General features: G+C 43.2%; 47 protein-coding genes (2 of these 47 running past the window's edge). 19 read left to right on the forward strand and 28 right to left on the reverse strand.

The genetic code is table 11. The features are described 5' to 3' along the window. On the reverse strand, positions 1–161 hold the start of the coding sequence (locus IW644_RS06375) for a YaeQ family protein (RefSeq protein WP_179984191.1). 388 nt of this gene lie to the left of the window's left edge; 161 of the gene's 549 nt are visible here — the first part of the coding sequence; its start codon is at positions 159–161; its stop codon lies off the left edge, out of view. A 271-nt stretch (positions 162–432) separates the two neighbouring features. Between IW644_RS06375 and IW644_RS06380 the strand changes: the two genes are divergently transcribed. After that, positions 433–1,074 (forward strand): peroxiredoxin-like family protein, encoded by a 642-nt coding sequence (locus tag IW644_RS06380; RefSeq protein ID WP_269916898.1) that lies wholly within the window; start codon positions 433–435, stop codon positions 1,072–1,074. 81 nt (positions 1,075–1,155) lie between these two features. Here IW644_RS06380 and IW644_RS06385 read toward each other — a convergent pair whose 3' ends face one another. After that, complete coding sequence (locus IW644_RS06385; protein ID WP_269916899.1) at positions 1,156–2,052, reverse strand: hypothetical protein; 897 nt, start codon at positions 2,050–2,052, stop codon at positions 1,156–1,158. A 286-nt stretch (positions 2,053–2,338) separates the two neighbouring features. Between IW644_RS06385 and add the strand changes: the two genes are divergently transcribed. Continuing rightward, positions 2,339–3,340: an adenosine deaminase gene (add, locus tag IW644_RS06390; protein ID WP_269916900.1), complete on the forward strand. Its 1,002-nt coding sequence runs from the start codon at positions 2,339–2,341 to the stop codon at positions 3,338–3,340. A gap of 25 nt (positions 3,341–3,365) precedes the next feature. Here add and IW644_RS06395 read toward each other — a convergent pair whose 3' ends face one another. The 5 genes from IW644_RS06395 to IW644_RS06415 form a co-directional block, all read right to left on the reverse strand. After that, complete coding sequence (locus IW644_RS06395; RefSeq protein ID WP_269916901.1) at positions 3,366–3,929, reverse strand: class GN sortase; 564 nt, start codon at positions 3,927–3,929, stop codon at positions 3,366–3,368. Continuing rightward, positions 3,922–6,339: a marine proteobacterial sortase target protein gene (locus IW644_RS06400; RefSeq protein WP_269916902.1), complete on the reverse strand. Its 2,418-nt coding sequence runs from the start codon at positions 6,337–6,339 to the stop codon at positions 3,922–3,924. The genes IW644_RS06395 and IW644_RS06400 overlap by 8 nt, the downstream gene beginning before the upstream one ends. A 275-nt stretch (positions 6,340–6,614) precedes the next feature. Beyond that, a complete protein-coding gene (locus IW644_RS06405; RefSeq protein ID WP_269916903.1) occupies positions 6,615–6,833 on the reverse strand; it encodes a hypothetical protein in 219 nt (72 codons plus the stop codon). Between the two features lie 40 nt (positions 6,834–6,873). Beyond that, positions 6,874–7,101, reverse strand: a complete 228-nt coding sequence (locus IW644_RS06410; RefSeq protein WP_269916904.1) for a hypothetical protein — start codon at positions 7,099–7,101, stop codon at positions 6,874–6,876. A gap of 140 nt (positions 7,102–7,241) precedes the next feature. Continuing rightward, entirely contained in the window at positions 7,242–8,195 is a 954-nt protein-coding gene (locus tag IW644_RS06415; protein ID WP_269916905.1) for a YihY/virulence factor BrkB family protein, read from the reverse strand. A gap of 308 nt (positions 8,196–8,503) precedes the next feature. On the opposite strand from IW644_RS06415, the gene IW644_RS06420 reads away from it, so the two are divergent. From IW644_RS06420 to IW644_RS06430, 3 genes are all read left to right on the forward strand, one after another. Then, on the forward strand, positions 8,504–9,055 hold the full coding sequence (locus IW644_RS06420; RefSeq protein WP_269916906.1) for a type 1 glutamine amidotransferase domain-containing protein: 552 nt from the start codon (positions 8,504–8,506) through the stop codon (positions 9,053–9,055). Between the two features lie 92 nt (positions 9,056–9,147). Then, positions 9,148–9,840: an SDR family oxidoreductase gene (locus tag IW644_RS06425; protein WP_269916907.1), complete on the forward strand. Its 693-nt coding sequence runs from the start codon at positions 9,148–9,150 to the stop codon at positions 9,838–9,840. Between the two features lie 424 nt (positions 9,841–10,264). Next, complete coding sequence (locus tag IW644_RS06430; RefSeq protein WP_269916908.1) at positions 10,265–11,152, forward strand: SDR family NAD(P)-dependent oxidoreductase; 888 nt, start codon at positions 10,265–10,267, stop codon at positions 11,150–11,152. A 79-nt stretch (positions 11,153–11,231) separates the two neighbouring features. On the opposite strand, the gene IW644_RS06435 is transcribed toward IW644_RS06430, so the two are convergent. Beyond that, positions 11,232–13,139 (reverse strand): tetratricopeptide repeat-containing diguanylate cyclase, encoded by a 1,908-nt coding sequence (locus tag IW644_RS06435; protein WP_269916909.1) that lies wholly within the window; start codon positions 13,137–13,139, stop codon positions 11,232–11,234. Positions 13,140–13,642: 503 nt separating this feature from the next. Between IW644_RS06435 and IW644_RS06440 the strand changes: the two genes are divergently transcribed. Both IW644_RS06440 and IW644_RS06445 read left to right on the forward strand, forming a co-directional pair. Further along, complete coding sequence (locus IW644_RS06440; RefSeq protein WP_269916910.1) at positions 13,643–16,897, forward strand: VPS10 domain-containing protein; 3,255 nt, start codon at positions 13,643–13,645, stop codon at positions 16,895–16,897. A gap of 173 nt (positions 16,898–17,070) precedes the next feature. Next, positions 17,071–19,158, forward strand: coding sequence for a TonB-dependent receptor (locus IW644_RS06445; RefSeq protein ID WP_269916911.1), 2,088 nt, complete (start codon positions 17,071–17,073; stop codon positions 19,156–19,158). Here IW644_RS06445 and IW644_RS06450 read toward each other — a convergent pair. Then, positions 19,153–19,698: a PepSY domain-containing protein gene (locus IW644_RS06450; protein WP_269916912.1), complete on the reverse strand. Its 546-nt coding sequence runs from the start codon at positions 19,696–19,698 to the stop codon at positions 19,153–19,155. The two genes, IW644_RS06445 and IW644_RS06450, sit on opposite strands and share 6 nt — an antisense overlap. A 114-nt stretch (positions 19,699–19,812) precedes the next feature. Continuing rightward, the gene (locus IW644_RS06455; protein ID WP_269916913.1) at positions 19,813–20,961 is read right to left on the reverse strand and encodes a hypothetical protein; all 1,149 of its coding nucleotides are present in this window, start codon (positions 20,959–20,961) and stop codon (positions 19,813–19,815) included. Positions 20,962–20,965: 4 nt separating this feature from the next. Between IW644_RS06455 and IW644_RS06460 the strand changes: the two genes are divergently transcribed. Together IW644_RS06460 and IW644_RS06465 are read left to right on the forward strand one after the other, a co-directional pair. After that, positions 20,966–22,441, forward strand: a complete 1,476-nt coding sequence (locus tag IW644_RS06460; RefSeq protein WP_269916914.1) for a radical SAM protein — start codon at positions 20,966–20,968, stop codon at positions 22,439–22,441. Positions 22,442–22,451: 10 nt separating this feature from the next. Further along, on the forward strand, positions 22,452–24,224 hold the full coding sequence (locus IW644_RS06465) for a DUF1223 domain-containing protein (protein WP_269916915.1): 1,773 nt from the start codon (positions 22,452–22,454) through the stop codon (positions 24,222–24,224). Between the two features lie 206 nt (positions 24,225–24,430). Here IW644_RS06465 and IW644_RS06470 read toward each other — a convergent pair whose 3' ends face one another. The 3 genes from IW644_RS06470 to IW644_RS06480 are packed head-to-tail and all read right to left on the reverse strand — an operon-like array spanning position 24,431 to position 28,177. Beyond that, positions 24,431–26,644 carry a xanthine dehydrogenase family protein molybdopterin-binding subunit gene (locus tag IW644_RS06470; protein ID WP_269916916.1) on the reverse strand — a complete coding sequence of 738 codons (2,214 nt, stop codon included), beginning with the start codon at positions 26,642–26,644 and terminating at the stop codon, positions 24,431–24,433. Further along, the gene (locus IW644_RS06475) at positions 26,631–27,656 is read right to left on the reverse strand and encodes an FAD binding domain-containing protein (RefSeq protein WP_269916917.1); all 1,026 of its coding nucleotides are present in this window, start codon (positions 27,654–27,656) and stop codon (positions 26,631–26,633) included. Before IW644_RS06475 ends, IW644_RS06470 begins: the two co-directional genes overlap by 14 nt. Further along, a complete protein-coding gene (locus IW644_RS06480) occupies positions 27,656–28,177 on the reverse strand; it encodes a (2Fe-2S)-binding protein (protein WP_269916918.1) in 522 nt (173 codons plus the stop codon). The genes IW644_RS06475 and IW644_RS06480 overlap by 1 nt, the downstream gene beginning before the upstream one ends. 244 nt (positions 28,178–28,421) lie before the next feature. Between IW644_RS06480 and IW644_RS06485 the strand changes: the two genes are divergently transcribed. Both IW644_RS06485 and gloA read left to right on the forward strand, forming a co-directional pair. Then, the gene (locus IW644_RS06485; protein ID WP_269916919.1) at positions 28,422–29,084 is read left to right on the forward strand and encodes a DUF1456 family protein; all 663 of its coding nucleotides are present in this window, start codon (positions 28,422–28,424) and stop codon (positions 29,082–29,084) included. Positions 29,085–29,251: 167 nt separating this feature from the next. Further along, on the forward strand, positions 29,252–29,800 hold the full coding sequence (gene gloA / locus IW644_RS06490; RefSeq protein ID WP_269916920.1) for a lactoylglutathione lyase: 549 nt from the start codon (positions 29,252–29,254) through the stop codon (positions 29,798–29,800). Positions 29,801–29,914: 114 nt separating this feature from the next. Here the strand turns inward: gloA and IW644_RS06495 are convergent, their stop codons facing one another. From IW644_RS06495 to IW644_RS06530, 8 genes are all read right to left on the reverse strand, one after another. Then, the gene (locus IW644_RS06495) at positions 29,915–33,475 is read right to left on the reverse strand and encodes a DUF748 domain-containing protein (RefSeq protein ID WP_269916921.1); all 3,561 of its coding nucleotides are present in this window, start codon (positions 33,473–33,475) and stop codon (positions 29,915–29,917) included. A 129-nt stretch (positions 33,476–33,604) separates the two neighbouring features. After that, positions 33,605–34,195: a DUF2780 domain-containing protein gene (locus IW644_RS06500; protein WP_269916922.1), complete on the reverse strand. Its 591-nt coding sequence runs from the start codon at positions 34,193–34,195 to the stop codon at positions 33,605–33,607. Between the two features lie 240 nt (positions 34,196–34,435). After that, positions 34,436–36,370, reverse strand: a complete 1,935-nt coding sequence (locus IW644_RS06505; RefSeq protein ID WP_269916923.1) for an LTA synthase family protein — start codon at positions 36,368–36,370, stop codon at positions 34,436–34,438. A gap of 180 nt (positions 36,371–36,550) precedes the next feature. Continuing rightward, complete coding sequence (locus tag IW644_RS06510) at positions 36,551–37,792, reverse strand: M56 family metallopeptidase (protein WP_269916924.1); 1,242 nt, start codon at positions 37,790–37,792, stop codon at positions 36,551–36,553. Then, positions 37,785–38,177, reverse strand: a complete 393-nt coding sequence (locus tag IW644_RS06515) for a BlaI/MecI/CopY family transcriptional regulator (protein ID WP_269916925.1) — start codon at positions 38,175–38,177, stop codon at positions 37,785–37,787. The genes IW644_RS06510 and IW644_RS06515 overlap by 8 nt, the downstream gene beginning before the upstream one ends. A gap of 238 nt (positions 38,178–38,415) precedes the next feature. Further along, entirely contained in the window at positions 38,416–40,401 is a 1,986-nt protein-coding gene (locus IW644_RS06520) for a class I adenylate cyclase (RefSeq protein WP_269916926.1), read from the reverse strand. Positions 40,402–40,580: 179 nt separating this feature from the next. Beyond that, entirely contained in the window at positions 40,581–41,948 is a 1,368-nt protein-coding gene (locus tag IW644_RS06525) for a HAMP domain-containing sensor histidine kinase (protein ID WP_269916927.1), read from the reverse strand. Between the two features lie 12 nt (positions 41,949–41,960). Beyond that, entirely contained in the window at positions 41,961–42,674 is a 714-nt protein-coding gene (locus tag IW644_RS06530) for a response regulator transcription factor (RefSeq protein ID WP_179984162.1), read from the reverse strand. Positions 42,675–42,841: 167 nt separating this feature from the next. Here IW644_RS06530 and IW644_RS06535 point away from each other — a divergent pair, with 167 nt between their 5' ends. Beyond that, the gene (locus tag IW644_RS06535; RefSeq protein WP_269916928.1) at positions 42,842–43,291 is read left to right on the forward strand and encodes a Spy/CpxP family protein refolding chaperone; all 450 of its coding nucleotides are present in this window, start codon (positions 42,842–42,844) and stop codon (positions 43,289–43,291) included. Between the two features lie 124 nt (positions 43,292–43,415). Here the strand turns inward: IW644_RS06535 and IW644_RS06540 are convergent, their stop codons facing one another. Then, entirely contained in the window at positions 43,416–44,012 is a 597-nt protein-coding gene (locus tag IW644_RS06540; protein ID WP_269916929.1) for a DUF4136 domain-containing protein, read from the reverse strand. Positions 44,013–44,342: 330 nt separating this feature from the next. Here IW644_RS06540 and IW644_RS06545 point away from each other — a divergent pair, with 330 nt between their 5' ends. Together IW644_RS06545 and IW644_RS06550 are read left to right on the forward strand one after the other, a co-directional pair. Continuing rightward, on the forward strand, positions 44,343–45,404 hold the full coding sequence (locus IW644_RS06545) for an L-dopachrome tautomerase-related protein (RefSeq protein ID WP_269916930.1): 1,062 nt from the start codon (positions 44,343–44,345) through the stop codon (positions 45,402–45,404). Positions 45,405–45,428: 24 nt separating this feature from the next. Then, positions 45,429–45,974 carry a DsrE family protein gene (locus tag IW644_RS06550; protein WP_269916931.1) on the forward strand — a complete coding sequence of 182 codons (546 nt, stop codon included), beginning with the start codon at positions 45,429–45,431 and terminating at the stop codon, positions 45,972–45,974. 180 nt (positions 45,975–46,154) lie between these two features. Here the strand turns inward: IW644_RS06550 and IW644_RS06555 are convergent, their stop codons facing one another. The 3 genes from IW644_RS06555 to IW644_RS06565 all read right to left on the reverse strand — a co-directional run bounded on the left by IW644_RS06555 (position 46,155) and on the right by IW644_RS06565 (position 50,378). Beyond that, positions 46,155–46,757 carry a hypothetical protein gene (locus IW644_RS06555; RefSeq protein WP_269916932.1) on the reverse strand — a complete coding sequence of 201 codons (603 nt, stop codon included), beginning with the start codon at positions 46,755–46,757 and terminating at the stop codon, positions 46,155–46,157. A gap of 220 nt (positions 46,758–46,977) precedes the next feature. Next, a complete protein-coding gene (locus IW644_RS06560; RefSeq protein ID WP_269916933.1) occupies positions 46,978–48,207 on the reverse strand; it encodes a serine hydrolase domain-containing protein in 1,230 nt (409 codons plus the stop codon). Between the two features lie 494 nt (positions 48,208–48,701). Beyond that, entirely contained in the window at positions 48,702–50,378 is a 1,677-nt protein-coding gene (locus IW644_RS06565; protein WP_269916934.1) for an acyl-CoA dehydrogenase family protein, read from the reverse strand. 252 nt (positions 50,379–50,630) lie between these two features. Here IW644_RS06565 and IW644_RS06570 point away from each other — a divergent pair, with 252 nt between their 5' ends. From IW644_RS06570 to IW644_RS06580, 3 genes are all read left to right on the forward strand, one after another. Further along, positions 50,631–51,431 (forward strand): PaaX family transcriptional regulator, encoded by an 801-nt coding sequence (locus IW644_RS06570; RefSeq protein WP_269916935.1) that lies wholly within the window; start codon positions 50,631–50,633, stop codon positions 51,429–51,431. A gap of 48 nt (positions 51,432–51,479) precedes the next feature. Further along, a complete protein-coding gene (locus IW644_RS06575) occupies positions 51,480–52,592 on the forward strand; it encodes a hypothetical protein (RefSeq protein ID WP_269916936.1) in 1,113 nt (370 codons plus the stop codon). 322 nt (positions 52,593–52,914) lie between these two features. After that, the gene (locus tag IW644_RS06580; protein WP_179984153.1) at positions 52,915–53,382 is read left to right on the forward strand and encodes a DUF3718 domain-containing protein; all 468 of its coding nucleotides are present in this window, start codon (positions 52,915–52,917) and stop codon (positions 53,380–53,382) included. A gap of 181 nt (positions 53,383–53,563) precedes the next feature. Here the strand turns inward: IW644_RS06580 and IW644_RS06585 are convergent, their stop codons facing one another. Together IW644_RS06585 and IW644_RS06590 are read right to left on the reverse strand one after the other, a co-directional pair. Next, positions 53,564–54,907 (reverse strand): M24 family metallopeptidase, encoded by a 1,344-nt coding sequence (locus tag IW644_RS06585; RefSeq protein ID WP_269916937.1) that lies wholly within the window; start codon positions 54,905–54,907, stop codon positions 53,564–53,566. Between the two features lie 159 nt (positions 54,908–55,066). Further along, positions 55,067–55,447, reverse strand: a complete 381-nt coding sequence (locus IW644_RS06590; protein ID WP_269916938.1) for a VOC family protein — start codon at positions 55,445–55,447, stop codon at positions 55,067–55,069. Positions 55,448–55,554: 107 nt separating this feature from the next. On the opposite strand from IW644_RS06590, the gene soxR reads away from it, so the two are divergent. Beyond that, positions 55,555–56,031: a redox-sensitive transcriptional activator SoxR gene (soxR, locus tag IW644_RS06595; protein ID WP_269916939.1), complete on the forward strand. Its 477-nt coding sequence runs from the start codon at positions 55,555–55,557 to the stop codon at positions 56,029–56,031. Positions 56,032–56,037: 6 nt separating this feature from the next. Next, entirely contained in the window at positions 56,038–57,012 is a 975-nt protein-coding gene (gene rlmF / locus IW644_RS06600) for a 23S rRNA (adenine(1618)-N(6))-methyltransferase RlmF (RefSeq protein ID WP_269916940.1), read from the forward strand. A 124-nt stretch (positions 57,013–57,136) separates the two neighbouring features. On the opposite strand, the gene IW644_RS06605 is transcribed toward rlmF, so the two are convergent. After that, on the reverse strand, positions 57,137–57,671 hold the 3' portion of the coding sequence (locus IW644_RS06605; protein ID WP_269916941.1) for a TorF family putative porin. 188 nt of this gene lie beyond the right edge of the window; 535 of the gene's 723 nt are visible here — the last part of the coding sequence; the start codon falls outside the window, past its right edge — the gene reads right to left on this strand; the stop codon is at positions 57,137–57,139.

The following is a 57,671-nucleotide window of genomic DNA, read 5'->3' on the forward strand; positions in this document are numbered from 1 at the left end:
CGCTCATGCGCATTAACAATAAAAGCGATAATACGCAGCATCATGCGCTCGTCATTTTCAGATGGATGCCGGGCAATAGTAAGGTTGTGATCGTTATAGTAGTTACGATCCATATCTGTTATTGATATGTCAGCTTTAAAAATGGTCGCTTTAAGAGCCATGGTGATCCTGCTTTGTTTTTATTAAGGCTTGAGAAAAGCCTCGTGTGCCATGCGAACAAACGCTACAGCAAATTTTGACGCTATATTACCAGTAAAATGCGTTGCCTGCTGTAGCTAAGAGGCCTATATCACAGGTAAGTACGCGTTTATTTTCATGGGTAATGAAATTTTAAACAAACCTTCTCGGTCATGTTCTTGGGCATCGCGCGAAGCGCGAATAACTAAAACAGTAAACAAGCCACAATAAGAATATAAATTTGGAGAAGGATTAATGAAAAGACTCGTCGCTATGGCAGCTATGGTATTCGCCTGTATTACGGGTATATCAAATGTACATGCTTTAGAGCGCGGAACCATTGCAGAAGATGCTAATTCGGTGACGCCATTACTCAATGGCCAGGTTGCGCCCAAAACAACGCTTAAAATGGCTGACGGATCACCGGTAAGCTTACAAGCGCTGACTATGCAAAAGCCCAGTATTGTACTTTTTTATCGTGGCGGGTGGTGCCCATACTGCAACGAACAGCTTGCCCAGCTAAAAGATATTGAAAAAGACTTAGTGGACATGGGATATCAGATATTGGCAATTTCGCCTGAATCACCTGCGCGTTTACAAGAGCAAAAACTTGAAACTCAGTTTTTGGTTACACTCTTATCTGACGATAAGTTAGATACAATCCGCGAATTCGGCGTTGGGTTCTACGTGGATACCATGACTGACTTAAAGTACAAAACCTATGGTATTGATTTAACCAAAGATGAAAGCGGAAAAAGCGTGCTGCCAGCGCCTGCTATTTTTATGCTAGATAAAAAAGGGAAGGTTTTATTTAGTTATGTGAACCCAGACTACAAAGTTCGCCCTTCGGCAGAACTGGTATTATCGGTAGCGAAAGCCCTTAAAAAAGAGATGTAATGACTCGTGCAAGCCTTATCAAGGCGCAGTCTTTGAGCCTTGATAAGCTATCGCCACTACCACTTAAAAAGCCGCCAGCACTTAAACGGAAAGTAGCGTTGCGATTTGCGAAGCTAGTTTTGTAGGTTCAATGTAGGTATCGCCCTTACAGTCTTTTACTACGTTCAATAGTGCTTTAAGCAGCGGTTTATTTTCTACATTGCGCTGACAGACCGCGTGAATAGTATTGAGCGCTAGTGTCCCTCCCAACGTTTTTATATCGTCAATATTCAAATTTTGCAAAACGCGATTTGCCGTATAGCGGCGCCATGACATGTGATAGCTGTCGAAATCGCACGTTAGGTCAATGCTGAGTGCCGCTTGAAGCACCCAACTTAAAGGCCGGTAGTGCAATAGGTGTTCGGTAAGCAAAAAGATCTCAAGTGCGTGATCAACAAATAAAGAAGGTTTAGCGTTTTTACTTAGTTCAACAATTGGGAACACACCTTCATCAGCAAACATCGATGTCACAAATTCAAAGGTGTAATAGCCATTACCATGAATGGCAAGCAAGAACGATCCTATTCCATTTAGAAGAGCTGCATCCGAATAATTACCGATGTGCTGCAACGTTAAGTTATCCAAAAATAGCGCAACTATTGGGTAGCGAGCATTAAGCTCTACCCATTCGCTGTCTGTTGAATAACGTTTCGCTTTTTGGCTTTCTAGGTAACAGTCATAGCAGGCCAAATTGACAGAAGCGTGGGGCGAACTTGTCGAATAAACATACCCGGCCCATGCCATCATTGGCGATGAATTTAGGCCGAGCGCTTTTATATCTTCAATTGACGTACCTGGCGAACAAACTATTTCGACAAACCCATGGGCGGCCATCACATCTAGTCCCATAAACTCGGGGTCTTCTTGCATGTGTTCGAATGAATACGCACCATTACGCCAGCCTGCTAAATAGCAGCCTTCTATGCACTTTCCGCACATAACTGTGCTCCTGTTATTTAGGTTGTAAAGGGAGGTGACCGGTTAGTCTTAAATGGAAAAGAGCTTTTATACAAAGCCCACATCAAAAATTGAGAGAACGTGGCTTTGAAAAACTGCAAAAGCATCGACAGTATTGCGCCGATACGATGAATGAAACTTAAAACAAATTTCGTTTCAAAAAAAGCACAGTTTTGTCCCGCTATAAAAAAGTTATTTTCGGACAGAAAGCGAGGTTTGATGCGGCAGGTGTTATACTTGAGAATGCTCCTATTCAAATCGTATTCCCATGATCAATAACACACTTCCGCTTCTAGATTTACACCGCCACCTAGATGGTAATGTGCGTCCGCAAACCATTCTTGAGCTTGGGCAGCAGTTTAATATTGATCTGCCCGCTAACTCGATAGAGGGGTTGCGACTGCACGTTCAAGTAATGAAAATCGCGCCGGATTTGTTATCGTTTCTAAATAAGCTAACGTGGGGCGTTAAGGTTTTAGGCAATCTTGATGCTTGTAGACGTGTGGCTATTGAAAACGTTGAAGATGCGGCAAAGCAGGGCATTGATTACGCAGAGCTGCGCTTTAGCCCTTACTTTATGGCTGAAAGCCACGGTTTGCCTACACAAGGTGTGGTTGAGGCTGTTATAGACGGTGTAAATAGCGCAGCCAAAGAGTACGATGTTAAAGTTAACCTGATAGGTATATTGTCGCGTTCATATGGTGCAAAAGCATGTCAACAAGAGTTAGATGCAATACTGGCGTGCAAAACACACATTACTGCCATTGATTTAGCGGGCGATGAAAAAGGCTTTCCGGGTAACTTGTTCGTAGAGCACTTTAAACAGGTGCGGCAAAAGGGGTTAGCTATCACAGTGCACGCGGGTGAGGCGGTGGGCCCTCAGAGTATTTGGCAAGCTATCAATGATTTAGGTGCTACGCGAATAGGCCACGGCGTTAATGCCATTTATGATAGTAAGCTTATGGACTATTTGCGCGATAAGGGCATTGGCATAGAAAGTTGTTTAACTAGTAACATACTTACCAATACGGTCACTTCATTACCAGAACACCCGTTAAAAACCTTTTTAGATCATGGCATATTAGCCTGCCTAAACACTGACGATCCGGCCGTTCAAGGTATAGAGCTAGATCACGAGTTTAATGTAGCGGCTAAGCAAGCAGGCCTGACTTCTTCTCATATTAAGCAAGCGCAAGAAAACGCCTTAGCAATAGCGTTTTTAAGCGAAAGCGAGAAAGCCGCGCTTATCAAGAAAGTGGGGGCAGGGTAACGACACTGACCCCATAGCTTAGATTCTATGAAGGCTTAAGCTCGACAACTAACCTCAAATGATTGTCTTGGGCGATGGTATGAAATGGGTAACAAGTGACTAAATACAGCCTTTTTTGATTGAGCTGAACATTCAGCGATTGGTTTTTTATATCAACAATGCGCTTGGCTGAAATTCGATAGGGGTGCCATATCCCATCAGACGTTTGAAGTTGTAGCGCATCATTAATATTTACCTTTTCAAGAAAAGCGAAATGGGTGTCTTTGTGGCCTCCAATGACGCTGGTTTCACTGGCCAACTCTCCTGCATTGATATGTCTTCCTGGGCCAAAGGCCAATGCATTACCTTGGGCACCTTCTAGAATATACAAGTCGGTATCACTTTTTGGGTGCACTAATCGCCCGACGGGCCACGTGTCTGCCCATTGCCAAGGCTTAACTTCAGCGCCCGTTTGTAAGGTCTTTGCCCAGGCTTTTTCAATCAGCACTTGGGCTAACTCTGCTTTTATCGTTATCCACGCAGCTTTACCAAACCCAAAGGTTACAGCCGCAACAAGCAATACACTTATGAGTACTTTGGGCTTAACCATTGTGCTTTACTCTTTTGTCTTTTATGAAAATACGGCATTGCCTTAAAAGAAAACGCTGAATGTCACATGAGTAAAGCAGTACCAAAAAGAGGGATGAAAGAGCACCAATAGCGAGGTAAAAGTTAATATTAGCAGAAGTTTGCGGATAGTTAACGGCGCGCATTTGTGTACCCTGCGGCATTAGGTTTTTTATATTCTGCGATGAAACGTTTACCGATTCAGGTCTTGATACTACCTCTTCAATAGCAACAAAGCTGGTATATGCCGTAATGAGGTTGTGCGTTAGGGCAACGTTAATAATGTCGTTTTTAACCTCGTTTTCTTCTCTACCAAGAGCCTTTTCATCCATCAGCGCCGCAATTTTTTTACGTGCCCATGCGGTAGCGATGCCTTTGCTTTGAGTTGAGCGTGGTGGTTTAGTATTGGCCGAATTATCGCTTACGTTATTATTGCGCTCAGCTGCTAAATAACGAGCTTTTATACTGCGTTGCCATCTATGGGTATTACCGTCTTTGTCGGTTAATGTACCTTCAAGTACCAGGCTGTTGTCTGCGGTGTTTTCAACCAAATCTTTGCCATGTTCGTGGTCTTCGGGGGCAAGGTCGGGCACCTTTAAATTAATGAGCAGTGGCTCGCCAGCGTACAAATCAGGCAGTCGTTTTGGATAAACTTCAACGTTATCATTATGCCGCATATTCTTAGGTAGGGTTAAAGAAAGATTGCTCAACACCGGGCTTTCAAGCTTGCTAAACAAGCGCTGCATTTCTTTTTGAATGTTATTTTGGTTGTCGATAAATACGTAACTACCTCGCCCGAATTGAGCTGCGCGGGTCATAAAATAGCTGTTAGGTGCGCTACTAATTCCTACTGTAAAAAGCCTTGCGCTACCTAGCTGTTGTTGAATCATTGAGAAGAGTGCAGCTTCATTACCTACGGCACCATCAGTGATAAATACAATCTGTTTAATGTGGTTTTCTTTTGGCTGTACGTTTAGCGCTTCATAAAGGGCGCCCGCCATTTCAGTGCCACCGTTAGCGTGCAGTTCAGAGATAAAAGCCAGAGCAGTTTTTATATTATGCGGTTTGGTATTCGCGGGTTGGCTGAATAATTTTGTGTAGCTTGTATTGAATGCCACAATATTGAACCTGTCTTGTGTGTCTAGTCTTTCAATAGCTAGTTTCAACGCGGCTTTGGCATCTTGAATGGGACGTCCGCCCATCGAACCCGAGGTATCTATGATAAAAGTAACCTCCCGCGGAAAGTCTTGAAGTTCGTCAGGGTTAACTTGAGGCGGTGTTAACATGACTAACGCGTAGTGGTCCGAATCTATATCTTCAGCGAAATAGGCTGCTTGTGGGGTAGAATCCTTCGATGGACGCCACCGCAACCACACATCTTTGTTCATGGGTGTTTGTTTATCATCAAGCCAAGCGCGGTATTGATATCTAGCGTTTTCAATAGCGTGCCAGTTAAGTTTGTGACCTGTGCTATTGATGGAATCAAGAGGCACTCCTGCGTTTATAGTTGCATTGAATGAAAGCTGATTCGTATTGCTATCGGGCTGAGCTGGCGCCATAAACGGTGTTATCTTATCGGCGTCACTGACTTCATTTGTGGGTAGCGCCCAGCCTGAGATAAATGTGTTGTTGTTAGTTAAACGGCTGCTGTTGTTGCCTGCACTTTGCGGGGCTTGAGTACTTTTGAATTCAGTTTTATCACTGTTAGCGAAAGCCTGTGTAGAAAGAACCGTATCGCTTAAATCTTTGATGGGTATACCCGGAATGTAGCGTGGGGTGAGGGTTGTAGGTAGATGAAAACTAAACTCTCCATTGTCATAGTTAACTTGCTGTATGTACTGTAGCTTAACCGTGATTTTTTCACTCGGAGCGATGTTTGCCAGATGTTGAATGAACAAGTTTGGGCGTTGTTGTTGCGTTAAGCTGGCTTTCTTTCCTGCTTTTTTTGCTGCATCAAACGCTTCTTCGGCTTGTACTTTTGGCTTTATTTTCCCCAGGATAACCCTATCGCCAATAAGCATTTCCATACTATTTATCGCCGCATTTTCATTGAGCGGAAAGGTATACACACCATGTTTCCATTCATCGGTATCATTGGTAAACGTTTGAGAGTAGGTAACATGGGCAATCATGCCATTAACTTGCAGCTCAACGTGAGTTGAATGTAATAAGGCTGGCGTCGACTCTCCATCTTCGCTCTGCATCACTAGTTCACCAGACTGTGCGAGACTTAATGGGCTTACCACTACGCCAAGTAAGAAACACAGGAGTGACACAAGTATTAACAAGGTATGACTGCGAGACTTTGACGAATGTGGCCGCTCGCGAAACAAGGGCTTATGTATATGACCAGGGTTGAAGTAGTCACGCTTGGGTGGTTTGGTAAATAGCATGGAATAAGCTCGTTTTAAGTGACGATACCTATTATTAAACGCCCCGATTAGGGCGAATTATGAACAGTTATTATGGCGAGGTGGTGAAGAAAAATGGCGAAAGTGTGTTTTCCGCTTACTGTTCAGAGCATTCGCAAAGCGCAACATTTAAATACGCTAACATCAAACGAACTGTTGTAGCGAAAAAGCAGTGAAAAATAGCAGCGAAGAACTAGCCAAGTTTTAAAAGCGTCAGCCCAAAAAACACGTTGCATACAGATGCAGTTGTTTATAGGCTAGCGCTTGATTGTAGGGGAGGGGAAGACATTTAGCTTTTTCGCTACGATAGTACAAAGTAGCGTTATAACGAAAATGACTATTGACGTAATAACTATTTCAGCATGCTCATGAAGATGAAAAAACGATGAAAGTGTATTTAACGCAAATACGCTTACTACAATTATCGAAAGCATGTAGGCAATATATTTAGCTATTTGTAAAATTGATATATTCATTGAAAAACTCCAAAGTCGGAGGCGTAACGCCTCCGGTTTTTTATTCTTCTGTCGTGCGTTCTGACATTTTGTCGCCTATTTTGCCACCAGCGTAACCTAAACCACTAGATAAGCCGCCCAAGGCAGCGCCGCCCAAGCCAGCAGCTGCTCCACCTATGGCGCCAGCACCTACTGAGGCCCAAAAGCCTCCCCAGCTAAAATCACCCCAACAGTGCTCTTCACAGCCGCCGGAAACGTTCTCTATTTCAGTAAAACTTAATTCTTGCATTATATAATTCCTTTTATGAATTTACCCAACATTGGGTAAGGGAAAAGATATACAAAACACTGAATGAAAATAACTGAATAGAGGTATAGTTTTACAAAGTTTACCTTCAATATTACCGCGCCATGCTTAATTTGTAACCACTAGCGTTTCACATCATCTGGGGTATGGTCAGCTACAAAAGCATTGCGTTCGCCCATAGGCTTGTCTTCGCCTTTAGTGCTATCTGCTGTTGTTTGAAGCTCTATTGCCGAATTCACCTCTGCGCCAATAAGAATGATATAAGCGCTAATATATAGCCACATGAGTAAGATGATAATGCCGCCCACAGAACCATAAGTTTTGTTATAGCTTGCAAACTCATTCAGGTAGAAAGAGAAACCAAAGGATGCAACTAGCCACAATATGGTAGCAAACAGTGACCCCGGTGTTACCCAGCGCCATTGAGCTTCACGTCGATGTGGAGCATAGCGGTACAACGCTGATAAGGCTAGATTGAACAAGCCAAGCATGATGGGCCAGGTTATCCATGTAGCTTGCTCTGCGCTAATAGACTTTGCCGTTATCCAGACTATCGCTTCTGGTAAAATGGTAATGCAGGCTAGGGCGACTATTACAGTTAAAATCATGAATATCGTGCAGGTCACACGAGCCAGTATCCCTTTTAAAAAGCCTCGCCCTTCCGATTCACTGTACGTAATATTACAGGCTTTAATAAGTGCATTAGCGCCTTTGCTACTACTCCAAAGTGAGAGCAAAAGGGTAAATAGAAAGCCCCAGCCTAAAGCTGTGCTCGATTTTTCGGTTAAATTGGTAAGCTGCTCTTCAATTATATATCGGCTATCAGCTGGCACTACGTTAACAAGTAAAGACATATGATTTTGTAATTCCTGTGGCGAAACCATAAGACCGTAAAGGGCGATAGTTGCACCGAGTAATGGGAATATCGCTAATAAACAGTAGAAAGCAACACCTGCCGAAATAAGGGGAATATTGTCTTTTTGCAGGCTAGTGAATATACGTTTTATTATGCTCCACCAGCTTTTCAGTGAAAGCTCGAATGCAGATTTTGCGTGGCTGAATCGTCCCTTGCTCATAGTTCCTCGAATCTTTTTCGATAAGTACGCGTTTGTGTTCTTTCATACACCAAAAAGAAGAAGACGGCTTAATCTTCTTTGTAAATCATTCATGGGGTGTGCAAATAATTGGTGAAGTCTTTAATAAGTTTTTATTTAACTTGCGATGAATAAATGCTTATAAAATAACAGTTTACTGGCTTTTTAAGATGGTGGTTTGTAATTTGCAGTTTACTTTTTACTAAATTGACATGCGGAGCTTTGTTTAATCGTTTCGGCGTTAGGAGGGCTTCGGGAATTCGATAGAACGTTCAAAAGGAGTAACTAGTATGAGCAACACGCAAAACCTTCAGGGTAAAAAAATTGCTATTTTAGCAACCAATGGTTTTGAGCAAAGTGAATTGGTTCAACCTAAAGAGATGTTCACAGAACGTGGCGCACAAGTTGATATTTTGTCTATTGAAGATCAAACCTCTATCAAAGCGTGGGATGAAGACGACTGGGGTAAAGACGTAAATGTTGACTTGCAGGTTACATCGGCCAAGCTGGGTGATTACGATGCCCTTGTACTTCCGGGCGGTCAGATAAATCCAGACGTACTTCGTACCAACGAAGACGCGGTAAGCTTTATTAAAGAAGCAAACAATACTGATAGCATCAAAGCGGTAGGTGCAATTTGCCATGGCCCTTGGCTGTTAGTGGAATCGGGTCTAGCGAAAGGCGCTACCCTCACCTCATTCCCCAGCATTCAAACGGATTTGAAAAACGCAGGTGCGAACTGGGTAGATAGAGAAGTTGTAACCGACGATAAGTTAGTTACAAGCCGAAACCCTAACGATATCCCCGCTTTTGTCGACCAAATTAGTAAGATGATTGCATAGTGTCTTTCCTAACTTTAGCTGCTCTTCACAGTGTGAAGCTGTGAAAGAAGTTGTCTTACGCTAATTTCTATAAGTTAAAAATGGGAGATGATATGTCAGACTCTACACCGAGCGACAAGGTTATTGCGATTACCGGTGCTTCTAGCGGTATAGGCAAAGAAACGGCAAAGCAACTGGTTGATGAAGGTTACAAAGTTGCGCTTTTAGCGCGAAGTGAAGATAAGTTAACAGAGTTAGTTAATGAATTGGGCCAAGACAATGCCCACGCTGTCAAAGCTGATGTGAGTAACTTTGATGAGGTGAACCGCGCTTTCGAGCAAGTGAATGAACATTTTGGCCGTTTAGATGGCGTATTTGCCAACGCTGGGCGCGGTGCCAAAGCTGCCGGCATTGAAAAAGGCGATGTAGAAGACTGGGATGGCATGTTAGGGGCTAACGTCAACGGTTTACTCTATACCGCTAAAGCTAGCTTACCTCTTCTTCGAAAAACGAAGGGGCATTTTATTATTACTAGCTCTGTAGCCGGAAGAGTAGCCCTTAAGGGGTCTGTTTACGGTGCTAGCAAGTGGTTCGCCTATGGCTTCGGCCAAAATCTTGCCGAGGAAATGCGTGAATGGGGTGGTCGATGCACTACCATCTGCCCCGGTATGGTCAATACGCCATTTTTTGACGAGCCGAAGGAAGATAAGCTTCAGCCAGCAGATATAGCAAAGTCGGTATTGTTCGCGCTAAGTGCAGATGATTCGGCCTGTGTTCGAGAAGTTTATGTGATGCCTGCAAAATAAGAAGGCCAGCATCACCTAATAGGTTTGGAAGAAAGGCAGTAATTACGCTGCCTTTTTCTTTGCCAACTTATCCCCACGACATCTTTGTTCTCAGCTTTTATTCACTCTATATATCTTTTGTTAATACTTACTACCTGACGTTACGCAGTCTATCTAACATCACGCTGCCTTCTTGTCATTACGTAGCTTATCTGACATTACGCAGCCTTTCTGTCATAACGTAGCTTATCAGTTTCATGAAGCATTCCAAATTAACCAAATAAAGTATGTTGTCCGTTGGTTTACCCCTAATCTATTTGTTTCTATAAGTGCTGAATGACTAACCTAGGTGTTAGTTAACTAAACGGAAAAATCTTTCTTTCGTGCTTGTTGAGAAGGTCTATGCAATAAGCCTACAGCACTACAAAAATAATAGGAGAGTCGGATGTCTAATGAATTTGCGGGTAAAACTGCCATAATTTCTGGTGCCGCTGGTGGCATAGGGCTAGCGTTAGCAGAAGCGTTGGCGCAGCAGGGCATGAATATCGTTATGGGCGATATTGATAACGTGGCGTTAGCCGAATCAAGCAAAGGATTACGCGAACAAGGTTTTGATGTGCTGACTTGCGCCCTAGATGTAACCGACTTCTCTCAGTGGGAAGATATAGTTGTCAATGCTAAAGAGAAATTTGGCAAGGTTCACATGGTTATTAACAATGCTGGTGTGGGCGGCACGCCGGGCAAAGTTGAAGATTCAGAGCATGAAACCTGGCGCTGGGTTATGGATGTTAACGTAATGGGTGTACTTTACGGCGCACAAGCATGCGTACCAGCCATCAAAGAACACGGCGAAGGAGGCTGGGTATTAAACGTAGCGTCAATGGCGGGAATGATGGGAATGCCATATGCGGGTGCTTATTGCGCTTCAAAAGCGGCGGTGGTATCTATGACAGAAAGTTGGGTGCCAGAATTGAAACCCTTTGGTATTCATACCTCGGTATTGTGCCCAGCATTTGTAAAAACTCGTATCCATGAGTCTTACAGAAACAGACAGGAAAAGTATGCAGTGGCAGCTGAAAAGCGCATTGATAAAGATAAGCTCAAAGCAGGCGCTCAAGCGGCAACTAAGGCGGTTGAGTCCGGTATAGCAGCCTCTGTGCTCGCAGAGCGTGTAATAGAAGCCCTTCAATCAAAACAAACTTATATCTATACCCATCCTAACTATCGAAAAGTTACCACAGGTAGATTCAAAGCCATTGATGCGGCTTTTGAAGATGCAGAATTAAGCCCAGCTGTGGGACATCTCAAAGACGATGAAATTGTTACGTTTTAAAGGTAGCTTATTTTTCGTTTTAACTTTTCGACTTGGGAAATCGGGTAACCGGGAATCAAGTAATACAAGTAATCGCTAACTAGGTAGCGGTATAAGCGTTGACTTGATTACGTCCGTTAGCCTTTGAAAAGAAAAGCGCTTTATCAGCCTGCTCTATAAGCTCTGTAGGTGATGAAGCGCCAAGTTCAATTGAGGTAACACCAATACTGCAAGTTAGTTTTATTTCGCCAAAGCCGTAACTTTCCACTTGTGAACGAGCTTGTTCACTGACGGTCAAGGCATCTTTTAGAGAAATGTTGTACAACACCATACAGAACTCTTCTCCGCCGAAACGCGCTAACACGTCACCGTCTGATATGTTTTGGCGCAGTACGTGTGCTACGCCTCTGAGTGCTTCATCCCCTGCATTATGACCAAAGTCGTCATTTATTTTTTTAAAGTGATCAATATCTATCATCACAAGACAGGCAGAGTTTGTAGCGTGTGATTCTGAAAAAAGACTTCTCAATGAATCAAACAGATAGCGCCGGTTAAAGCATTCGGTTAGCGAATCGTGAGTAGCAAGATAGTTAAGCTCTGCGTTTTTACGTCGCGACATGGTGTAGCTTCGATATAAAATTAAAGCGATGCTTACTAACACGATAACCACTAGCGATAACATTAACTTTACGTATCGCTCTTTCGATAATTGAAGATTGGCTATTTGTTGTTCTTTTCGCGATATTTCAATTTCACTATTCTGTCTCGCTATTTCTAGCTCATCTAAACGAGACTGTTCTTTAAGTGCTTCCACCTCGTTTTCTAATTTAAACGACAGCAATTTGGCTTTGGCTTTCTCCAAATCTTTTTCACTGTTTTCAAGCTGTATGTGTTCACTTAGCGCCAATTCTTTCTCAGCAAATTCGAGGGCAGCTTTATACTGGCCAGACGCAGAACTTACCTCTCGCAGCCCCTTGAGTGCCGCCAAACGGTATGTTTTGTTTCGCAAGTCTTCAGAAAACGTTAGCGCTGTTTCAAAAGCACGTTTACTTTCTGTTAAGTCTTGTTGCTGAAAGTATGTTTCGCCCAGTGGCAAAAGCGCTTTTACTTTAAATAAGTTGTTATCCAGTTCGTTAGCGATATTCAAGCTCGCCTGATAGTTGTAAATGGCCTTAGTAAGGTTATCTTCGCCTTTATACGCGTCACCAATAATTCGAAATACAGCGGTTTTCTTTTCAGGTGCATTTTGTGTGTTGTAAATAGCCATAGCACGGTTAGCGTAGTTACGCGCTTCTTGGTAGTTTGCTGCTATCGCCTCAATCCCAGCTAGTTCTCGCAAAGCGGTAGCTACTGTGGCAGGGGGAAGTTGATCAGCTGGGTACTCTAAGGCGACCTCATAAAACGATCTAGCTTCTTCAAACGCAGCCAAACGCACATAAAGGTGGGCTATTTCGTTCGCTGTTTTGGCCGTTCCTACGGCATCGTTTTCTCGTTTGAAATAGGCATAAGCTAGCTTTAAATGCTCAAGAGAGAGTTCGTAATTTTCTATGTAACGCAAAATAATCGACGCGCCCATATGCGCTTTGGCTTTCCCTTCCGGATCGTCAATCGTTCCGTGTATGCGTAAGCTTTCCATGACCAAATTCAGCGCAGTATCTAAATTACCAAGATAGCGTTCGGCTTCCGCCAAGGTATTTAAAGTGCGCGCGATATTGCGTTTACTATCGATGCGTTTGTAAGTGGCTAACGCTTTCCTGTAAAAAGCCGCAGTTTCCTTGCGTAGCTTAAGTCTTTTATATGATTGTGCAATATAGGTGTAGGCCCTGCCCAACGCAGACACGTCGTTTTCGCGAGTTCGGTTTTCTAATGCTTTAGCAATCGTTGAAAATATTGAAATGGCCTGCTCATAATTCCCTGCTTTATATAAAGACAGTGCACGTTCTTTCATTTTATCGATGCTGACAGAGGTTGCTGGAACTGAACGGTCTTGTTTCTGTGGAGCCGACAAAGACCCGCGTACCTCCACTGGTACACAGAGTAATAGCATCAAAATAAGGAAACAAAAGCTGCTTGAAACTAATTTCACGAAAACGATATCACTTCCATTTACTAAATAGATATAACGGGCATTAACTACAGGATAATGCAATTAAAGCATTCAGTGTATCAGCAAAAGAATATTAACACCGCCCATCTTGTGCATATTTTGTTATGTTTAATTTTACATGCTACTGATTATTTATAATTTCGTGATTAACTAGACGCTTTAAATATACGGATTCAAAGCGCTGGCGGCGCTACGACGTTATTTAGCATATCTTACTGGTTTTGTTGCTTATTAATTGGAATATTAAAGAAAGCATAGTGAGAGCTGAATGTTTTTAACTCTACTATTGTGCTGTTGGTCGTATGTTACATTGTAACTTTAAGAAATTATTAGTAATGCTATAACTGGTAATACTACAATTTAAACAGAGCGTCATGCTCTACAACACACAACGGATAATAATAATGAAAAAGCTTCTTAAAGCGGCAGTTGCGGTGTCAATTGCACTTTCATGCTCACCCACCTACGCAGACAAAGACGATAAAGACGGCATATTCAACAGCGCAACCTTTAAAGCCATGGAGCTTAGAAACATTGGCCCTGCTTATATGTCGGGCCGAATAGCCGATATTGCAATTGACCAAAACAACCCGTCTACTTGGTACACCGCTGTTGGCTCTGGCGGTGTGTGGAAAACCACCAACGCTGGCACAACATGGGAGCCCATCTTTGACGACCAGCCGGTTTATTCTATTGGCGATGTGACCATTGCGCAGAGCAACTCAAACATCATTTGGGTGGGAACGGGCGAAAATAACGGTGGTAGACACATCAGCTTCGGCGACGGTGTTTACAAATCTTTAGATGGCGGACAGACCTGGAAAAACATGGGGCTGTCGAAGTCAGAGCACGTTTCAGACATTATTATCCATCCTACTAACCCAGATATCGTGTGGGTATCAGCTCAAGGTCCACTTTGGAGTGGCGGCGGCGAGCGCGGCTTATATAAGACTACCGACGGGGGAGAAACCTGGAAGCAAGTGCTTAAGCCTGCTGATAAATGGACGGGTGTAACATCCTTACTTATTGACCCGCGCAACCCAGATAAACTTTACGCAGCAACGTGGGCTCGCCAACGCTCAATTGGCGCTTACGTAGGCACAAACGAAGGCGCAGGTATTCATACTTCTAACGATGGTGGCGAAACCTGGACGGAGCTTAAAACAGGGTTGCCGAAAGGAAATATGGGTAAAATAGGTATGGCTATATCGCCTATGAACCCTGATGTTATCTATGCCACCATTGAAACTGATAATCGCGGTGGTGGCTTTTATCGCTCGGCTGATCAGGGCGCTAGCTGGACAAAGATGTCAGATGAAGTAGGCGGTGGAACAGGCCCTCACTATTATCAAGAGATTTTCGCGGACCAGCATCAGTTTGACCGTGTTTATATCGCCAGCAACTACAGTAAAGTATCAGACGACGGTGGTAAAACATGGACGCCTATCAATACTAAGCGCAAGCACGTAGACGATCACGCCATGGCCTTTCACCCCACTGACCCGGATTTTGTTTTAATGGGGTCTGATGGCGGTATTTATATGTCTCACGATAGAATGGCGAACTGGCGCTTTATGGCTAATTTGCCGTTGACCCAGTTTTATAAAGTTGCGCCGGACGATTCAAAGCCTTTTTATAAGATTTACGCTGGGGCGCAGGATAACTCTACACAAGGCGGCCCTTCACGCACTATGCGAGAAGAAGGAATAAAGAACAAAGATTGGTTCTTAACGTTAGGTGGTGACGGACACGGCCCAGCAGTAGAGCCTGGTAACCCTGATATTATGTATTCTCAGTGGCAGCAGGGTAACTTGACCCGCGTTGATATGAAAACCCGTGAAGGCGTATACATTAAGCCTCAGCCACTTCCAGGCGACCCGGCAGAACGATACAACTGGGACGCGCCGATAAATGTTTCAGCTCATGACCCAGCGCGTATTTACTTTGCATCGCAGCGGGTGTGGCGTAGCGATGATCGCGGTGACAGCTGGACGCCGGTATCAGGCGATTTAACGAAAAACGGCAATCGTATGCACTCGCCATTAATGGGGCGCACTTGGTCGGTAGAGGCCGGTTGGGACTTATATGCCATGACCGAATTCCACACCATCGCCAATTTCGCTGAGAGCCCAGTGGATGAAAATATTCTGTGGGCAGGCACTGACGACGGGATTATTCAAGTTACAACCAACGGCGGCAAATCGTGGAAAAAAATTGAGTTAGACGATATCAGAGGCATTCCTGCCAATTCCTATGTAAATGATATTCGTGCTGACTTGTTCGACCCTAATACCGTATATGTGGCGCTAGATAATCACAAATATGGCGACTACAAGCCTTATCTTATTAAGTCGACTAACTTGGGTAAAAGCTGGACATCACTTGCTGAAGACCTGCCTGAGAAGCACCTAGTTTGGCGTATTGTGCAAGACCATGTGAACAAAGACTTGCTCTTTATCGGTACAGAGTTTGGTGTATTTTTCTCGGTAGATGGCGGTAAAGACTGGGTTGAGTTAGACGGTGGCATGCCAACCATTTCAACCCGCGACGTGAAAATACAGCGCAGAGAGAATGACCTTGTGGCTGGTACTTTTGGTCGGGGTATTTATATTCTTGATGACTACGCGCCGCTGCGTTCGTTAACAGAAAAGTCTATGCAGCAAGACGCTATTTTGTTTGGCCCGAGCCGCCCAGTTAAATGGTTCCAGCTAGATGACAATCACACTGACTCTGACGGTGACGATCGCTTTGTTGCCGAAAACCCTGAACATGGTGCAACCTTCACCTATTATCTGAAAGACAGCTTGCTTACGGCAAAAGAAAAACGCCAAGAAGCTGAGAAGAAGTTAGTAGAAGACAAGAAATACCCTAAATATCCAAGCTGGGAAGCTGTAGAAGCCGAGAACCAAGAAGCGGCGCCAGCAGTCTATGTTGAGGTACGCGACAGCGACGGAGACGTTATTAAGCGTGTCGAGGGTAAAACGAAGAAAGGCCTACACCGTATTACCTGGGATATGAAGCATGCGTTAACTAGCCCGCTTACCGGTAAAGAGAGCAGAAGTAGAGGTTTGATGGCGCTGCCCGGTACCTATACAGCTACCTTGTTCAAGCGCGTTAATGCCAAGGTAACACCACTATCTGAACCTGTTTCGTTTGAACTTAAGCCTATTGTTCAAGGTGCGCTTGAAGGTGCCACTTATGAAGAAATTGCTGCTTATTCAGACAAAGTAAGCGATGCGCAAAAACGTGCACTCTCTTCAACGACAGTGCTGACGCAGCTTAAAGATACAATGGCTCTTTTGCGCACAGCTATCGACCGCACGCCAAATGATGTAACTAAACTTGAAGCCCAATTTGCTGCGATTCAAGACGAGATAAATGAAGTGAACAGAGCGTTTTACGGTCTTAAATCTCGCGATAAAATGGGCATTAAGCCAGCGAATATCATGAGTCGCCTGCGCTATGCACGTTCTGCGTTAGGTTCATCTTATGGGCCTACACAGCAACACAAAGATCAGCTTGGTTATGCTCAAGACAGTCTAGATAGCGTAGTTACGCGCATCAGTACTTTACAAAATACTGCTGTACCTAAGCTGCAACAAGCTGTGGTCGATGCTGGTGGGCCGTGGACAACAGGTCTTCCTGTAATCGCTAAATAGCGGCCGACTAGTCTAATTTTTAGTCTAGTTGGGCTTAGCACGCGGCAGTAGCATTACTGCCGCGTTTTTCTTTTCATTTTTAACCAAATTTTTCGGTACGTACTCCTAACATTTGTCCGTATCGGTTAGTGAGATCTTTATTGTTTTCTTTTTTTCCGGCTCTACGTTCTTCAATGTTTTTTGAAATTTCATCAGATTTACCTGCATCTATTACTTTGCCTTGTACATCTTCGCCATCTATATGTTCCTCAAGGCTCTTTGCAGCGTTTTTGTTATCACTTTTAACGACACCGAGCTTTGCTCAAAGCGAACCATCCAATAGCGTTGAACGCTATACGGTAACGGCTACGCGCCCCTATTATGACGAAGCGCTGTCACGCATATTTCCACAGTATGAATTTGATAAAAGTAGTCTTGTTTCGCCTTTGCACGCCAATGATGTGCTGCTTCAATCGCCGTCAGTATCCATAAATGGGCAAGGGGGACAGATACAAAGTATTAGTGTGCGAGGGTATTCGCGGTGGCGAATTCAAACCTTGCTGGATGGTGTACCTATCGTCAGCGATAGGCGCGCAGGTTCTAGTGTAGGCTTTATTCCGCCCGATTTTATTTCGTCAGCCACGGTATTACCGGGCGCAGCTTCCACTTATCTAGGCTCAGGCGCTATTGGCGGCGCGGTGAACTTACAGCTTGAATCACTGCAAGAGCCCTATTTAAAAGTAGGTTACAGCAGTAATCAGCAGATGAAAGCTGTGAGTTATGCTGGTACCAGTGCTGCCGATAGCAGCAAAAATGGCGCAAACGGCACAGAAAAGTCAGGGGTTACAGATTGGAACATCTCATACAGAAGCGCAAATAACGGTGAAGATGCGAACGGAAATACCCTGTTTGATCAATTTGACCAAACAGGGTTGTTCCTCAAGCATAGACCTGAAAATAGCATTATAAAAGAAGCCTGGACACTATATTCAAATAACAAAGATATTGGTAAATCCAGTAGTGACTACCCTGAAAGCAGAAGAACAACCTACCCAAATAATACCCATTGGCTTGGTAAAATAGCGTTCGAAGATAATCTATTTGCTGGGAATATCTGGTGGCATAAATCAACATTAGATACCTCGGTGTTCCGACCAGAAAGTCGTATAAATGATAGCGAGAACAAAGCATTTGATTATGGCTTCAATATCAATACAGATACGCAATTAAAAGGCTGGGATTTAAACTGGCAGCTTCAGCTATCCGGTCGGGAAGGCGTGGTGGCTGATGAAAGGGAATTTACGCTAACGCCATCAGACCTTTTAGTAGGTTCATCTGAATCTGACCTGGCCTATGAAGTGCGTACGCTTGATGCCAGTGAAATTAATACTGCAGCCATTGTTGATGCTTCACGCCAGTGGCAAAGCTTTTCAGTTGCTATCGGTACAAGGGTTGATTGGCAGCGACAGTCTGATGATTCAGGTGGCAGCGCAACTCAGCCTAGTGATGTCCAGCCTAATAATGCCCAGACTAATAATGGCCAGCCCAGCAGGTCACAATCAACCACGAATTTTAGTGGCTATCTGGGCGCGAATTATCAGCTTTCTCCCCATTGGTCAGCAAGCCTGTATGTTTCTAGTGCATTTCGAAACCCATCGTTAACTGAGCGTTTCTTTGCTGGGGAAACGCCTCGAGGTACAGTACTGGGTAGTACACAGCTTGAAACCGAACAAGCCCTTAATAAACAGCTAACTGTGGCCTATAGCGCAAGACACATTCAGGGCTCGATTGAAGTGTTTCATCAGCAAATTGATAACTATATTGAACGTATTACAGTCGCAGAAGATGTACTTCAATATGCTAATTTAGGTAGTGCAACCATAGAAGGCGCAAGCTATCAGGTTAGCTGGCAATCACAAGATAGCATCGTAGATGCTCGACTTAGCGGCATGTGGATTAGCGGTGAAGATAACTTGGGAAACACTATTGCAGATATACCGGCAAACAACCAGCGCCTAGATGTAGGTGTTAATTGGCAAGACACGCGTTTGTTCACGGTACTAAGCTATCGGGCCAGTAAGACAGACGTTGCAGACGGCGAACGAGCCCTTAGCGATGTTTTTACCCTAGATATTGGCGCAAACTGGCAGTTAGGTGACGATATGCAACTTCAAGCAAGCTGGAGTAACCTCACTAACCAACACTACTACACCAGTGCCGATGACAAGGCCGCGTTTGCTCAAGGAGAAAGTGTACAGCTAGCCATCACTTACCAACTATGAGTTGTTAAGTGGCTGGCGGTATTTCTTTTTTCGGTATTTGCTTTTCAGGGTGGTGTACAACATAACAAGGCCGGTTACCCACAGCACAAAAAGTAACAGAGCAGCAGGTAGAAACAGCCATAGCTTGGCACCTTCAAAGAACCAACTACCGTCATGAATAGCTTCAATGGTGTCTGTGCGTCGGTAGGCAACCTGAAGTACGTCGCCGCTTTGGGCATCAAGCTGTACTTCCCAGTGGTTCTTGCCGCGTACTTTTATGATGCCTTTTCCGGGGCGAACATCTAAACGGTCGATATCGTCCCACGTATTTAAGTTAACCTGAGGCACCTGTTTTACAGCATCAAGCACTCCCTCAAAAGGCAGCGTTGGCGCGCTGTTTTGGCCTTTTTGCACTTTTTGCGTAGGCGGTTGGATCCAGTCGAATTCTTTTTTAACCTGCAATAACAAGCCGCTAGCGATAACAATGATCACAGGGATAAAAATAACCAGCGACAGCCACAAGTGAATACTGCGACTGTTTTTGCGAAAGGAAGCGGACATGAAACAACACTTAAAAAAAACGATAAATACACCGCATACTATACGGTAATCTCGATAGGCAGTAAAAACCGTCTAGCGCGAGGTTTATCCGTTTAAACGGAATTTTATCCACTGTCATTTGATTGCGGGATGATTAAAGTGAAGCTTTGTGTCGCAGGTAAGTGAAACAACCGACTCGGTTAATATAATTTCGCCAATTTCTTGCCAATGCGCTTTATCTATTCCGGCATCGTTAAAATTGGCTGCAGATAAAACCCAAGACAGCGTCTGATTGGGGTAATGCTGTAGCGACAATTCATCTCGAAAGTCATCTTTGTCTACCAGTGGTGTATCTGACCTTAATGCAGCTCTTAGCCAGTGAGGGCCTCGTATTTCGGCTTGTGTATCAGCTTCGCTTTTTATTTCAAGTTCGGGCTTTATCTCGATTTCTTTCGAAGCAGTTGGCATTGAAATGCTCAGTTTTGGCGTACTTTCTTCTGTATGCCCCGCCAATCTAGAGTTTGCATCACCAGCCTTCACTGCGGCTAAATGAGAAACTGGTCTAAACCGCGCATTGGCTTTTTTACCGCTAAACGCTTTATCGGCTTTCTCAAGATCGCTTTCCAACCGATAAGCGGTAAGCAATTGGCTAAAGGGAGGCAGTTCACCAAGCGCTGGTTCGTTAGTCATTGGCAAATTTGCAACATGCTTTGTTTTTGTACCGCCAAGAGAGTGCATAAGAAATATGTTCTCAGTAAGTGAACTATGTGCATAAGGAAAAAGCTTAATCGCTATCCCAAATGCACGTTTATCCCGCTGTTTTGTTCCGCTTAAACTGACGGATGCCCTAACAATAATAGGTACCTCTATGCCCGCTTGAAAAAGCCCAGAGTAAGGTCTGTTTTGACTCATCTTCCATATACCGGCAAAGCAAATTCCGTTGGCTTGAAGTAGCTTATGTTTGGTGTCTAATTCGATAAAATTTGCATTTGATGAAAGGGTCCTTTGAGCATGTTTCAACAGTACATTCTCGCCGTTGATATCAAAGTGTTTGCGCGACACCTCATATTGCGGAAGGCTTGAATAAGGGTCAGAAAAAACAAGGCTTTTCGCTTCCTCGAACGCACTCAATGGCGCAGCTAAACCGAGCTTAGCTTCACTATTTTCTGCATGACTTGTTACACAATAAAACAAAGTGGTTAGTGCAAAAAAACGGCATGCCTTGAAAGTATTTTTAAGTGTGAAAGGTCTTTGTTGATACTGAGTAGTTTGAAAAAGGCACATTGAAATGACGTGCTCCCCTGGTACCACAAGAAATCAACAGCTTGCCTCTACACGAAAGCGAATGGGCGAACATTTTACTCCCAATCAACTTTTGGGGCGAACGCATACCATTGGCTGTGTTGCTGTTGAAATCACGCAAAAATGTAATCTTGATTGCACCTTATGCTATTTGTCAGAGCATTCGCAAGCAGTTCGTGATATTCCCATTCAAGAAGTGTTCAAGCGATTAGACAATGTGCTTAAACACTACGGGCCTGGAACCAGCGTGCAAATTACAGGGGGCGACCCCACGTTAAGAAAACGCAGCGAGCTTATCGATATTGTTGCTTATGCAAATCAACTTGGCTTACATACGGCGCTATTTACAAATGGAATTGCTGCTACCAGAGACCTGCTCACGGAGCTTGCCGAAGCTGGGCTTAACGACGTGGCGTTTCATGTTGACACTACACAAGAGCGCAAAGGTTATGATGATGAGCAGTCGTTAAATGCTATTCGTGAAGCGTACATAGAGCGAGCCAAAGGCCTGGGCCTTATGGTTATCTTTAACACCACGGTACATACCGACAATTTCAAAGAACTGCCCATGCTGGTGGATTTTTTTGTACAGCACGCAGATGCGGTAAGTTTTGCTTCGTTTCAGCTACAAGCTGAAACCGGTCGAGGAGAGTGGGGCGCGCGAACTGATGTGGTCGACCCGCTCACCGTAAAAGCGGCCATTGAGAAAACAATTTCTAAAGCTTTGCCGTGGGAAAAGGTACGTATCGGCCATAGTGATTGCCATAGCTATATGCCCACTTTAGTTGCCGATAATCAAGTCTATTCGGTAGTTGACGATAGCGCGTTATTCGCCGAGTTCATTGAAGACTTTAAACACATACAAACAACCCGACAGCACGGCACCGCAAAGATTATATGGGATTACAGTAAAGCACTGCTTGCTCGCCCACTATGGATTTGGAAGCTCGCCAAAGCAACATGGGCAAAGCTGTTAGAAATGCGCAGTAGTTTAGTTAACAGTCGCGGGCGTGTGCATAAACTGTCGTTTTTCGTTCAAAACTTTATGGATGCCAGTGCGCTGCAGCAAGACAGAATTGATGTGTGTTCATTCATGGTAATGACAGCAGACGGCCCTGTTTCCATGTGTAAACACAACGCCGAGCGCGATGAGCATATATTGAAACCACTTTCTTACACCAACCATCGCGGGCAGGTAAAGCAATACCAGCCATTAGGAGAGCGCTATCGAGAGGATAACGTGATCTCTATTCGACTGCTTGCCGATGATAAGCCTGTTCACGAACCCATCATTGGGGCCTCAAACGAATCAAATAGTGGGTCATCTAAGGTGCTAAATCAGGGGCCAAATCAAGACTTAAGCCAAGAGCTAAGTCATGAGTCAGTTCACGGGGTTAATAACGAACTTGGCGCTAGAGCAAGTAGCGTTACCTCAAATCAACAAACTTCAGAAATAGGATAAGGAAGAAGCCATGCAGTATTCTAATTCGCTCAAGTTTAACAGCGCTTTCGGTGACGCTTCGCGGGTGTTTGTTTCATGGGTTTTAGCGCTTTTCTTGTTGTTTTTGGTACAGAGTGTAAGTGCAAGCGAAAAGCCAAATGAAGTAAATTCAATGAGTGCTAACGCTGAAAACCAAGCGCTTGTTACGCTGAAGAAAGCTTACAAACAAGCGACCCAAGACTGGGAGTATGTATTAGCAAATTATGTTGATGAAGAAGGGCGAACTAATTTTAAGGCCTTGTCTGAGGATATTGCGCCACTAGAAAATGTCGTATCTTTTATTGGCTTTGCTAGTCCAACAGCAACACCTGAATTATTCAATTCGCCAGAAAAAGTAATGAGCTATCACATTAATAGCTACAACGCATTGGCAATGTATGGCGTGGTTGAAAAAGGTATTCCAGATGGCTTTACAAGCTTTTTCTCTCGCGCCGCTTTTTTTAAGTTTCGTGATGTGGTGATTGGCGGGAAAGTCACTAATTTATACGACTATGAAAATGACGTGATAAGGCCGTTAAACGAACCAAAGGCACACTTCGCGCTTAACTGTATGGTGAAAGATTGTCCACGACTACCTAAAACGCCATTTTACCCAGAGCAATTAAATGAAACGCTAGAGCAGCTTACCTATGAATTCTTCAGCAAGAAAAAGCACTTCTATTTAGATGATAAGCGCAAACGAGCGTATGTGTCAGAAATATTAGACTTCTATACAGAAGACTTTGTTGCGTCAGGCAAAGCCCGAGACTTACCTCAATATATAAACAAATATATTGAGCAACCTATACCTTCCAATTACAAGCTTCGCTTTATTGATTACGACTGGCGTATTAATGCACAGCCGGAACAATCGAAGGTTTCAACATCTATAAATAGAGACGCAGATAATGCTTCGAGCCAAGCAGCAAAGAACCCCATAGTTAAAGCTGCCCTTACTCTGCATTCTAATGAGAGTAAAACTGCAGGTTTAGCACATGCTCCAGCGTCTGAATTAGCACCGTTGCTAACAACAAACTCATTATCCAATGAATCAACAGGCGCGCCTTTCATACTTACCAGCACGCCTAATCAAACAACCGTCTTGGAACTTTATACATCCCAAGGTTGCAGCAGCTGCCCTCCGGCTGAAAAATGGATTTCAGGCTTTGTAGATAGCGAGAAGTTATGGACTGAGTTAGTTCCCATTAACTTTCATGTGGACTACTGGGATTATTTGGGTTGGAAAGATCCCTTCGCTGACAGTGCTTTTAGTAAAAGGCAACGAGACTACAAGCGTGTAGGTAAAGCCAACACTATCGCCACGCCCGGTTTCGTCTTAAATGGCCGTGCTTGGAACGGTTGGTTTCGCGGGCAGCCGTTACCGAACAAAACCGCCCCTTTGTCTGGCGTACTCGATGCTTCGATAGACAACGACAACATAAACGTGACGTTCAATAAAATAAACGCCAGCAAGGGGAGTTCTTTGTTAATGGTTCATGCGGCATTACTTGGTTTTGGCATAAAAACATCGGTAAAACGAGGTGAGAATGCAGGGCGTAAGCTAACTCATGATTTTGTAGTGCTAGATTACGAAAAAGCGGTGTTAAGTAGCGAAACTGACAATGCTCGCGCATTTCAATATGAGACAACCTTACCTTTGCCCAGCAATACGCATGTAGCAACCACAAAACGCGCCCTAGTTATTTGGGTATCCTATGCTAACGACCCCTCTCCAATTCAAGTCGCCGCATCTTGGTGGCAATAAGTTGCTTAGTTTATGTGACGCAAAGGGTTATTGCCCAAGAAGTGAATTGCACCTTGCGTCTTCGGCTATCCCACGCACAGTGCAATTCAGCAGGTAGTTACGGCTCTAATGACGCTGAGTAAGCGTTACGCCGAGCAGTAGAGTTCTTTGACAGCCATTTGGAGTATTGTGTATTGAAGCGGCCCTTTAGGCCGCTTCTTTATTGTTTAGTTTTTACCAGCGATTATTTTATCCATAGTAATGGGAAAATCTCTTACCCGCACTTTGCATGCATCAAAAATCGCGTTAGCAATAGCGGCGCCAGCACCAGTAATGCCTAACTCACCAATGCCTTTGGCGCCTACTGGCGATGCGGCATAATCAGGCTCTTGTAAGAAATCTAAACTTACCTCGCTAATGTCTCTATTTACGGCAACGTGATACTCACCGAAGTCTGGGTTTACGAAGCTTGCCGTATCTGAATGGTGGTGGATGCCTTCGGTAAGCGCATAGCCTGCGCCCCATACCATTCCCCCTTTTATTTGAGAGGCAGCTGTTTTCATATTCAAAATTTGCCCCGCACTGAACATACCGTATTGACGAAGAAGCCTAACTTCACCTGTGTACTCATCTACCTCAACTTCCGCAAAATGCGCGCCGCAGGAGTACTGCTCATCATCACTAGTGTCGTCTTCGGATACTTTGCCGCTTGCTGATAACGGGAAGTCGTTGTGAGAGATAAAGTCGTCTAGCAAGTGCGCCTCAGTCGTAGCATCAATGTTACTTTGTGCGCTAGGCTGTAACTTTATTTGTCCATCTGAAATGTGCACTTCCGCTTGGCTAAGGGCAGGGGGAAGTGAGCTTTTAATATTCGCAATAAGCGCTTCGCACGCCTTTTTAACCGCCGAGCCAGAGCTGGCGGCTCCGAATGAACCACCTGATCCGCATGAGGCGGGGTAGCGGCTATCACCCAGTTTGACTGTGACATTGTCTACCGACGTATTTAAAGTATCGGCGGCAATTTGTGTAAGAATAGTGTAGGTGCCTGTACCAATATCTGTCATATCAGTGCGAACCGTTACCTCACCGGTAGCACTCAATTCCACTTCAGCTGAACTTTCCACCAGTACATTCATGCGCATAGCGCTCGCTACCCCATGACCAATTTGTTTACCCGGTGTGGGCTGCGCTTTATGCTGCCACTTGAAGTTTTGCGCGCCTTGGCGAAGGCACTCACCTAAGTTGTGGGTGGTAAACCGCGTGCCTTTCATAGGGTGTACGACAGGCAGGTTTTTTATGCGAAATGTGAGCGGGTCGATACCTGCTTCGTGAGCAAGTTCATCAATAGCCGACTCAAAAGCAAGAGAGCCAATGGCATCTCCAGGCGATCGGGTAGAGTCAATAAGCGGAAGGTCTACGTCTTTAACCCTATGCGTGCTTTCAATAAACTGTGATTTATAGGTAACCCGTGCGCCAGCCCCTGTTGCTTCGGCAAATTCATAGCCTTTAGCTTTTGGCATAGCGCTTTTGTGCTGTACGCTTAGCAGTGCATGATCATCACCAGACGCAAGGTTTATCTGCTGAGTACTGTGCCCGCGGTGAGGAGTGTTATAAAAGACTTGTCGTCTACTTAACACCACCTTTACCGCACGTTCTAAATGCCTAGCTCCTATACAAGCAAGCGTAGCATCGTAGTGAAGACCTAGCTTAGAGCCAAAGCCACCACCTACAAAGGGGCTTTGTACTACAATGTCTTCTGGATCCATTTCAAGGGTAATCGCGAGCGCTTCTACAGCCGTTGCAATAATTTGCACGCTACAATAGACCTCAAGCTGGCCATCTTTAAAATCGGCAACCGTGGCGTGAGGCTCCATAGCGGCCGATATTTGGCTTGGCGTGGTATAGGTTGTGTGGACGCTTGCGCGAATATCGCTTTGCTGTGGTTTATTTCCGCTAGAGGCGTCTGCCTCAAATCCACCATCTAACGACTCTGGCTTTTGAGTAGCATCATCAAACGCTGTTAGTAAGTCTGGTGTTTTACCATTTATGGTATAGCGGACTAGACTTGCAGCATAGCGTGCTTGCTCCAAAGTGTCTGCAATAACTAATGCCACGGGCGCACCAAAATGACGGACGTGAGGCTCGTTAAGTACAGCGCGACTTTGGGTAAACCTGCTTTCGTCCGCAGGCTTACTAAATGGCTTAAGAGGCCCTGCGTTAATATGTGTGATCACTGCGTGTACGCCATCGGCCTGTTCTGCTTGCTCTGTATTAAGAGATGTGATTTCACCTACGGCAGTGTCACTCGATACAACCCAGCCTATTAAAGGGGTACGTTCGTTCATATGCTCTGCAGCATACCTTGCTTGGCCTGTTACTTTTGCAGCGCCATCAACCCGGCTAACTGACGTTCCAACCGTTTTAGCGTTATGCGTTGTCATATAAAGCTCCTTCATGCTCGGGGTGCTTTTCCTGATGTTCTGCTATCTCTAAAAGCACTTTTTCTAACGTCCTGCGCAATAGTTCTGGTTTGAAATCGTTACTGCCGTAGGTTTTTGCACCGGATAATTCAGCCTCAGCCGCCTGCGATATAACTTCAGGTGTTATCTCAGCGCCTTCAAGAACGCGTATTGCCTTTTGCGGGTACCAAGGCTTGGTGCCTACACCACCAAAGGCGAGCGTAAGGTCTTTAACTCGACCATCGTCAATTTTTAAGCCAGCAGCAACAGACACAAGGGCAAACGCATACGAAGAACGGTCTCGTACTTTGTGGTAGTACTGCGTGCCGTTGGATTTCTTCTCTATGCTGACATGGGTAATAAGTTCATCTTCACCTAATTGATTTTCTATGTGTGGAGTGTCGCCCGGTTCACGATAAAAATCCCTTATCGAAATTTGTCGAGTGTTGCCATTAGGTTGCTGGGTATGTATCTGTGCGTTTAGGGCCATCATGGCCACCGCCATGTCGGAAGGGTGGGTGGCTATACAATGTTCACTGGTGCCAAAAATAGCGTGAATTCTATTCATGCTGTTAATAGCGCTGCAGCCAGTACCAGGCTCTCTTTTATTGCAGGCTTTCGTTGTATCGTAGAAGTAGTAACAACGGGTACGCTGTAATAAATTGCCGGCCGTCGTCGCACGGTTTCTAAGTTGAACCGTTGCTCCGCTTAATAAAGCTTGTGCAAGTAAGGACAGAGAGGGATGCGTGTGTGCAAACTTCGCTAAGTCAGAATTAGTCACCATGGCGCCAATATAATAGTGATTGTCGTCTTCGGTGATAGCGTTAGCGTGTTCCCATTTCGCAAGACTTACCAATGTTTTAGGTGTTTCTACCTGTAGTTTCATTAAGTCTATTAGGTTGGTACCACCGGCCAAAAAACGTGATGTATTGTCTAGAGGGAAATTATCTAACGGCTTTTCGCCGTTGTAATGATGGAGATTAAATGGCTGCATTATTGTTTCTCCAAAGCAATCACATCTGTGATTGCGTCCACTATATTTGGATAAGCGCCGCATCGACAAAGATTACCGCTCATGCGTTCACTGATGTCTTCCTTAAGAGATGCTGTACTATTACGAGAACGGCTGTAAGTAACAGCGCTAGGGTCTTCATTACTCAACTCGCGAAGTAAAGATACGCCTGAACATATCTGACCGGATGTGCAGTACCCACATTGAAACGCATCGCGTTCGATAAAAGCCTGTTGTAAGGGATGAAGCGCTTCATCTTCATTTGCACCGTTACCTATACCTTCAATAGTTGTGACTTCAGCGCCTTCTAGCTGAAATGCAAACACCAAGCACGCGTTGATGCGCTCGCCGTCGGCGATAACAGTACACGCACCGCACTGACCGTGGTCGCAGCCTTTTTTCGTGCCGAAAAGTGATAAATGTTGATGAAGAAAATCTAACAGTGTAGTTCGCGGGTCATCAGGAAGACTGACGTCTTTCCCATTGAGATTTAACGTTGCCATGGAAGGATCCTTTTACCAATAAGCTCAATTTCGGTACTCCAGAGAAATGAGCGTAACGAGATATACAGTATCGTTACGCCATGAAAGTTAATTTGGTTTCACCATGAGCCAATTGATGTCGCTAACTTTTAAGCCTGTGATAGATGCAAATGCTTAAGTGGTGTAAAATGTAAAAGAGAGCGGATGGCTCTACACCTTTAATCTATGCCGCTTATTGGCTACCTCACCTTTCAGGCCTACTTACATGATTCACAACGATGTTCTACGTCGCCTTCGTTATGCGTTAGCTATAAACGATACCGCTGCTATTAGCATTTTCAAATTGGTTAACTACGATATGGAAATTGACTATTTACATGCCGTAATGAAGCGAGAAGATGAAGATGGCTATTTGCCGTGTCGAGATAAGATTATCGCGCTTTTTCTTGATGGATTGATTATTAAGAACCGAGGTCGACAAGAAGGGCAAGCACCCAAAGAGCTTGGGCCAAAAGAGCGATTAAGTAATAACGAAGTACTTCGCAAAATTCGTATAGCAATGAGTTACAAAGATGAAGATATGATTGAAGTACTTCAACTGGCTGGCTTTAGAATTAGCAAAAGTGAACTTTCTGCACTTTTTAGAAAGCCAGACCACCGCAATTACAAACCAGCGGGTGATCAAGTGGTTCGTAACTTGTTACAAGGCATGGTGAAAAAGTATCGACCTGAGTCTACGCGGCAAGCGTCAAGCCAGGCATCGAAAAGCGCGAATGCTATTGGCACTAAACCAAGCGCATTCAATAAAAGTGATAGCAGGCAGAAAGAAGCGAAGCCAAAAGCAACGCGTAAAAACACAAGTGCAAACCTGTCGCCAGCAAGGAAAGATGATGCAGGTTCTGTTTGGGGGAAGCTCCCTAAAAAATAAAAGCCTTCAAAAGATTGCAGTTGTATAAAACGCATCTGAGGTAAAGCGCGTAGGATAATAGACTAAATGCGGTTGTTTAAAAGAAAACTCCCCTCAATTCTATGACTCTTTCGAGGCAAAGTGAGGTACTTTGCCTTTAACAATCTATAACGCTAAGGACGACTATTATGAGCCGACACTTCGAACAAGCCGATGGCCTTTATGAAGACAAAGACGACGCAACAAAAGGCTTTGTGTTTAACCAAACCATGCTGCGCATTGCTGACCCTAAGCGCTCATTAGATTTTTACACACGAGTGATGGGCATGACGCTCATTAAGCGTTTAGATTTTGAAGAAATGGAATTTAGTTTGTACTTTTTGGCGGCCGGAGATGATTTTTCTGATATTTCTGACGATGTTGAAAAGCGTACTCAGCAAACTTTTGGTCGCCCAGCTATGCTTGAGTTAACCCATAATTGGGGCGATACGCCAGAAACCGTTAGCTATCACAACGGCAATACCGAACCTAAGGGCTTTGGTCATATTGGTTTTCATGTACCTGATGCAGAGGCAGCCTGCGCCAGATTCGAATCACTAGACGTTCCTTTTCAAAAGGGCCTCAATGATGGTTCTATGAAAGGTATCGCCTTTATTAAAGATCCAGACGGCTACTGGATTGAGATTTTTGACGCGTCAAACGTTGCTGAAACCTGTGCGCCACACTTGAAAAAGTAGCGTAGAAATTTTCAGGGCTCTTGCCTGTTGCTTGCAGCATTTAGTTAGCTGGACATTTCAAATAAGTATTAGAGGAAAAGGGTAGCCCAGTTAAATCGGCTACCCTTTTGTTTATTAGTTCGCTTCTAAGGTTAACTCAACGCCGCTAACTTCAGTATGTAAGTCGTGCTGGGTATTTAGCAAAAATAAACGGTTTGCTTCAACTTCCCCTTGGTTGGCTAAATAGCTTTTTACCGCTTTACTGCGCAAGTCGGCAAGTTCAATTAACTCACTTTCAGGAATGTCGATACTATTACGAAGTTTGTTGTAACGGGCAATTGTCAGCGCTCTTTGCACATCCTCTTCGTTAATCGCATCAATAAAGTCATCATTACTGTTTTGACTTTGACCTTCACTTGCTAACTCAGGGTATACCTGAGCCACCATGTTCTCATATTCTTGATCAAGGTCGGGCGTAAACATCTCTACATAGTGTGACAAAAGGGCGTCAGCTAATGGGCCTTCCAGTGGTATACGGCTGCCAGTTAATGGCTCATCTTGCGTGCTACCACTGTTGCTTTGATTTTCAATGTCACCACCTGCAGAAGTATTTCCGTTCGTACTTGAACTGCCGGAGGTAGTAGTGGGATCAACAAGCCCACTTCTTGCGAACAGCGTGGCATTTAACTGGCGTTGTGCCAGCGTGCTTGAATCTGATACCGCATTAACCGTACCTTCAATGTTCACTCTAAGTCCTGGGCGTTTTTTTAAGGCCTCAGCTAGGGTATTTAGCTTTTCCTTAGCTTCAGCATTTAGCTTGTGTTCTCCAAACGTAAACGCAACACTGTCGAGCTCATCGTCACTGCCAACCAGATTTGCTAGTAGCGAAAACGGCGCGGTTACCGCCTTGGTAATGATATTGCCAATAGCATTGAGGATTATAGAGCCAAAGCTAAAATCTGGGCTGTCTACATCTCCAGATACATCTAAACCTAAATCTATAACGCCGTTGCTATCTTCTAGCAGCGCGATAGCTAGCCCAAGCGGCAAACTTAGCGCTTGGTCAGAATTAGATTTTTTACCTAAGGTTAGCTGGTCAATAACCACATGATTTTTACCTTCCAGCGCTTTACCATTGAGTTTGTATTGCACCGCTAATGACAACAAACCTTTGTCAATGTAATAGCCCATATAGGTGCCAGAATAGGGGTTAACTGATGTAAGTTCAGCGCCTTTTACAGAGAAGTTTAAATCTAGGTCTAGATCACTTTTTAATGGGTGAATGGTGCCCGCCAGTTTTACCGGTGCGTAGTTATCTATTTTTCCAGTGATATCCACATTGGCCGGCGTATCTGAACGCGAGTCGATGCCTGTTACTTTGCCATTTAGGCTTTCAATGGCCGACGCGAATTTTGGTGTTAATGAGTGGTCAGCAAAATAGGCTTTACCGTTCTCAATTGATATAGCGTTCACGGCAATAGCAAGTTGTTGAGCGTTTGAAGTCGCCTTTTCATTGGTTGCAGATGCTGGTGAATTTGTTGCGTTCATGCTGTCAGGTTCGCCAGCGATATTATTTTTAGCGGGTCGCTCTTCTTTGTTGTCTTCTTTTGAAGCAACAACTAGCTTGCTCACGTTGGTTTGCTTGGCTTCGTCAATAATGAGTCGAGCGAAGGGCGACTGTAACTGAACATTGTCTACGCTTAGCTGGTTTAAGGCATGGTTAAAATCAATATCGTCCACTATTAATGACTGCCATTGCAACAACGGCTCTTTGGCATCATCTAGAACACTTAAGTCAGTAACCTTTGTATTTGCCTTAACGTTTAATGTCTCAGTTCCCTCATCACCGACTGCAGCGTCAAATTCAACATTTAGATTGAATAGTCCCTCTTCAAGGGTGACATTGGCGTAGGGTGAAATATATTGCTGAAATTGATTAAGTGCTAGTTGCTCAATAGCTGCTTTGCCCTTAACCGTTTGTTCTGCAATAACTAGGCTTCCGCTACTTGTCAGGGTACCCTTTGATATATTACTAAAGGCCTGGGTATCGGCAGAGACTTGCAGGCTTGTGATATAAGAAATAGGTTTAGTGAAATCAGTGGTGATTTCACCGCTTTCAATATCCAATCGACTAATTCTATAGTAAGTGCCATCACTTACACTGCGCTCTAGCATATCAATAGTGCCGTTATTGAATGCAAACTTTTGTAGCGCAACCTTCCATGTCTTCTCTTGCTCTAGTCCCGGTGATGCATTTTTAGTTTTTGCTGTTGTTTGCATCTCCTCGCCCATTGATTCAGGCGAAACGGTCTCTGCATCAAATCTGTTGTCAGTATCAGGTGTTGTTTGTTCCTTAAGCTGAGGTGTTATTTCACCTTCTAGCTGACGGCTCTTGCCCTTTACTCCGGACTCAGAATGCGAATTTGTGTTCGCTTTGGCGCTTGTTTTAGTAGCAGAAGCGGTCAGACTTTTAGGTGTAAACAGGCGTTGTAAATCGAGCCCCGTCTCGTCAAACAAGCCCGACACTCTAACATCGTCTAGCGCAACTTTAGCAATATTTACCTGCTGCTTTGCGCCGTTTACGTTTATGTCGTGAACGGCAAATGAAGGGATGGCGAGGATCTCTTTCGAGGTACTGACGCTATCTGGCGAGCTTGATAACGCGGTTGATGATGTGGGTGCTGATGTGGGTGATAATGCAGTGGAATTAAACACCAAGTTGTTGACGGCAAACTCACCGTTTTCCAGTAAAAACTGAAGTGCCTCTCCCTCTTCAAAAGCCTGCGCCTGAAGGCTTAAGTCAACGGTGCCTTCTACCAGTTTCGCTTCTACCAAGTCTTTCGATAGCGACCATAGCGGTGCCAGAGCAACGTCACTTATCGCAACGTCTGTAGCCACTTTAAAGGGAGAAAGTTGGAACTCACCTTTGATGGAAACTGTGCCTTTTTCGGCGGTAAGCAAATCAAACTGATATTGATTAAACGCGGCTTGGCTATTGTCATTTACACTAATTACAGCATGGGTATCTAGGTCTTGCAGTGCAACATCCAATTCCGGGTAATCAAGCAAGGTATCGGTAACTTCGTCTTCTAAAACTAGTTGGCCGTTACTTAGTATAAATTGACCTAATGTTATTCTAGGGAACTGCCCGTCAGATGCGTCTTCCTCTTCACCTTTCTCATTAGCACTGCGCTTTTCAATGTGAGCGAGAATATCGGAAAAGTTGAATGTTTGTGTGTCGTTATCGGTATTTAAACGTGCCACTTTTGCATATGGCGAATTGATAGTTAAAGACTCAATTGCAGGAGTGAAAGTAAACAACGTTTGCCAAAAGCCAATGTCTAGAGCAAAATTACCGACACTAAAAAAACGATTATTTGACGCCTTATTCTTGGTATCGCTTTCACTGCTATTGTTACTCTGCTCGTCACTATCACTGATGGTTGAAGGCTTGGATTCTGGATAAATGACAAAATCAGCAATGCCTACCTTCAATAGGAAAGGGTTTATCGCAATATCTTTTACCGTGGCATTTCGACCTGTGTTTTCTTTTACTAGGTGAGGTAATTTTGCCTCTAGCACCGCAGGGGTTACTAAGCCTAAAAGAAGGGCATAAGTAAGATAGAAAAGGACGAGGTAGGTAGTAACTCGAAACCACTTTGGTTTCGCTGAAAACCAAGATGTTGCATATTGCATAGGCGATTAGGCTGCGTAATTGAGTATGAAAAGATGAGCAAGGTTGCTATTAGAAATACAACCTTGCAAAAAAGATTTAAAGCGTATTAATTTCTGCGAGACAGCATATATCAATACGTCTTCGATAGACTACAGAGCTGCTAGTAAATTATCCAGGCCAGATTTGAAGAGTGCTTGTGTTTCTTCATCGGCATTTACATTTAAGTACGAGCTAATTTGAGTGGCAAAGCTGGCAATCATATCAGTTGATAAGCCAAGCGCTTCAAACTGTTGCTTCAAATCATTTACAGATTTAAGTGTAGAGCTATATTCAGAGGCTTTATTCAGCAAGCCTGATAGTGACGAGCTAGAACTTGCAGCTGTATCACCGCTAAGTGACGGTACATTTTCAAGTAGGCCATCAATGCCAGGAATACTGTTTGCCAGCTGCGCGTAGTCACCGCTAGAAAGGTTACCTTGAACATAGTTCATAATAGAGGCAATGCCGCCTTCTGACTGGGTTTCAGATACATTGAGATTGTCAGAAACCGTGCCTACCAAGCTAGATAAGTCGATACCAGACGCAGCACTTGTCGCCATTTCAGTTAGGCTACTAGTAGTAACAGTTGAGTCAGCTTTCTTACCGCCTAAAAGGCCTTTAAGCTGGTCTATATTGGCGTTTGCGTTTGTTGTAAAGACGGTAAGAGCAAGCACAGCAGGTGCTAAAGCGAAACGGTTCATAGTAAGTTTCCTTGTTGTTAGCTCCCTCAACGCTAAGATAAATTGTCTATGTAATATACATATTGCCAATTAAATTTTGTAAAACGAGCATGGGTTTGTTGGTAAATACTAACATTCTATCCTAACGAAGCTTCAATTACTGTAGAGAAAGTGTAAAGAGCATTTACCAGTTCGCATAAATAGATCTATCAAATTATTAAGGCAGATTAACTTTAGCTATATAAGGATTTGGTTATTCTTTTACTCTATGAAAGCGGCTAGAGTTTTGAGTTTCAAATACTTCATGAGGTGTGCAGATTGTTCTATCGCTTTAACATCCTCTGAGGAATCAATTGCACATGAAAAGCGTTTTTCATTAAGGCAGTTCGCGCCCTTAGAACACATATCTGCTTTGGGAAAGCATTTTGTACCTCCGTAAATAAAACCATAGCTATCCATGTTCATCAGAAATATTGGTCGTTTTTCATCGTTAGACTTGCTTCCAATTAGGGGGCGCCCAAGAAAAGAGTTTTCCTCATTAATATTTAAAAGGGAAAGCAAAGTTGGCGCGATATCTAAATGACTTCTCGTTGTGTCGATTTGGCGCGGCGATGAGTTAGGGACATGAATTAGCATAGGGACTTTAAATAAAACTTCGAATTTGTCTTCAGGTGAAACGGTATCTTTGGGGTAAAAAGGTACCCCGTGGTCACCTGTTATTACGATGACCGATTGGTGGTAATATGCTTTTTGTTTGAGTTTGCTCCAAAACTCTCCTAGAGCAACATCTGCGTAATAAAGAGAACGTTGATAATTACCGTAGATATCGTCGTCCAATTCTTTTAGATGAGGTGGGAATTTAAACTCTTTGTAATCCCAATTAAATGGTTGATGGTTCGAAAGGGTTAATATTTCAGCGAAAAAAGGACTTGATTGCTGATCAAAATAATTTAAGGCAGTATCATACAGAATAGGGTCGGGAACACCCCACCCAATATCTTGCGCGTCACTATAACCATCACGTTCAAATAACTCTTTTGAGTAAATGTTGTCAAAGCCCAGAGACGGATGGAAAATTTCTCTATTGTAAAATTCTTTTGTGTTGCCATGAAACCAAGACGTTGTGTAACCATGCTTTTTCAATATGTGAGGTAAACACTTTCCGCGATAAACACCTTCGGAGCGTGCAAAAGGAGTAAGAAGGTTTCCATCTATAGAACTACATAAAATAGCTTGCTCAGACTTAATCGTTGCTCTAGATGTGGCATAATTGTTCGTGAACCAAAAAGACTCGTTTGCAATCTCAAGTAGATTGGGTGTTATTTCTTTCGACAATTCTTTAAACCGAGAGCTCTCTAATACAACAAGTATTACATTCTTCTTGTTAGGTAAATTTAGCGTCAATGGAGTTGTTGGATAAAAGGCTAAGGGGTTTACATTACTGTTTTTATGCTTGAGCCCCGGATAATTTAATATAAGTTGATCAAAGTTTTGCGAACTATACTCTTCTGGAAGTGCAACAAGCGTGTTTTTTCTAAGCGCTTTTGCAATTACCTTCGCTTTGTTTTCTGCGGCACTATCCTCTGACTCTGGTACAAGCCATAGTGCTATGGGTGTACTTCTAAAAAAGTACATTAGTGGGTTTTCAAGCTCAACGTCTTTTCTATCGTTATTCGGCAAGTTGAGTAGTTCATTAGTATCGTTTCGTGTTGTGTGAATGCTGATTAAAAATAACCCAGTCATAAAAGGTATCAAAAAGGATAAGACTCCCTTTTGCCACGAAAGGCGATGTAGTTTTTTAAATAGCGTTTTATGAAGGACTACGCTAATGGCACTGATAAATAGTATGAAGATTAAAGCAGGTGTGCTGTTGAAATTTTTGATCGCTAAAAAAAGCTCTCGATAAAGCTTAAGCGACTCGTAACTGATGTAGAGTCCATAAAAATCAAGATACTCTCTGGATGCCGAAGCAAAGATTGTTAAGCTTGTAAATGCGCAGATTACAAAAGCCGTAAATACAAACCTCTTACAATAATTAAAAAGTACTAAGAGACAAAATACAAAGCAACAGAGGGCCAGAGTATCGATCTGAAAATAAATGTCACTGTTTAAATAAAAGTCAAATAAACTAAATATTGCTAGGGGGGTTAGACTTAAGCCCGTGAATAAATAAATTGTTGCTCTAGAGGTTTGCATTAAGAGTTTCCATACTCTTCATCATATTGCGGTGTCAAAATAATACTAATTTGGCTAACAGTATTAAACTAATAATAAGTATAGATTTTTATAACGATGGATTGAAAACTTCAGCTTAAAACAAAACACTAAAAGGAGCGGTGTGCTCCTTTTAATATTCTGACTGATTGTTGGCCTTGCTTACTTTGTTTCTGGCGGAATGATTATACGCTCTACATCTAAAGATGCATTCTTTTCAGCATTCGTTGTATCGAGTTTCGGGCCCAGTTGATAGTCTAATTGGACGAGAAGCCCAGTTTGTCTGACGCCTTTGCCACCTTGAATACGTGGTTTGTATTTCCACTGTTTTAATGCCACTTTAGCACTTTTATCAAACACACCTGCCGGCTGAGATTTAACCACTTTTACATTATCTGTTGCGCCTGTTTCAGTGATGTCGAAAGACAGTACGACAAAGCCTTCAAGTTCATTTTGTTCTGCCTTTTCTGGATAGATGGGTGGAACGCGTTTAACGGGTGATGCTTCATTAACTTTTGATTTATCCATGTTGGCTTCAGCTTTTGGCGGTGGTGGTGGCACGTTAGCCAATGCGGTATTAATAGTCAGTAAAGCTGCAACAGAAAGTACGCTCGCTGCCAGTACTTTATTGCTGCGCATAGGTTGTTTTATAGCATTTAAACGTTTGATCATAGTCGTCTTTTCTCCAAAGGTTGGGTACAAAGTTATAGTGCGTGAACAATGCTCGGCACACTGCACAAGTGCTTTTGCATAGGTGAGTTTTTCCTTCTCTGTCTTGTTTTTTAGTACAGCATCATCACAAGCCAGCTCTTGATTTATTCTGAAAGACTTAAGCGCAAGCCAAACTAGTGGATTAAACCAAAATAGTATGGCTATAGTGAGTGCTAGCGTATTCCACAGGTGGTCATAATGTTTGCGATGAACGTTTTCATGTTCCAATACCAGTGTCTGTTGCTGCTTTGAGAACGTGCTTTTAAATGAAAAGGGAATAAGCACTTTTGGCGCGATGAATCCAAACAGCATAGGGGTGGCTGCTTTACTTGAATAGTAGGCATTGGTGTGGATTGCGCGTCGCTTCCCTATCGATGTCCATGTTGTAATATGATGTACTAAAACATAGGCAGTGATAATGCTTGCGCCTATGGCCCAAAGAGTAAACCAAGTTTCGAACGCAACAGTATTCACTGCAGGTTTAACACCCACTACATAACGAGAAAAGCTATTTGATGGGATGCTAACCATCGACTGCGGAAGGTTATTAACTATCAAGCTGCCTGGTATCAACGCCCATAGCTTATACGTTAACGAGGCACCTAATTTAGATGTGAAAAAGTGCTCAGAAACAATGAGTAAAATGAGCGAGAGCGACAAAATACCTTGTTGAGCGATAATCCAATCAATCATTATTTTCTTCCCATTCTTTTATAAGGGCTTTAAGCTCGTTCACATCTTGCTTGGACAGCGAGTTTTGATTTGCAAACCCGGCGACCATAGGCGCGATTTTCCCTTTGAATAGCCGACTTACAAAACTTGTCGTTTCTTTTCTTGTATAATCTTCGCGAGCAATCAGTGGGTAATAAAGGTACTGGCGCTGCTGTTTTTCAAAGCCTAATACTTCCTTTTTTACCAAGCGACCCAATAGTGTTTTGACGGTTTTTTCATGCCAGTCTTTCTTATCGTTTAACCGTGAAACCACTTCACTTGATGTAGCGGGGTGGTCGTCCCACAGTACGTCTAGTACTTCAAATTCGGCGTTCGAAATTTCGGGTTTGTCTGACATTTTACTCATAGTGACCATATCTAATTTATTGATTACAGTTGTAGTCGATATATTTAGATTACACTTGTAATTCTAAAGCGCAAGGTTTTTTGTGTGTTTTTTAAACCAAGTTTGTAAGGGAAGAGAAATATATTCAGTGCTTTCGTATTTTAGAGCAGGGAAGTGCCTGAAAACGTGAGACAAAAAAAATAGGCTAACACGTGGGCATGGGCGTGACGTCGTGTTAAGAAAAAGCGTGTAGTTCTTTTTAGTAGAGCACGTTAAAGTTAAGTTCGTTTGACTCTAAAAATTCGCCTAAAATACGCGATTGTTGGTTTCCTCTTGGAACCATTACGTAACATGGTGGCTTAGGAGATACTTCCTGAAGGTCGTACCATAAGGTATCCAATACATCATTGCCGAATTTTAAAAAGGTTTCTCCCCAAGACGTTTTATAGATTACTGCTACATCTTCAACCGTGGCTTTTTGGCGTAAAGTTGGGAAATTCACAATAGAGAAGCATGCGGTTATACGCTCAGGTGCAAGTAGGTCGTTGCGGGGGAGGGACGACACTCTGACAGGCGGGAAATGCTTGCACAAGTGCTTGAGAAGGTCGTTGAGGTCTAATTCACTTATTTCGCCATAGTTATAATCTAGATAAACTTTACTGCGAGTATCAATTATTTTACTTGAAACCAACCATACCATTAGCGCAATCGCACTAGGCGCTTGGGATATTTTCTGTGCTTCATCAGTGATTCCGGATTTACTCAACAAATCACCGGCATAGGCAGACCATACTTCATCACCGTTTTTGAGCTGGCGCATAGCGATAGTGATTTTTTCGCAATAAAGGCTTTCGTCGAAGGCACGCCGAAGAAATTCTATTTTATCTTCTTTTTTTGCGTAATAGGTACTTAAGCGCCTGCCCAACACCGTCATGTCCTTTTCGTCCATAGCTTGCTGGTGGTCACTAAGCTCTTTAGAAATACGTCGATAGCACTTCAAAAGAAAACTATGGACACGGCGACTAAGTTGTACACGCTCACTAAACGTCCAATCTTGTTGGTTGTCTAAATGGTGAATTTGTTTTCGGCTCCACCCCCATTGTCTAGCATAGGACGCTAAAATCCGGCGTTTGAAGTTTGCCTTTTCTCCCTCAAAAAGCGGTTGGCTTAATGGGCATGCACATTTTAAGTACAAGCATTGCTGCAATATCTCAATGTCCTCGGGCTGTCCATTGGCTTTATAGTGGGTAATAAGTTCGTCAAACATCAATGCGTAAGGGTCAATGTCTGTGACGTGGCCCGGCGCTTCAACTCCACGATGAACATGTTTTTTTAGCAGATTGCAGAGTGGCTGCCCATGTGTGATATTGGCCAAGTAGACTTCAAGCTTCGCCATTTTCAAAACCGACTTGAACGGGGAGTCCATTGCTTTACCCAGTTGCCAAATGGCTGCACCAAATAGCTCACTGGCATCAAGTTTTTCTAAATGACCTAAATCCATAAACCAGTCTAAATCTGGTGAGCCGCCTTTTTCCAGACTGTTATAAATAGCATGATATTGCTTTTCGCTGGTTTTTTCTGGAGTAAGCCACCAAAAGGGCGCCTTGCCAGCTACTACAATATTGGTGTTGTAAAATTCTGCTTTTAGAAACAGTGCTTGTGCAGAGCCGGCGCTTTCACCTTCAGCAATACCGAAGTCATTTTCCTTTACTTTATCAATCTCTGACAAAAAGAAGTGAACTTCAATGCCAAAGGTGTGTTCCGCCCATTTTTCAATAGCAGTTAGCTTTTGTTGTAGTAAGGAAAGTTCAGTTTCTGAAAAGCGACTGCCTTCAATGCATACCCAAAAATCGAAGTCCGAGTCATCGGTTTGCGCAATAGTGCCCACGCTCCCCATGAGTACGAGTGACTCAATGGCTCGCTGTCTAGGCCAGATCTGCTTAATATTAGAGAACAGGTGATTCTCAGCTGGGAAACATCTTAAAAGCGCTTTTTCTATATCAGGCCTAAAAGAATAGTTATTAATGCCAAAAGGTACGCTTTCGCCCGACGAATGCGGCGCAATATAACCAGGAAGCGCTTCGTGATTTACGTGAACGAGAAATGGAAGCACATGAAAAAGTGGTTTGTGCTTATCAGGCATGAGGGTGAGCGCGCGTTCGATGCGGGCTTTGTTATACCTTAATACACGCAATAACCTAATGGTAAGGTTTTGCTGAACGGAAAGCGGCTGCTGCGTTGCCATTATGTTAATCTGCACTTCTTCATGCCGCCAAGCATAACGCTAATTCGCGTCGACTTCCTCTATTTTTGAAAACTAGATAAACGTGGTCGTGGAATCGATGTTGTGCAGTAAGCCATCATTTACCAAGTGAACCCATTGTGCCATCGATAAGTCCAAGCTTCTTTTTACCAAAAGGTGTTTCACAATTGACTTGGCGTGTTCTTAGGTAACGTAATTTCAACCCTGAGTCCGCTTTGTTCTGGACTTTGCATTACAAGTGTTCCGCCATGCTTTTCCACTGCTTTTAGCGCAATGGTTAAACCCAGCCCAAAACCCTCAGTATGCATCTGATTTCCCGCTCGGTAAAACGGCTGCATTAACTTTTCAATTTCATTGTTATCTACGCCTACGCCATTGTCTTCAACAACAATGACAACATTTTCAGTATCAGCAGAGACGTTTACAGATACCGGCTGCCCTTTGTCGGAATACTTACATGCATTGCCTACGATGTTGTCTAACGCCTGGTGCAGCGCTTCTGGAAACCCGTTTATTATTGCATCGTTTTCACGAGACTCGCTAAATTCTAGTGAAGTTGGGATGCCTGGATAGTTAATAGCCATATCGTCCAAAACACGATTGCATAACGCAATAACATCGCAAGGTTCAGCTTTCTGTGGAGTATGCTCTAGCGTTGAAAAGTTCAGAATTTGCTGAATGAGTTGGTCCATTCGATGGCAGTCATTGTGTATCTGCAAAACGTGTTTGTTATCTGGTTGATGCTGTTCGATTATTGCTGCTGACGTTTGAAGCCGAGCTAGTGGTGCGCGCAATTCATGGGACACGTCGTGCAATAACCTTTTCTGGGCCTCTATAGCATCAGCGGTTTTACGAACCATGAAATTTATATCGGCTGCCAAGTCACTGAGTTCGTCTCCGCGAGAAAGCAGCTGAGAGGGAACCTGCGACGCTGTTTGGTCGTTGGCGTATTTTCGACTAAAGGCGCCTAAATACTTAATCGGCTTTACAATGCTCCAACTAAGTAGGGCGCTTACTAATGCCGAGGCTAAAAATATAAATACAAACTGCACTGACTGAAAGCGGCTTAATACATGTTTATAGATTCGCGGCGTTTGCGGTTGTCTTAATTGAACGATGTACTGCGTGTTTGAAGGGCCATAGATTTCACGTGTTACCCGTTGGTCCTCAGGCACCTTATTCATTCTGTAGTGATAAATTGCATCGCCATCTACCGAGGATATTAGCATGGGGATTAGCTGGTTTTCTCGACCATTTCTACGTTTAATCCACTCTTTAATCTCGTTTCTAGCTCTGCCTTTTGTAAACGTTTCATGCTCGTATCGCCATACAATTCTTTCTGCCTGATTGGTCGCATCGTCAAAAAAACGTTTGGTATAGTTACTTGAGGTGTATTCATTTACTAAGACGTAGCCAGTTGCCGCCATAACCGCTAAACTGGCTATCCAAAAAGCAACAAAAATTCGCCAGAACAAGCGCTTAATCCCTAAGTTGGCTTTTATGTCCGACCATTTGATGTTACTTATCATTACCCAAACCTTCTATTCTGCTTGCTGAGGTACGGTTAGCATTTGATAGCCAACACCGCGGACAGATTGAATAACGTTAGTAACCCCTGCAGCTGAGAGCTTCTGACGAATTCGGCTAACGTGAACATCCATTGCTCTATCATAGGCTTCCAATGGACGTTTCAATACTTCTTGCGTCATCTCCTGCTTAGAAATGGTTTGCCCTACACGCTCCATTAGGTAGCTAAGTGCGTTGAACTCAGCCCCCGTTAACGCAACGGATTTCCCATTAACGGTGGCCTGGCGTGCGCCGGTATCTAAATGAATACCATGTAGCTCGCTTGGCGAAGCGGCAGGCGTTGTTTTCAAGTACTGGGTTCTTCGGATGATAGCGCGGATACGAGCGCCAAGTTCTCTTGGGTTACAAGGCTTAGGAAGGTAATCATCAGCACCCAGTTCAAGGCCTACAATTCGGTCTATGTCATCACCACGGCCTGTTAGCATTAGAATTGGGGTTTGCTTTTCGGCTCTCACTGATTTCAACACATCAAGGCCCGACATACCAGGCATCATAATATCTAGCACTACGGTGTCGTACTGATCGGTATTGAGTAGTGTTTCTATTGCTTCATCGCCGCTGTGAATTGCATCAACACGAAAACCGTCCCCTTCTAAAAACTCTTGGAGTAGGGCACATAAGTCTTTGTCATCGTCGACGAGTAAAACGTTTATTTTGTCATTTTCCATGCCCGAATATTACCCTCTATTAATTAAAGTGTTTTTCAACTTTACCGAACTTTACACTAGCTTAACCCTACTTATCGATTGATTCACGCATACTTAATTCCGTTGATTAAACAACATTATTTTCTAACGTCATGCATAAACATGGCAAAACAAGTAGGAAGATTAAGATGAAAAAATTAATTACCGGTGTTTTATTAAGTGCATGTATCGCAACCACTGCTTACGCAGGTGGTAAGAATTCAGATGAACGTAGAGGTGGAGATTTCTTACCTTTGCATAAAATGGAAAGAGTACTTGATCTAACTGATGAGCAAATAGCGCAGTTTGAAGCATTAAAAGACGAGCTTAAAGCAGAGCGTCAGACTAAAAGAACCGAAATGGGTGAAGAAGGTAAGCGCAGAAAGATGAATGCTCTAGCGGGCTTAAACCCTGATGACGCTGACTATCAAGAAAAGGTAAATGCGATTGCAGAGCAAAAAGCTGAAAAAGTAAAAGCGCGTTTTCTTAAGCGTGCTGAACTTCGCATGAAAGTAGCGGACATTCTAACCGATGAGCAGCTTGAAAAGTTCGATAATATGAAAAAGAAACGTGGCAAAAAGCAGCGTCAACATAGCTAATTTATGCCATGTTTAATCAGTAAAAAGCGCCTTTATGGCGCTTTTTTGTTTACGAACTTTATAGTGTTGTCAGCATTTGTTTTAAGAGAGCAGCGTGGGTCTCAACCTTGATAAAGGAGTTTCGCTAGTTCTGACTAACTCTTGCTGGATATTGTTCAAGCAAACTTGTTACTAGTTCATCGAGCTTATTTTGAATACTAATACTGTCTTTAGACTCGAGTTCAACGCTGCCCGATGCGCTATAAATAAACTTCCCATCTTTTACTATATCTATTTGAAGACCTTGTTGGAAAGAGGTTTGCTCACCCACAGGTATGCTAAATATACTGCCGAGAGAAATGCCTCCAGAGCGCCCAAAGGTCCCAGTACCCAACCCTAAATTTAACGTGGTTCCATCTTCTTTTGTGGTAGTGGAAGGAAGGTAACCTACTGACACATCGGCGTTGTTTTCTGTTGTTGGCGTTAAACCTTTGGTAATTAAACGCTCGGTTATGGTTGAAGATAAATGGTTAGCAAGAGTTTCATTGATAGGGTTTAGTGGCGCTTGGACATAAAAAGTTTTAATGTCAGCAAAGTTTTGTGTGTCATCTACGCTGACTTGAGGTTTGCTGGCGCACCCAACAACTAACGCTAAACTTAACAACGACAATAAGGCTGACTTAATACCATACTTCTGTTGCCAAAACCCTTTGTCACATCTTATTGAAGTGCTACTTCGCATAATAAACTCTCTCCAAATTACTGCTGTAAAAAGGTTACTTAGTCAGCAGATAGGTTTAACTATTTCTAACTTTAACGACAGAATACCCTGTTTTAGATCTGAATTAACACACAACTGGGGCAATAAGCGCCAACCTTTTACTCACTGAGCGTAATTCGCTGAATTGTCGTCACTCGTCGTCGAATTGTGCTCTGCTAAGGTATTTAAACCGTATGCTTTGTTATCAAATGCTGCTTACTCCGTTGCCAATATGCATGCCAAAGCGCACGCTTAAACGTCTACGGTAAGCGAGCGACTATGTTTTAAGAAAAAACTTAAAGGGTAAAGGATATGCATATTAAACGAATTAAGCGCACGTTAACTGTAACTGCGATAGCGGCAGTTTTTTCTATTAATGCAGCAGCACACGAAGCACATGATTCTCAAGTTGAATTGGTCGGCGACATTAAAGGCACACAAATTACTGGCGTGACGGTAAGTAACGATGGGCGAGTATTTGTGAACGCGCCCAATTGGCGAGATGGTGTAAGTTTTTCTGTGGCTCAGGTTGCCGATAACGGAGAGTTTGTGGCATATCCTAATAATGAAACAAACGAGTGCGTAGCGCAAAGCGAGGTGAGGAAGAATTGCTTTTTAGCCGTGCAGTCAGTGGTTGCCCACAAAGACAAGCTGTATGTTTTAGATACTCGAAACCCTAAGTTTAACGGGGTAGTTGATGCACCTCGTTTGTTTGTCGTTGACTTAGCCTCAAACGAAATCGAAGGAACCTTAATCCTTAGCGAAGATGCATATCACTCTGATTCTTACATAAATGATTTACGCGTAGACGAGAATAATAATCGTATATACATGACGGATTCGGCACATGCAGGCTTAGTAGTCTATAACCTTGATGACAATACCAGCTATCGTATTTTAGATAATCATGAAACCACAAAGGCTGAGGTAGAGTCTTTAAGTATTGAAGGCAAGCCTTTCAACATGACCGTTCAATCAGACGGCATCGCGTTAGATACGTTGAACGACACATTATATTTCCATGCTTTGTCGGGTTATTCAATGTATGCCATTAATACCTCTGATATAAAGAAAGCATCAAATGAGGTATTGGCTGAAAAGGTGCGAAAAGTCGCTACAACAGGTGCGCCAGATGGCATGATTTATCACGAGGGCAACGTCTATTTAGCTGACTTAGAAAAGCAAGAGGTGCAGTATCTTACACCGAGCCTCGACCTTCGCACACTTGTAAAAGGCGATGTGGTGAACTGGGCTGATACATTTAGTATTTATAACGGTTCGCTTTACTATACCAATAGCAAAATACAAGATGCTGGCAGCGATGTAAGCGACATGACGTTCGAAGTATATAAAACAGCGCTACCTGCGCGTTAAGGTTTGAGTAACATGGAAATGATTATGACGAAAGTGAACAGCAAAGCGGCTCTTGTTTTGGCAGTAGCGTTCTTTATGACAGGGGAAGTGTCAGCTAAATCAGATTTTGAATATGGACCAGTGTTTAGCTCTTTCGGAAAGCATGCGCCTGTGGAAGGCATCAGTTTTACTGAAAATCAGGCATTCAAGGTTGCATTTGACGTAGCCAAAGCAGCAAAACCAGGAGAGGTTAACCGAAAGTTTGAGTCGCTGGCTCGGTTTATCAATATGCACGTAGCTAACGGCGTGAAACAGGAAAACCTTTCCCTTGTGCTCGTAGTTCATGGCTCTGCCACAGAAGAAATGCTTAAAACAGCGAACTTTAAGCAGCGCAAGGGGCAACCTAACGGTAATGAAGTGCTGCTGACTGAACTAATGAAACAAGGCGTTGACGTTATAGTTTGCGGGCAGTCAGCTGCAGCCCATGGCGTTGAAAAAAACGCTTTGATAGAAGGTGTAAAGATGGACCTATCAGCCATGACTGCCCACGCGCGCTTAGCGCAACAGGGGTATTCGATTAATCCTTTTTAGTTTTTTTTGGTATTCGTAAGGATTGCGTTGTTAAGAGTATATGGTCTTATGCGGAAACCTAAAATTGGAGACAGGACACTTGAAATAACCTTTGCGCTAGAGAGAAGGACATTCAATGCATTAACAGATGACTTAAAGTTGCGGGCTACACCAGACAGGTTCGCGTTGGGCCCACAATTTTTAGTCCTGTTGATTTGCCTTTTTTAGTTTTACTGGGATTTCCCAAGTTCTTTTAATACTTTGCATTGATTCAACGAACTCGAAACTAGCCTCCCAAAAATATTTGTTTTCTGAAATAAACGCTTTGTTTGTCGGCTGCTTACCATGCGGGATAACAAAACTGAATTCTAAGATTGTTCTACCGCCTACATAATTGACTTCTGTTGTGGCACTGGATACCCAAACTATATCTTTTCGGCTGTCGTCCCCCCTCATTGTGCGGTGCCATAGAGTAATTGATATCTCTTTAACTCTATTAAAATTTGGCTGTAAAATTTCAATAGAGCCTTTGAATTCCTTGCCAATTGTGCAGACTGACGGGGTCAGTGTTAACGGTGTTTTGCCCAGTTTAGAAAATTTCCGCTTCTGATAAGCGCCGATCACCCATAGAAGAATCGAGAACGAAAAAAAGCCCGCAAAAAATAAGTATAGAGAAGGCGAGTTTGATTTAGTTGATGTAAAAAGAAGCGTCATTGCAGCAAAAAAACAAATAACGCCAAAAATGTGAATGGCAACACCAGTTTTACTTTCTTTGCTATGTATAACTTTATTGCGTTTATCCAAAAATCTTATTCCTTTAAAAATCGCCATGTCTAAATCTAAAAGCTTATTACTGAAACTTCATAGTAATACTCATCTCCCATAAAAATACACAACCAGTGTTTAGGCTGCAAACTTCCGAGTTGTGCCAAAAGCTGCCTTTCAAATATTTGTAATTAAACGGCCGAAAGTACATATAGCCGCCGCTGAAGAGGAATGCTTAGACATTTCAGTTATCTTTGTCTCAATTATTTAGATCTTTTCTTAACAGTTTAGCAATGTGCCACATATCCTGATCACCGTAATATTTTAACGAATTTCCCGTATGAACTATTACTATTTGCAAGTCTGGTATGACGTAAATATTTTGACCAAGATTACCTGTTGCAAAAAACTGCTTTGTGCCATCGCAATTAACATGACCCCACCAATGAAAACTGTAATATGTTCTCTCACAATTATTGTTATTGAACCAGTCTGGATACATATCCGGCGAAGAGTTAGAAATTTCAGAAAGGCTTTGCTTTACCCATGACGCTGATATTAACTGCTTTCCCTGCCACTCGCCCTTATTAAGATACAACATACCAAACCTCGCGTAATCAATAGCTCTAGCTATCAAACGGCTGGGCATGTATTCAAAACCAGATTCCCTGCTGTCTAGTGAGAAAAATGCATCGTATTCCATAATCTGTTGCCATAGTTTTTCTTCTAGGTAATTAGATACGGTTTTACCCGTAGCATTTTCAATAATTATTCCTAGAAAACTAGTATTGTAATTGTTGTATTCGAAAAGCTCTCCGGGGGGATTTTCAACTTCGATACCGTTGAGCAACCTATCTCGCATATAATTGTGATAATACCCAACAGCCTCGTCGTGCCAAGGTGAATGAATATTGGTAAAAGGAATATAGTGAGTCGTATATTTCAATCCTGATCTCATTTCCAATAAATGACGAATAGTGATGCTATTAAACCTAATGTCTCGCTCAGCTAAAATCGGTATATATTTTACAATTGAGTCATCAACACTTTCGATAGCGCCTTCATCAATCGCTACCCCAATTAAAAACGATATAAATGACTTAGCCATTGATTGAGAGTGAAAAAAGGATTCCCTTGAAAAACCATTAAAGTATTTTTCGTAGAGAATTTCGTCGTTACGTATGACGATAAGAGACGTAGTTTGAGACTTCAAAGCCCAGTCGTCGAAAGAATTGAAACCAGATACTTCTAGTCGTCTGTTAAATAGCGACTCAATATATTGCTCTCGGGATTTCGATTGGAATTTTGACGGTGAACTACTCTTTTCAATCGAACGCTTAGGGAAGAATTGATAATCGTTAATATCTGCAACATGCATTGTTACTAAACGAAAAACATACGTAGGTGAATATTGTATGGAGAGCAGTAATGCAAATGCGCAGACAATAGCAAAAAAGAATATCGTTAACGAGATTACTAATTTTTTCACAAACATTCCCTGTTATTCTTTTTTTGTCCCATCAAAATAATACGCGATCACCAGTATCTGTAAACTATCCGGTCGCCAACCCGATGAAAGAAATCGTAAATTTGGTCCATGCGAGTGTCCGCGTATTGTGTGGAGTTCAATCGATGGGTGTAACAAAATACGCGAACACTCGCCTTAGTAACTTCCAAGGTCCGCTTAAGCCTTGAGTTCAATTAATTACCGCTTCACGTACGTTTCAGCCAGTTAGCATAGGGTGCTTTTTGAGACAAGGAGCGAAAGTTCAACCAGCGTCTTTTTTCAGAGTATTTGCCAGTGAGAATAGGCCGTTAGCTCCACCTTTCAAAATTATTGTCGCTGTGGCAAACATGATCTCAACGCCACCTCAGGTGGTACAGGCTTAAATCTGCAGGTTTATCAGAAGGTATAAAGCGGCAGCTCGCCCCAACTTTGCGCGATAGACGCACTATTAATTGTCAGAAAATGTACGAAGTAGCTTAAGCATATGATACCTGCCCAAACGCAATAATCTTCTCAAATGGCGTGGTGTCGGGTAATGTACCAAAAGCAAAGCCACTCGCGTTGCCAAGTCTAGATTCACAGAACGTGTGGGCAATATCGATAAGGGCGTCGTTGTTATCGAGTGCCGTGGCAAGAAGAGAACATGCTTGTAGCGCTAGTGCCATTTGTTCTGTTAAATATCGGCTACGCGTTTCCATATTCTGTGTATTAGATAGCTCGTCAAACAGCTTACTAAGGTAAATATCATAGTGCTTATTTTTGCCTGCCTGTATTTTAAGTTCGTTAAACAGGGCTTCTTTCACATTAGGCTCCTTAGCAAGAGCTCGCAATACATCCAAGCATTGAACGTTTCCACTGCCTTCCCAAATAGAATTGAGTGGGGCTTGACGGTAATAACGGGGCATAGGGTTTTCTTCTACGTAACCAATACCACCTAAACACTCTTGTGCTTCGTTAACAAACATAGGTGTGCGCTTACAAATCCAGTATTTTCCAATTGCCGTGGCCAGCCTCGCCAATGCTGCTTCATGGCTATTATTCAGTGTACTGTCTACCGCTTTTGCCACGCGCATAGTGAGTGCGGTAGCAGCTGCGCATTCTATCGTTAGGTCTGCCAACACATTTTGCATTAAAGGCTGTTTGATTAGCGTTTTGCCGAAGGCATCGCGGTGACTTACGTGGTGTAAGGCGTGAACCAGCGACTGCCGCATAAGAGCGGATGAACCAATCATGCAGTCTAATCGAGTTAATGAAACCATATCGATGATTACCGGCACGCCACGACCTTCGTCGCCAATTAAATATGCCGTGGCGTCCTGAAATTCAACTTCAGAAGAGGCATTGCTCCAATCGCCTAACTTGTCTTTTAAACGCTGAATTCGAACGTTATTCAGTTCACCGTTTTCTAATACCCTTGGCAGCAAAAAGCAGCTTAAACCGCCTTCAGCTTGTGCAAGTATAAGATGCGCATCGCACATGGGGGCAGAGAAAAAGAACTTGTGCCCAACGATATTATAGCTGCCATCACTTTGTTTATACGCTGAAGTGGTATTACGCCTAACATCTGAACCCCCTTGTTTTTCAGTCATCCCCATACCAATAGTCAGCCCGTGTTTTTGACACGCCGGTAAAGCGCGAGGGTCGTACTCGCCATTAATGGTTTTTTCCAAGTAGTACGTCGGTAAGTTTTTACCATACCGCATGGCGGGGATCGCTGCGTGTGTCATAGTCAGTGGGCAAGAAGTACCAGACTCAGCTTGATAGTGCATATACATTAGTGCTGCCCGGATGGTATGTGCTCCACCAATACCTTCATGCTTCCACGAATAGTTATGCACATTGTGTTGCATTGCACTTTCCATAAGCGCGTGATAGCTAGGATGAAACTCTACATTGTCTGTACGACGGCCATAGCGATCAAAGGTATGAAGAATTGGCTTATTTTTGTTAGCGAGTTCTCCATGGTTCATAAGTGCATCACCTGCAAGTTGACCATAGTTGTCTAACAAACCTTCATCGTGCTGATGGGATGGAGGCAAGTGCTGGTTTACAAACACGCGTAGCAACGCATCATCACGCCATAAATTGTAGGGGGCAGAAATGGTGGGTTGGTTTTCTACAAGGTGCGTAACAAATCGATTAGATGAAGTCATGGCATTTCCACTCAATGAATATGTAAAGCGTATCGTTGTCTTTGAGCTTTACATTAAATTATTACACTAGAATATTACGGCAATAGTTTAAAAGTAATAAATTATGTAATGTTTGTGCCTGGCCTGTGTTTATATAATGATGGAAGCACACATGGCTGAGCTTATACCGTGTAAGCAATCAGGTAAGTTGGAACTGAAGTTATTGCTTAGCCATCGCTTAGCCAATATCTGAGACAAAGAAGTAAATAGAGTTTGCAATTAGAAAAAGAGAAAAAGCCCGTTGCAAGAAAGCTACTGTTAAAGCTTTTGGGCTCCCGTGACAATATTAAAATGAATGCTAGTGCAGCCGTTCGTGTGGGAGCTCTGTTTGGTATTTCTGAAAACAACATTCGAGTGACGCTAACCCGCTTACAGTCTGCACAGCTCATCACCTTGGTTGATAGGGGGGACTATAAACTGGCTGACAAGGGGATTAGGTTTGCTAAGGAAATACATCAGTGGCGAGAGGATGAAAATGGGCTTGTACCTTGGCAGAACGATTGGGTTATTGCTCAAACCAGTTTACTCCCTAAAAGTGATAAAAAGCAGCTGAGGACTACTGAACGTGCACTTAAACTTGTGGGTATGATGAAACTTGCAAGTGATATGTATATTAGGCCGAACAATTTTTCAGGTGGTGTAAGTGAGGTGCGAGACAAACTTCACACTCTTGGTCTATCAGGCAAAGCACTTGTGTTTAGCGCCAGCGATTTTGATAATCAAACGCAAGCCAAGGCTATGAAACTATGGAGTCACCTAAACTTAGAGGCGCTTTATAAAGTCGGATGTAGTGCAATAGAGAAATCTCTTGCCCGCATACCTACTTTACCCCTTGAAGAAGCCACTAAAGAGTCTTATGTGATAGGAGACAGAGCGTTATACCACTTGGTGTTTGACCCTTTACTGCCTTCACCATTTGTAGATGTGGCGATGCGAGAGCGCTACCGTAACCTTGTAAAAAAATACGATGATATGGGCGCACAAATATGGCTTCGCTTTTTAGACCAAAATTAGGTGAGTAAACGCTGAATTAGAACGGAAGTAGCTGAAATGGAAGTAAATATGACCGTATCAAGACCGTTATTTAAACATATTCGTAATCATACTGCGCTTTTTAACGAGCTTTCTCAATATAGAAACGCCGCAGTGAATGTATTAGGGTTCTCAGGTTATGAATTTCACAAAACACCAAAATTCGTCACTGAAGATGGAAGCAGGCTTACTATAGAGCCAGAAAGAAGTATAGTTCTTCCAAAAGTGAACGCGCTGGCAGGGCTTAAAAATAAGCTAACGCAAGCTATTCCAACGTTGCACATGGTTGAACATAGTGAAATAGGCTATCGCTATCCAACAGCAGCGTTAGCGGGGTTAGATGCTCCATTTATAAAACGCATGCGCTCTGAGTATTTTCATAAAGTAGATGAAGATAGAAGTATTTGCCGCCCCGTGAATTTGTCATATGGAATAAAAAGTCGCGGGAAAGCTGATAACCGACAAGAATACGAAGTGTGGATGCCCGATGAAGCCCCAGATCAAAACCCGCTTCCATTGCTCATTGATGCCTATGGGGAAGACTTACCGGATGATGTAAGACACTTCGTGGAGCAGCCATCAAAAGTACACGGTTGGATGGGCGTTAAGCGTGCGGCATTTGAAGCGCTTTACACAAATAAGCAACACTGCGGTGATTTGATTATTTGTATTGCCATGAGTGTTGATGCATACAATATCGGCGCTAAGCCAGATTTAGCCTATTCTCCAGAAGCTGAAAGCTCTATTGCGGTGAGTAATGCTGAGTTTGAATGGGAAATAGAAGGCTACTATGCTCCGCGGGGCTGGGCGTTCGATCACGATGAGGTATGGGCAGCGATAAATCACACATTGGAAGCTATCAATAAACCGCTCGATGATCTCTATGGCAATGAGATTATCCCTATTATCGAAAGTAAGACAGAACGCATTTTATCAACGCTGAAGTCACTTGGTGTCACGCAAGAAGAAGTAGACGATCTTAATCTTCAGCCTTGGGAATTTATGCTTACCGAAAGTGAGCACAGGGTGAAAGCCCATGATCCCAGTCGTTCAGTTAATTTATTGGGTAGGCTGAATCGTCTCTTTTACCAACCAGAGCAGCAGTTGCCATCACTTAATTGGATGCACGATCTCATTTTGTAGGTCAAAAACTTCAGAGTCACGTTGGTAACGACTATAACCCCCACTATGATTTTTGGAATTAAGCGCGCTGAAAGTAATTTCATGCGCGCTTTTTTGTGCGCCCGTAATGGGCAACCTGTAACTAAAAAGACTTATATGTAAATTTTTATATAAATGTTGTTATTTTATGTAAATTACTTTCATTTTTGTCGTAATCTGTATGTTTAATTCTCACTTTCTGTAATTAAATTACGAAAAGTGCTTTATTTTTTGAAAGTTTTGTTCATAATGTACACATCACTTAGGTGATATCTAATTTAGTTACAAAATAGGAATTCAAAAAATGAAACTGTCTACTTTCGCTATTGCTTTAACATTAACTGTTGCTGCTACTCAATCTTTCGCAAAAGATGTAGTACTAAAACCAATTAACGACAACATCGAAACACAAGCGTGTTTAACTGCGGCTAAAGAAGGTTTTGGCCCAGCTCTGCGCCTTATCCGCGCAAATGGTTTTAACGCTGAAGAGTTCAGTGCATCTGTACGTTGTAACGGTGAGTCGCTTCGCACTTTCGCTTACATGTACAAAAACAACAAGGCAACTGAAAACGCAAAAACAGTAGCACTTGTTGCAAAGAATAAAGATGTTGCTTCACAAGCGTGTCTAGAAGCACTTTCTGTAGGTAAAGATGCAGCACTAGCGAAGTTTGGTTTGGAAGGTGAAAACATCATCTGTAACCACAAAGAAATGTCTGACTTTGTTCGTGAATACAGCGCAGAAAACGTAGTAGTTCGCACAGCAGCTGAATAAGACCGCGTTTTAGGATAGCAACCTACTGCTAATATTTTGTACAGTTTCATGGCCTTTCGCTTGAAAAGGCGAAAGGCCTGACACTTTACGAATTTTACTTCTAAATCCCTTTTCTACTCTGGCTTTTTAGCCAATCGACATCTATTACTTTTGAAGTTAGCGCAAGATATCACGCATGTATTTATCGCTTTTCATCAGAATGAATCAAATGAAACTCGGTCTGCCTACCATCTAAATAGGTTACTGACTTCCCGTCAAAAAATGCATCTTCTTCCAGCATAATTCTTATTTCTTTGTTCCACTCTTTAATAAAACTCGCTGCATTGAGTTCTATCGAGTAAGCCGTTTGTGCAAACATTGGGTAGTCGCCCTGAACCGGCACACCTTCTTGTGCATCCCACATTCCTATCGTTGGGCCTGCTGCGTGCCCATGGAAACCCAGCGGGTGAGTATAAATAGCGGGCGTAATACCTTGCTCGATGGCCTGCTGTCGCGACATACTCAATATAGTGTTACCTGTTCTGCCTACTTTAAAATTACCGGTCAGTATGTTTTGCAGTTGGTTACCCGCTTTAAGCGCCTTTTTAAGTGACGCAGGCGCATCTTTTTCACCAGGTTTTAATACGTAAGCATGTTGCTGTTGATCCGTATTAAGTCGCAAGTAGGTAATGCCAAAGTCAACGTGTATCAGGTCGCCCGGTCGAATGGTGTTTTCACCTGGACGTTTGCTGAAAGCACTGACCTGATCGAACACTTCATTGTCTTTTCTTTGGATGGAAACCGTAGGATGAAACCAATTGGTGAGCCCTAAGGCACGCGTTTGATCCCGAAGCCACCAGACAACATCATCTGTAGTGGTTACGTTAGGTGTGATGACTTCATTTGAAAAAGCTGTCGCTATCAACGAGTGACCAATTTGAGTGAGTACGGGATAATACTGCATTTCCAGTTCACTTCGCGTTTCTAACCAACCTATAGCCAGCCTTTCACCGCTAACAACGCGGCTTTTTAATTCTTCAGAAAGTACACCCATAAATTTTTCGTGTTCGGTAGCCGTCATGCCATCTGCAAGAGCAAATGCATTTGACATATTAATGGCTATTTTCGAGGGGTTACGGGCTTCTATGATCTGTTGCAAGGCTTTCCACTGATCAGGTTGTGCTTCCTTGTCCCACGCTTTTTTAAATAGCGAGCCTACTGCATATCTCGCAACGGCTAAACGTTCCAGTGGCTGACCATTGCCCGGGTTATAAATGACTAGCATGGTATGGCGTCGTGCGGAAATCCAGGTTGAAGGCAGCATGGTTCTTAAAACAGGGTCTTCATTGTATTCCCGTGACATTAGCACCCACATGTCGATGCCTTCACGCTCCATTATTGGGGGGAGTACAGAATTGAAGCGTTCAACGGTGATCTTATCAATCAGCTCGCTGCGCTGTTTCATACTAAGTATGTTATCTGCCCATGCGCTTGCCGATAGGGATAACATTACTAAACCTAAACTTATCGCTAGTACCTTTCTCATCCATGTTTCCTGTCTATTATTATTGAAATGATCACTGTGCGCGTCCATTTTTAGTAAACAAACTTAGCAAACAAAAAACTAAATAAAACGCGCACAAGTGAGGTAATGTTAATCTAACACTAAAATTGAAAGTTCAGCTAGGTGTAACACTTGATGGGATTACACATATGAAACGACTTCAATTTCTATGTTTTGCTGTGCCATGAAATAAAAGCGTCTACCTGGTTCATAATCACCGTGGCTGTAGGTATTGAAATTTAACGCAAGAACCCGCTGTTCGGTTTCGTCTAAATTTGGCACAACAATGCCAATATGATTAATGTTGGGCAAAGTTTTATAATCGCTTTCTATATCATTGATAGTTTTGGGCCTGTAAAGGGCAAGGTAGTCTCTATCGTTTCCTACGTGTACGGTGTAGCCGTCATTTTTTGCGCCGCCGCTCCACCTTACTTTCCAACCGAACAGCGTGCAAAGCAAGTTAGCTAACTGATCTGGGTCTTGAACGGTAATATTCGTGTGCTCTAAGTATGCAACTGTCATGTGTTTTTCCTTGTGTAGATAATCAACACAAAACAGCTTAATATCTAAAGCTAACTTTAGATCAAGCACTTTTATGCACTATAAAAAATTGTGAGAAGAGAGGCGCTATGGCACCGGAACCCTTGGTAAGTATCGGCTTTATTGCAAAGCGTACAGGTAACGCAGTGTCATTAATTCGCTATTATGCTAACGAAGGGCTTATTCCTTCAGTGCGCACTAGTGGAGGTAATAGAGCTTTTCCTCGCTCTGTTATTCGCAGAGTTTCTTTTATTTTAATCGCGCAAAACATGGGTTATACCCTTGCGCAAATAAAGAATTTGTTGTCTACGCTGCCAGATAACAGAACACCTACCCAAGCCGATTGGGCTAAACTGAGTACAGTATTTAATAAGCATATTGAGGCAAAAATTGCGGCGCTGACCAGTTTAAAAAGCTCGTTGGAAGGCTGTATTGGCTGTGGGTGTTTGTCATTGGAACGCTGTAGGCTTTACAATACTGACGATAAGGTGGCAGCCCAAGGTAGTGGCGCCCAGTTGCTCGATGAAAACGTGCAATCTCAGTTTTTAGTTTCACACAAAAAGTAGCGCTTCATGCATCCTAAAAATCTACATAAGAACGGCTATCCAATGGATGCGCTGTGCCAGTCATACCCTGCGCTTAAGCCTTTTCTCGTTAAAGCTAAAAGTGGCAATATCAGTATAGATTTCACTAATTCACAAGCTGTAAAGGTACTTAATGCAGCTTTGCTTCGTCACTATTATCGGCTTGACTACTGGGATATTCCCGACGGCTACTTATGCCCGCCTGTACCTGGTAGGGCCGATTATATCCACGGTATAGCTGACTTATTAAAATCAGCAAGTTCTAATTTAAAAAACGGACGTGGGCGAGACGTACGTGGTTTAGATATCGGCGTGGGCGCAAATGCTATCTATCCTATTATCGGCGTTACTACCTACGACTGGTCGTTCGTAGGTAGTGACGTTGATGAAGCTGCCGTAAAAAACGCTAGTGTCATTGCTAGGAAAAATAGTGTCTTGGCCGATAAGTTCCAAGTTCGTAAACAAACGAATAGTGCGCACATCTTTAACGGCGTCATTAAAGGAAACGAACGGTTTACCTTTACTATGTGCAACCCTCCGTTTCATAAGTCTGCCCAAGAAGCGCTGTCTGGCACACAAAGAAAAACATCCAATTTAACTCGCAATAAGCAAAAGCGAAGTAGTGGAAAGTTTACCGATAATCAAGTTCAAGGTTTAGGGGGGCGTACAACCAAGCTGTACGGCAAAAATGCCTCTTACCAGAGGCAGGATGCGAACTTAAATTTTGCAGGTCAAGCTAATGAATTGTGGTGTGAAGGCGGCGAACTGGCTTTTATTCAGCGCATGGTGCAAGAAAGCACATCGGTAAAAAACAACGTAGAGTGGTTTACCTGCTTAGTCTCCAAAAGTGCTCACCTAAAACCTATTAAAACCAGTATCAACTATTACGGTGCAACCCAGTGTAAAGTGGTTGATATGGGGCAGGGAAGCAAACTAAGCCGCTTTATTGCATGGACATTTTAATCGCCAAGTAGCTGAACGCGATTAATTAAGAGCATTTGAAACAACGAGCACCGGGAATGTGGTGCTCGCATACATTCAAATTAGTACGAGATTTTCTCGTAAAAACTATGCCAGAGATCGAAATTTAGAAGCTAAAGGTCTTAGATACACCAAACACTATACGTTCGTCGGCGGTATTTATATCAAGGTTTGTGTTTTCAGCAGCAATTTCAAAGTCTAATCCTTTGTAGCTTGTCTGATAGGCCAAACGGTAGTGGTAGAAAGACGTGTTTTCGTCACGCCATACCCAAGTATCGCTGTCTAAAGAGTTAGATACGTCAAAGCTTGCACGAAGGTTGTGGTTAGGTGCAAGTTCAAAGGTGTGAGCAATCATAGCAACTGTGTGTCTTGAGCCTGTGCCAAAGTAGTCCCACGTGTACCACAGGTTAAGCTCAGTATTACCATAGTCGCTCGCATAGCCGAATTTAGTATAAATTTCTGGATAGTTACCGTCGCTTGAATCGTCACCGCCGTGATAGGAGTAGTAGGCAATGCCATAGTCAATACTGACAGTTTCAGTGAGCATTTGGTAACGACCAATGTAGGCGTCCCACTCAAGGTTGGTATCGCCACCAAAATCAACGTTAGATGCCCAAGTACCAACGTAAGTCCCGTTATCA

The sequence above is a fragment of the Alteromonas sp. PRIM-21 genome (assembly GCF_027563165.1).
Lineage (GTDB): Bacteria > Pseudomonadota > Gammaproteobacteria > Enterobacterales > Alteromonadaceae > Alteromonas > Alteromonas macleodii_A.

Bases quoted from the DNA above. Each gene is read 5' to 3' on its own strand.
- IW644_RS06380 (WP_269916898.1), top strand. From the start codon at position 433: ATGAAAAGACTCGTCGCTATGGCAGCTATGGTATTCGCCTGTATTACG.
- IW644_RS06385 (WP_269916899.1), bottom strand. From the start codon at position 2,052: ATGTGCGGAAAGTGCATAGAAGGCTGCTATTTAGCAGGCTGGCGTAAT.
- add (WP_269916900.1), top strand. From the start codon at position 2,339: ATGATCAATAACACACTTCCGCTTCTAGATTTACACCGCCACCTAGAT.
- IW644_RS06395 (WP_269916901.1), bottom strand. From the start codon at position 3,929: ATGGTTAAGCCCAAAGTACTCATAAGTGTATTGCTTGTTGCGGCTGTA.
- IW644_RS06400 (WP_269916902.1), bottom strand. From the start codon at position 6,339: ATGCTATTTACCAAACCACCCAAGCGTGACTACTTCAACCCTGGTCAT.
- IW644_RS06405 (WP_269916903.1), bottom strand. From the start codon at position 6,833: ATGAATATATCAATTTTACAAATAGCTAAATATATTGCCTACATGCTT.
- IW644_RS06410 (WP_269916904.1), bottom strand. From the start codon at position 7,101: ATGCAAGAATTAAGTTTTACTGAAATAGAGAACGTTTCCGGCGGCTGT.
- IW644_RS06415 (WP_269916905.1), bottom strand. From the start codon at position 8,195: ATGAGCAAGGGACGATTCAGCCACGCAAAATCTGCATTCGAGCTTTCA.
- IW644_RS06420 (WP_269916906.1), top strand. From the start codon at position 8,504: ATGAGCAACACGCAAAACCTTCAGGGTAAAAAAATTGCTATTTTAGCA.
- IW644_RS06425 (WP_269916907.1), top strand. From the start codon at position 9,148: ATGTCAGACTCTACACCGAGCGACAAGGTTATTGCGATTACCGGTGCT.
- IW644_RS06430 (WP_269916908.1), top strand. From the start codon at position 10,265: ATGTCTAATGAATTTGCGGGTAAAACTGCCATAATTTCTGGTGCCGCT.
- IW644_RS06440 (WP_269916910.1), top strand. From the start codon at position 13,643: ATGAAAAAGCTTCTTAAAGCGGCAGTTGCGGTGTCAATTGCACTTTCA.
- IW644_RS06445 (WP_269916911.1), top strand. From the start codon at position 17,071: ATGTTTTTTGAAATTTCATCAGATTTACCTGCATCTATTACTTTGCCT.
- IW644_RS06450 (WP_269916912.1), bottom strand. From the start codon at position 19,698: ATGTCCGCTTCCTTTCGCAAAAACAGTCGCAGTATTCACTTGTGGCTG.
- IW644_RS06455 (WP_269916913.1), bottom strand. From the start codon at position 20,961: ATGTGCCTTTTTCAAACTACTCAGTATCAACAAAGACCTTTCACACTT.
- IW644_RS06460 (WP_269916914.1), top strand. From the start codon at position 20,966: ATGACGTGCTCCCCTGGTACCACAAGAAATCAACAGCTTGCCTCTACA.
- IW644_RS06465 (WP_269916915.1), top strand. From the start codon at position 22,452: ATGCAGTATTCTAATTCGCTCAAGTTTAACAGCGCTTTCGGTGACGCT.
- IW644_RS06470 (WP_269916916.1), bottom strand. From the start codon at position 26,644: ATGACAACGCATAACGCTAAAACGGTTGGAACGTCAGTTAGCCGGGTT.
- IW644_RS06475 (WP_269916917.1), bottom strand. From the start codon at position 27,656: ATGCAGCCATTTAATCTCCATCATTACAACGGCGAAAAGCCGTTAGAT.
- IW644_RS06480 (WP_269916918.1), bottom strand. From the start codon at position 28,177: ATGGCAACGTTAAATCTCAATGGGAAAGACGTCAGTCTTCCTGATGAC.
- IW644_RS06485 (WP_269916919.1), top strand. From the start codon at position 28,422: ATGATTCACAACGATGTTCTACGTCGCCTTCGTTATGCGTTAGCTATA.
- gloA (WP_269916920.1), top strand. From the start codon at position 29,252: ATGAGCCGACACTTCGAACAAGCCGATGGCCTTTATGAAGACAAAGAC.
- IW644_RS06495 (WP_269916921.1), bottom strand. From the start codon at position 33,475: ATGCAATATGCAACATCTTGGTTTTCAGCGAAACCAAAGTGGTTTCGA.
- IW644_RS06500 (WP_269916922.1), bottom strand. From the start codon at position 34,195: ATGAACCGTTTCGCTTTAGCACCTGCTGTGCTTGCTCTTACCGTCTTT.
- IW644_RS06505 (WP_269916923.1), bottom strand. From the start codon at position 36,370: ATGCAAACCTCTAGAGCAACAATTTATTTATTCACGGGCTTAAGTCTA.
- IW644_RS06510 (WP_269916924.1), bottom strand. From the start codon at position 37,792: ATGATTGATTGGATTATCGCTCAACAAGGTATTTTGTCGCTCTCGCTC.
- IW644_RS06515 (WP_269916925.1), bottom strand. From the start codon at position 38,177: ATGAGTAAAATGTCAGACAAACCCGAAATTTCGAACGCCGAATTTGAA.
- IW644_RS06520 (WP_269916926.1), bottom strand. From the start codon at position 40,401: ATGGCAACGCAGCAGCCGCTTTCCGTTCAGCAAAACCTTACCATTAGG.
- IW644_RS06525 (WP_269916927.1), bottom strand. From the start codon at position 41,948: ATGATAAGTAACATCAAATGGTCGGACATAAAAGCCAACTTAGGGATT.
- IW644_RS06530 (WP_179984162.1), bottom strand. From the start codon at position 42,674: ATGGAAAATGACAAAATAAACGTTTTACTCGTCGACGATGACAAAGAC.
- IW644_RS06535 (WP_269916928.1), top strand. From the start codon at position 42,842: ATGAAAAAATTAATTACCGGTGTTTTATTAAGTGCATGTATCGCAACC.
- IW644_RS06540 (WP_269916929.1), bottom strand. From the start codon at position 44,012: ATGCGAAGTAGCACTTCAATAAGATGTGACAAAGGGTTTTGGCAACAG.
- IW644_RS06545 (WP_269916930.1), top strand. From the start codon at position 44,343: ATGCATATTAAACGAATTAAGCGCACGTTAACTGTAACTGCGATAGCG.
- IW644_RS06550 (WP_269916931.1), top strand. From the start codon at position 45,429: ATGACGAAAGTGAACAGCAAAGCGGCTCTTGTTTTGGCAGTAGCGTTC.
- IW644_RS06565 (WP_269916934.1), bottom strand. From the start codon at position 50,378: ATGACTTCATCTAATCGATTTGTTACGCACCTTGTAGAAAACCAACCC.
- IW644_RS06575 (WP_269916936.1), top strand. From the start codon at position 51,480: ATGACCGTATCAAGACCGTTATTTAAACATATTCGTAATCATACTGCG.
- IW644_RS06580 (WP_179984153.1), top strand. From the start codon at position 52,915: ATGAAACTGTCTACTTTCGCTATTGCTTTAACATTAACTGTTGCTGCT.
- IW644_RS06585 (WP_269916937.1), bottom strand. From the start codon at position 54,907: ATGAGAAAGGTACTAGCGATAAGTTTAGGTTTAGTAATGTTATCCCTA.
- IW644_RS06590 (WP_269916938.1), bottom strand. From the start codon at position 55,447: ATGACAGTTGCATACTTAGAGCACACGAATATTACCGTTCAAGACCCA.
- soxR (WP_269916939.1), top strand. From the start codon at position 55,555: ATGGCACCGGAACCCTTGGTAAGTATCGGCTTTATTGCAAAGCGTACA.
- rlmF (WP_269916940.1), top strand. From the start codon at position 56,038: ATGCATCCTAAAAATCTACATAAGAACGGCTATCCAATGGATGCGCTG.